General features: G+C 61.5%; 49 protein-coding genes, 1 tRNA gene and 6 pseudogenes (1 of these 56 running past the window's edge). 20 read left to right on the top strand and 36 right to left on the bottom strand.

Annotation, left to right across the window (positions count from 1 at the left end; all coding sequences use genetic code 11):
- From K359_RS0136870 to K359_RS0136885, 4 genes and pseudogenes are all read left to right on the top strand, one after another.
- Positions 1–322: pseudogene (locus K359_RS0136870) on the top strand (hypothetical protein); the annotation flags it as partial.
- 105 nt (positions 323–427) lie between these two features.
- Complete coding sequence (locus K359_RS0136875) at positions 428–2,962, top strand: patatin-like phospholipase family protein (protein ID WP_051346619.1); 2,535 nt, start codon at positions 428–430, stop codon at positions 2,960–2,962.
- A gap of 152 nt (positions 2,963–3,114) precedes the next feature.
- A complete protein-coding gene (locus tag K359_RS0136880; protein WP_029083753.1) occupies positions 3,115–4,188 on the top strand; it encodes a toll/interleukin-1 receptor domain-containing protein in 1,074 nt (357 codons plus the stop codon).
- A gap of 746 nt (positions 4,189–4,934) precedes the next feature.
- Positions 4,935–5,426 carry a hypothetical protein gene (locus tag K359_RS0136885; protein ID WP_156928852.1) on the top strand — a complete coding sequence of 164 codons (492 nt, stop codon included), beginning with the start codon at positions 4,935–4,937 and terminating at the stop codon, positions 5,424–5,426.
- Positions 5,427–5,479: 53 nt separating this feature from the next.
- Here the strand turns inward: K359_RS0136885 and K359_RS0136890 are convergent, their stop codons facing one another.
- The 5 genes from K359_RS0136890 to K359_RS0136910 form a co-directional block, all read right to left on the bottom strand.
- Complete coding sequence (locus K359_RS0136890) at positions 5,480–7,114, bottom strand: hypothetical protein (protein WP_156928853.1); 1,635 nt, start codon at positions 7,112–7,114, stop codon at positions 5,480–5,482.
- A 110-nt stretch (positions 7,115–7,224) separates the two neighbouring features.
- Positions 7,225–7,905: a uracil-DNA glycosylase gene (locus K359_RS0136895; protein WP_051346615.1), complete on the bottom strand. Its 681-nt coding sequence runs from the start codon at positions 7,903–7,905 to the stop codon at positions 7,225–7,227.
- Complete coding sequence (locus K359_RS0136900) at positions 7,905–9,020, bottom strand: nucleoside triphosphate pyrophosphohydrolase family protein (RefSeq protein WP_035977776.1); 1,116 nt, start codon at positions 9,018–9,020, stop codon at positions 7,905–7,907. The genes K359_RS0136895 and K359_RS0136900 overlap by 1 nt, the downstream gene beginning before the upstream one ends.
- A gap of 17 nt (positions 9,021–9,037) precedes the next feature.
- Entirely contained in the window at positions 9,038–9,670 is a 633-nt protein-coding gene (locus tag K359_RS0136905) for a hypothetical protein (protein ID WP_035977770.1), read from the bottom strand.
- Positions 9,670–10,146: a TIR domain-containing protein gene (locus K359_RS0136910; protein ID WP_029083759.1), complete on the bottom strand. Its 477-nt coding sequence runs from the start codon at positions 10,144–10,146 to the stop codon at positions 9,670–9,672. The genes K359_RS0136905 and K359_RS0136910 overlap by 1 nt, the downstream gene beginning before the upstream one ends.
- A 235-nt stretch (positions 10,147–10,381) precedes the next feature.
- Here K359_RS0136910 and K359_RS0136915 point away from each other — a divergent pair, with 235 nt between their 5' ends.
- The 4 genes from K359_RS0136915 (at position 10,382) to K359_RS0136930 (ending at position 17,267) form a co-directional block, all read left to right on the top strand.
- Complete coding sequence (locus tag K359_RS0136915) at positions 10,382–11,563, top strand: toll/interleukin-1 receptor domain-containing protein (protein ID WP_029083760.1); 1,182 nt, start codon at positions 10,382–10,384, stop codon at positions 11,561–11,563.
- The gene (locus tag K359_RS54095) at positions 11,560–12,405 is read left to right on the top strand and encodes a hypothetical protein (protein ID WP_035977771.1); all 846 of its coding nucleotides are present in this window, start codon (positions 11,560–11,562) and stop codon (positions 12,403–12,405) included. The genes K359_RS0136915 and K359_RS54095 overlap by 4 nt, the downstream gene beginning before the upstream one ends.
- A gap of 92 nt (positions 12,406–12,497) precedes the next feature.
- Positions 12,498–13,616 carry an FHA domain-containing protein gene (locus tag K359_RS59405; RefSeq protein ID WP_084518630.1) on the top strand — a complete coding sequence of 373 codons (1,119 nt, stop codon included), beginning with the start codon at positions 12,498–12,500 and terminating at the stop codon, positions 13,614–13,616.
- Between the two features lie 252 nt (positions 13,617–13,868).
- Positions 13,869–17,267 (top strand): TIR domain-containing protein, encoded by a 3,399-nt coding sequence (locus tag K359_RS0136930; RefSeq protein ID WP_029083762.1) that lies wholly within the window; start codon positions 13,869–13,871, stop codon positions 17,265–17,267.
- A gap of 232 nt (positions 17,268–17,499) precedes the next feature.
- Here the strand turns inward: K359_RS0136930 and K359_RS0136935 are convergent, their stop codons facing one another.
- Positions 17,500–20,472: a TIR domain-containing protein gene (locus K359_RS0136935; RefSeq protein WP_029083763.1), complete on the bottom strand. Its 2,973-nt coding sequence runs from the start codon at positions 20,470–20,472 to the stop codon at positions 17,500–17,502.
- 158 nt (positions 20,473–20,630) lie between these two features.
- Positions 20,631–21,452 (bottom strand): TIR domain-containing protein, encoded by an 822-nt coding sequence (locus K359_RS57600; RefSeq protein ID WP_245284826.1) that lies wholly within the window; start codon positions 21,450–21,452, stop codon positions 20,631–20,633.
- 262 nt (positions 21,453–21,714) lie between these two features.
- Here K359_RS57600 and K359_RS0136945 point away from each other — a divergent pair, with 262 nt between their 5' ends.
- Together K359_RS0136945 and K359_RS64810 are read left to right on the top strand one after the other, a co-directional pair.
- Positions 21,715–21,909 carry a hypothetical protein gene (locus tag K359_RS0136945; RefSeq protein ID WP_245284827.1) on the top strand — a complete coding sequence of 65 codons (195 nt, stop codon included), beginning with the start codon at positions 21,715–21,717 and terminating at the stop codon, positions 21,907–21,909.
- Between the two features lie 315 nt (positions 21,910–22,224).
- Positions 22,225–22,806, top strand: coding sequence for a TIR domain-containing protein (locus tag K359_RS64810; RefSeq protein WP_084518632.1), 582 nt, complete (start codon positions 22,225–22,227; stop codon positions 22,804–22,806).
- A 58-nt stretch (positions 22,807–22,864) separates the two neighbouring features.
- Here K359_RS64810 and K359_RS0136955 read toward each other — a convergent pair whose 3' ends face one another.
- The 8 genes from K359_RS0136955 to K359_RS0137000 all read right to left on the bottom strand — a co-directional run bounded on the left by K359_RS0136955 (position 22,865) and on the right by K359_RS0137000 (position 32,247).
- Complete coding sequence (locus tag K359_RS0136955; protein ID WP_156928854.1) at positions 22,865–24,385, bottom strand: WD40 repeat domain-containing protein; 1,521 nt, start codon at positions 24,383–24,385, stop codon at positions 22,865–22,867.
- Complete coding sequence (locus K359_RS0136960) at positions 24,358–25,746, bottom strand: toll/interleukin-1 receptor domain-containing protein (protein ID WP_198031228.1); 1,389 nt, start codon at positions 25,744–25,746, stop codon at positions 24,358–24,360. The genes K359_RS0136955 and K359_RS0136960 overlap by 28 nt, the downstream gene beginning before the upstream one ends.
- 491 nt (positions 25,747–26,237) lie before the next feature.
- Positions 26,238–27,035, bottom strand: coding sequence for a hypothetical protein (locus K359_RS0136970; RefSeq protein WP_029083767.1), 798 nt, complete (start codon positions 27,033–27,035; stop codon positions 26,238–26,240).
- A gap of 481 nt (positions 27,036–27,516) precedes the next feature.
- Positions 27,517–27,588 (bottom strand) — tRNA-Glu (locus K359_RS0136975).
- Positions 27,589–28,502: 914 nt separating this feature from the next.
- On the bottom strand, positions 28,503–29,579 hold the full coding sequence (locus K359_RS0136985; protein WP_029083769.1) for a relaxase/mobilization nuclease domain-containing protein: 1,077 nt from the start codon (positions 29,577–29,579) through the stop codon (positions 28,503–28,505).
- A complete protein-coding gene (locus K359_RS0136990; RefSeq protein WP_029083770.1) occupies positions 29,576–30,094 on the bottom strand; it encodes a MobC family plasmid mobilization relaxosome protein in 519 nt (172 codons plus the stop codon). Before K359_RS0136990 ends, K359_RS0136985 begins: the two co-directional genes overlap by 4 nt.
- Before the next feature lie 424 nt (positions 30,095–30,518).
- Positions 30,519–31,496, bottom strand: a complete 978-nt coding sequence (locus tag K359_RS0136995; protein ID WP_029083771.1) for a ParB/RepB/Spo0J family partition protein — start codon at positions 31,494–31,496, stop codon at positions 30,519–30,521.
- A complete protein-coding gene (locus K359_RS0137000) occupies positions 31,486–32,247 on the bottom strand; it encodes a ParA family protein (RefSeq protein ID WP_029083772.1) in 762 nt (253 codons plus the stop codon). Before K359_RS0137000 ends, K359_RS0136995 begins: the two co-directional genes overlap by 11 nt.
- Before the next feature lie 472 nt (positions 32,248–32,719).
- Between K359_RS0137000 and K359_RS0137010 the strand changes: the two genes are divergently transcribed.
- Positions 32,720–33,025, top strand: a complete 306-nt coding sequence (locus K359_RS0137010) for an HU family DNA-binding protein (RefSeq protein ID WP_029083773.1) — start codon at positions 32,720–32,722, stop codon at positions 33,023–33,025.
- A gap of 18 nt (positions 33,026–33,043) precedes the next feature.
- Here K359_RS0137010 and K359_RS63590 read toward each other — a convergent pair whose 3' ends face one another.
- The 3 genes and pseudogenes from K359_RS63590 to K359_RS0137030 all read right to left on the bottom strand — a co-directional run bounded on the left by K359_RS63590 (position 33,044) and on the right by K359_RS0137030 (position 34,407).
- Entirely contained in the window at positions 33,044–33,187 is a 144-nt protein-coding gene (locus tag K359_RS63590) for a hypothetical protein (protein WP_198031229.1), read from the bottom strand.
- Positions 33,188–33,249: 62 nt separating this feature from the next.
- Positions 33,250–33,565 (bottom strand): annotated as a pseudogene (locus tag K359_RS54120) (DUF736 domain-containing protein).
- 659 nt (positions 33,566–34,224) lie between these two features.
- Positions 34,225–34,407 carry a hypothetical protein gene (locus K359_RS0137030; RefSeq protein ID WP_029083775.1) on the bottom strand — a complete coding sequence of 61 codons (183 nt, stop codon included), beginning with the start codon at positions 34,405–34,407 and terminating at the stop codon, positions 34,225–34,227.
- Between the two features lie 149 nt (positions 34,408–34,556).
- On the opposite strand from K359_RS0137030, the gene K359_RS64815 reads away from it, so the two are divergent.
- Positions 34,557–34,757, top strand: a complete 201-nt coding sequence (locus K359_RS64815; RefSeq protein WP_084518634.1) for a hypothetical protein — start codon at positions 34,557–34,559, stop codon at positions 34,755–34,757.
- A gap of 172 nt (positions 34,758–34,929) precedes the next feature.
- Here K359_RS64815 and K359_RS0137035 read toward each other — a convergent pair whose 3' ends face one another.
- The 6 genes and pseudogenes from K359_RS0137035 to K359_RS0137070 form a co-directional block, all read right to left on the bottom strand.
- Complete coding sequence (locus K359_RS0137035) at positions 34,930–35,349, bottom strand: hypothetical protein (RefSeq protein ID WP_029083776.1); 420 nt, start codon at positions 35,347–35,349, stop codon at positions 34,930–34,932.
- 103 nt (positions 35,350–35,452) lie between these two features.
- Positions 35,453–36,685, bottom strand: coding sequence for a plasmid replication protein RepC (gene repC, locus K359_RS0137040; protein ID WP_029083777.1), 1,233 nt, complete (start codon positions 36,683–36,685; stop codon positions 35,453–35,455).
- Between the two features lie 159 nt (positions 36,686–36,844).
- Positions 36,845–37,843 carry a plasmid partitioning protein RepB gene (gene repB, locus K359_RS0137045; protein WP_029083778.1) on the bottom strand — a complete coding sequence of 333 codons (999 nt, stop codon included), beginning with the start codon at positions 37,841–37,843 and terminating at the stop codon, positions 36,845–36,847.
- 79 nt (positions 37,844–37,922) lie between these two features.
- Positions 37,923–39,128 carry a plasmid partitioning protein RepA gene (gene repA / locus K359_RS0137050; protein ID WP_029083779.1) on the bottom strand — a complete coding sequence of 402 codons (1,206 nt, stop codon included), beginning with the start codon at positions 39,126–39,128 and terminating at the stop codon, positions 37,923–37,925.
- Between the two features lie 448 nt (positions 39,129–39,576).
- Positions 39,577–40,743 (bottom strand): annotated as a pseudogene (locus K359_RS54125) (tyrosine-type recombinase/integrase).
- 13 nt (positions 40,744–40,756) lie between these two features.
- Complete coding sequence (locus tag K359_RS0137070; protein WP_029083782.1) at positions 40,757–41,848, bottom strand: hypothetical protein; 1,092 nt, start codon at positions 41,846–41,848, stop codon at positions 40,757–40,759.
- A 232-nt stretch (positions 41,849–42,080) separates the two neighbouring features.
- Here K359_RS0137070 and K359_RS0137075 point away from each other — a divergent pair, with 232 nt between their 5' ends.
- The 5 genes from K359_RS0137075 to K359_RS0137095 all read left to right on the top strand — a co-directional run bounded on the left by K359_RS0137075 (position 42,081) and on the right by K359_RS0137095 (position 47,416).
- The gene (locus tag K359_RS0137075; protein WP_011931108.1) at positions 42,081–42,326 is read left to right on the top strand and encodes a type II toxin-antitoxin system VapB family antitoxin; all 246 of its coding nucleotides are present in this window, start codon (positions 42,081–42,083) and stop codon (positions 42,324–42,326) included.
- On the top strand, positions 42,326–42,721 hold the full coding sequence (locus K359_RS0137080) for a type II toxin-antitoxin system VapC family toxin (RefSeq protein ID WP_029083783.1): 396 nt from the start codon (positions 42,326–42,328) through the stop codon (positions 42,719–42,721). The genes K359_RS0137075 and K359_RS0137080 overlap by 1 nt, the downstream gene beginning before the upstream one ends.
- Before the next feature lie 223 nt (positions 42,722–42,944).
- Complete coding sequence (locus tag K359_RS0137085; protein ID WP_198031230.1) at positions 42,945–44,144, top strand: RHE_PE00001 family protein; 1,200 nt, start codon at positions 42,945–42,947, stop codon at positions 44,142–44,144.
- 198 nt (positions 44,145–44,342) lie between these two features.
- Positions 44,343–45,266: an AAA family ATPase gene (locus tag K359_RS54130; RefSeq protein WP_245284828.1), complete on the top strand. Its 924-nt coding sequence runs from the start codon at positions 44,343–44,345 to the stop codon at positions 45,264–45,266.
- Positions 45,267–45,331: 65 nt separating this feature from the next.
- Positions 45,332–47,416, top strand: a complete 2,085-nt coding sequence (locus K359_RS0137095; RefSeq protein ID WP_245284829.1) for a S8 family peptidase — start codon at positions 45,332–45,334, stop codon at positions 47,414–47,416.
- A 266-nt stretch (positions 47,417–47,682) separates the two neighbouring features.
- On the opposite strand, the gene K359_RS0137100 is transcribed toward K359_RS0137095, so the two are convergent.
- Entirely contained in the window at positions 47,683–47,961 is a 279-nt protein-coding gene (locus tag K359_RS0137100) for a DNA -binding domain-containing protein (protein ID WP_029083786.1), read from the bottom strand.
- A gap of 205 nt (positions 47,962–48,166) precedes the next feature.
- Here K359_RS0137100 and K359_RS0137105 point away from each other — a divergent pair, with 205 nt between their 5' ends.
- Both K359_RS0137105 and K359_RS0137110 read left to right on the top strand, forming a co-directional pair.
- The gene (locus tag K359_RS0137105; RefSeq protein ID WP_029083787.1) at positions 48,167–48,502 is read left to right on the top strand and encodes a type II toxin-antitoxin system PrlF family antitoxin; all 336 of its coding nucleotides are present in this window, start codon (positions 48,167–48,169) and stop codon (positions 48,500–48,502) included.
- Between the two features lie 2 nt (positions 48,503–48,504).
- Positions 48,505–49,005, top strand: a complete 501-nt coding sequence (locus K359_RS0137110) for a type II toxin-antitoxin system YhaV family toxin (RefSeq protein WP_029083788.1) — start codon at positions 48,505–48,507, stop codon at positions 49,003–49,005.
- A gap of 355 nt (positions 49,006–49,360) precedes the next feature.
- Here K359_RS0137110 and K359_RS0137115 read toward each other — a convergent pair whose 3' ends face one another.
- Positions 49,361–49,672, bottom strand: a complete 312-nt coding sequence (locus K359_RS0137115; RefSeq protein WP_029083789.1) for a DUF736 domain-containing protein — start codon at positions 49,670–49,672, stop codon at positions 49,361–49,363.
- Positions 49,673–49,913: 241 nt separating this feature from the next.
- Here K359_RS0137115 and K359_RS61940 point away from each other — a divergent pair, with 241 nt between their 5' ends.
- Positions 49,914–50,198 carry a hypothetical protein gene (locus tag K359_RS61940; protein WP_156928855.1) on the top strand — a complete coding sequence of 95 codons (285 nt, stop codon included), beginning with the start codon at positions 49,914–49,916 and terminating at the stop codon, positions 50,196–50,198.
- A gap of 136 nt (positions 50,199–50,334) precedes the next feature.
- Here K359_RS61940 and K359_RS0137120 read toward each other — a convergent pair whose 3' ends face one another.
- The 10 genes and pseudogenes from K359_RS0137120 to K359_RS64825 all read right to left on the bottom strand — a co-directional run.
- On the bottom strand, positions 50,335–51,261 hold the full coding sequence (locus tag K359_RS0137120) for an ArdC family protein (protein WP_029083790.1): 927 nt from the start codon (positions 51,259–51,261) through the stop codon (positions 50,335–50,337).
- Between the two features lie 296 nt (positions 51,262–51,557).
- Entirely contained in the window at positions 51,558–52,145 is a 588-nt protein-coding gene (locus K359_RS0137125; RefSeq protein ID WP_029083791.1) for a hypothetical protein, read from the bottom strand.
- A gap of 391 nt (positions 52,146–52,536) precedes the next feature.
- The gene (locus K359_RS0137130; RefSeq protein WP_029083792.1) at positions 52,537–52,860 is read right to left on the bottom strand and encodes a hypothetical protein; all 324 of its coding nucleotides are present in this window, start codon (positions 52,858–52,860) and stop codon (positions 52,537–52,539) included.
- Positions 52,857–53,108 carry a hypothetical protein gene (locus K359_RS0137135; protein WP_029083793.1) on the bottom strand — a complete coding sequence of 84 codons (252 nt, stop codon included), beginning with the start codon at positions 53,106–53,108 and terminating at the stop codon, positions 52,857–52,859. The genes K359_RS0137130 and K359_RS0137135 overlap by 4 nt, the downstream gene beginning before the upstream one ends.
- Positions 53,105–53,308: a hypothetical protein gene (locus tag K359_RS0137140; protein ID WP_029083794.1), complete on the bottom strand. Its 204-nt coding sequence runs from the start codon at positions 53,306–53,308 to the stop codon at positions 53,105–53,107. The genes K359_RS0137135 and K359_RS0137140 overlap by 4 nt, the downstream gene beginning before the upstream one ends.
- Before the next feature lie 3 nt (positions 53,309–53,311).
- The gene (locus tag K359_RS0137145) at positions 53,312–54,178 is read right to left on the bottom strand and encodes a hypothetical protein (protein ID WP_029083795.1); all 867 of its coding nucleotides are present in this window, start codon (positions 54,176–54,178) and stop codon (positions 53,312–53,314) included.
- Positions 54,175–54,651 (bottom strand): annotated as a pseudogene (locus tag K359_RS54140) (hypothetical protein). The gene K359_RS0137145 and the pseudogene K359_RS54140 overlap by 4 nt, the downstream one beginning before the upstream one ends.
- Before the next feature lie 91 nt (positions 54,652–54,742).
- The gene (locus K359_RS0137155) at positions 54,743–56,419 is read right to left on the bottom strand and encodes a ParB/RepB/Spo0J family partition protein (protein WP_029083796.1); all 1,677 of its coding nucleotides are present in this window, start codon (positions 56,417–56,419) and stop codon (positions 54,743–54,745) included.
- A 254-nt stretch (positions 56,420–56,673) separates the two neighbouring features.
- Positions 56,674–57,573: pseudogene (locus K359_RS64820) on the bottom strand (lactate dehydrogenase); the annotation flags it as partial.
- Positions 57,574–57,671 (bottom strand): annotated as a pseudogene (locus K359_RS64825) (DUF1419 domain-containing protein) (its annotated part continues 394 nt past the right edge of the window); the annotation flags it as partial. It lies immediately after the preceding pseudogene.

A 57,671-nucleotide genomic window follows, 5' to 3' on the forward strand; every position in this document is an offset into this window, starting at 1 on the left:
CTGTCCCGATGGTCGCACCATACGCTACGATCTTGAATATCGCAGCGGAACATCGGCACCGAGAAATCTCATACCGGTTACCAATCCCATTGAAAGCACCTTCGCTACCGTGCGCCACCGCACGATCCGATCGAAGGGCTGCCTGTCCAACAGAACGGCGCTCGCGATGGTCTTCAAACTGCTTGAGGCCGCGCAGAAAAGCTGGCGCCGTCTCGACGGCCACAACCAGTTGCCAAAACTCGTTCTCGGTGTGACATTCAACGACGGGATCGAGGTCATCGCCAAACCGACTGACCGTCAGCCCATAACCGCCGCCGCCTGACCGGCCGCGCCGTCACCAAAATTTGGCGATAGCTCATCCCTGATGGAAGCAGGTCGATCAACGTGCTACTCTTCCGGATCGAATTCCCAGAGCATCGAGGTGGTCGTGACCGGAGCCGACGAAACAGCGGAGGCAAATGGCGGCCGACGCAAATTAACCCCGGATCAACTCGCGGCTCACGATCTGCTATCGGAGCTGCGGACGCGCATTTCGACCCAGCGGCTGCCCTATCAATATGGCGTCGAATCCACGGCACTGAAGAGCCTCTACGACATATTCGGCCTGGCCCGCAAAGCCATGAAGGACCACCCTGGCTGCTCCGAATTCGCAAAGATCGCGACTCACATGCTCAATGTCGAGCTGCGACCTCTGACGGCAAAATGGCACAGGGCACTTAAGGCAGGCATTCTCGACTCCAGAGATGGCGCTAACGACTTCCGCGACGAATTGGAGAAGCTTCGACCTCGCCTGGTTGCGTTCTCGCGAACGTTGCAAAACATGGCCTACGGGAAGGTGGGGGACGACGCTGAGACGCCTGACGTCTTGAGCCAATCCCACCTCAACGAGTGCTTCGGCCCCCTGAAATTCGGGATCGACGAGGTGGATGCGACTGGTATCCGCTCGCACGACTTCGGGACGATGAAAGCGGACGAGACGGCGGAGATCACGCGTCGGCGCCAAGCCTTTGGTATCGTTAGGGTCGAAGACGAAGGAGCCGTCGGACTTGCCCTCTCGGGAGGTGGCATCCGCTCAGCAACTTTCTGTCTGGGCGTCATCCAGTTCCTCGCCGAGCGGGAGCTAATCAAGGATTTCGATTATCTTTCGACCGTTTCGGGAGGAGGTTACACTGGGACCTTTGTCTCCTGTGTGCTGGGTGGATCCGGAACCTCTGCCGACATCGCTGCCCCGCAAGGACCCGACACAGCTGAGGTTCGGCACGTTCGGCAAAACGCCAAATATCTCAGCACCGTCGATTTACGTCATCGCTGGCTGATGGTCACCGGGACGGTCGCAGGCTTGATCCTGAACTGGACGATCCCGCTTTCCTTCATTGCAGTCTTGGCGGCATTATCGGTGCGAAGCTCGGAGTGGATCAGTTCCGAAAATCTGCTCAGGATGACCGGCGGGTTCGCCATCGCGACCGCGATCTGCGTATTGGTCTATGGATTGCTGCTCAGGGTGGGATTGGGCACTCGGCTCGGCAGCTCTGTTCTCGCGTGGATCGCCGGAATCACTGTGGGATTGTCTGCCATTTTTCTAATCGAGCGTGGCTTCGAGTGGATCTCGCAGCTACAGACACCGCATTGGACGATTACGGGCGGCGCGCTCCTTGCCATTTTGACCGCACCCGCGGCAGCAACCTTCCTGCCGATCTTTCAAAGCGACGCATTCCGCAAGCTGTTTTTGAAGGTGGCTTTGTATGCTGCTGGACTGATAGCTCCGATTTTCGCGGTCGGACTGTTCTGGGCGCTCCAATCGCTTGGTCATCACCCGCAGGACCCGTCGGGAGATTCCTTGATCTTCCGTTATGCAAGCGGCCGCAACGTTCTCGAAGCCATCGCGGCGATTTCCCTTGTCTATGCGTTTCTCGGACTCAATATAAACCTCACCGGACCGCACAAACTCTATCGCGACCAGCTCGCCAAGACTTTCGTGCGAACGACGGGAGGTGACGGCTGGCTTCCGATTTCCGCAATGAACACAAGCGGTCGCGCCCCTTATCATCTCGTCAACGCAACTGTGAACCTGCCATCCAGCACCAGCCCGGTGCTTCGCGACCGACGTGGTGATTTCTTTCTCTTTTCGAAGCACTGGATCGGATCGTCGGCAGTAGGATATCACCCGAGCACGGCATGGTGGTTAAACGGCAAACCCGTGGACCTCGCGACCGCGATGGCGATCTCGGGAGCCGCTGCTTCGCCGCACATGGGACTTGGATCTCTTCCAACGCTTTCTGGATTGATGACGCTGCTCAACATACGTCTCGGGGTCTGGATCGCGAACCCAAAAAACCCACCCCATCGTCCCCCGGGAGCCGAGTGCCTGTTTCGCGAAATGACGGGTATCTCCATGTCTGAGGCGCGGGGATGGCTGAACGTCTCCGACGGCGGCCACATCGAAAACATGGGCCTCTACGAGTTGCTCCGCCGCCGCTGCAAGTTCATCGTTTGCGTCGATGGCGAGGCGGATCCGGAAAGCACGTTCCATGGCCAACTGACGCTTGTCCGACATGCGCAGATTGATCTCGGCATCCGGATCGAGCCGCGCCTCGACGAAATGCGTCCCGATCCGAAGACGCGCTACAGCAAAACGCACGCGCAGCTTTTCAGAATAATCTACCCGCCGGCCAGGGACGGCCGCGATGGGGGAATGGGACTGCTGCTCTATCTCAAGCTCTCACTGACCGGTGACGAGGCCGAACTGCTCAAGCGCTACAAGTTCCTGCATCCCGACTTTCCACACCAATCTACTCTCGACCAATTTTACGACGAGGAGCAGTTCGAGGCTTATAGGCAGCTCGGAGTGCATGTAGCGAAGGGTACGTTCGCGCCGGCCTTGCTCGGGGCGACGCATCCGCAAAGCGTCGAAGATTGGTTCCGCAAATTGGCTGAGAATATGCTCGAGCCTTTGAAGCCGTAGCAGTGCCGCCATCTTCGAGAAAGAGAGTAACATATGTGCGCGTTTTTCAGCAATGACCTATCCAGCTATGCTGTCCTCCGACCGCAAGTCAGGCGCGCATGGAGCCGCCTGAGCGCTCTTCATCGCAGCACACTCGATCACCACATTTCACGATGAAGATCTTCGTAATCGGGGGCACCAGCGTCCCATCGGGCCATCAGGATTATGATGGACAACTTCATGTTCTGAATGCGTCGATGGACCGCATTGGCAGCGATGTCGTGACGATGGGACACGACTTGGTCGCTTGCAGTCCCTTTCCCGGCTCCGCTGATCTCGCCGCCATTCGAGGCGCCGTGAAGGCTCTTCCAGACGCCGGAAGAGCGGCTCCATCGATCGAGATCCATTGCCCGGCTGTTCCCGACGTTCTATCGGCCATCGCGGCCTTGACAGGACCCCCGCCCCATTCCGATTTCCGCCTGCTGACGCATCCCATCGCGGCGGGTGCGCAAGGTGCACCCAATTGGGAATACACTTGGCTCCTGTCACAGCTCGCTGCATTGCAAGCGAGCCACGCTGTCGTAGCGATCGGTGGAAAACCAGCGGGGCCGGCAAGTCTCCTGCTTTCACTGGCGATCACCCAATCAAAGCCACTCCTTCCCTTGGCATTCCTGGGGGGAGCATCGACTGAATGCCTTCAGGCCCTGCGTTGGCCGCTGGATGACCTTTTCAAGGATCGCGTCGCCTCGCTGTACCGACCCGAAAGTGCCGATTTCGCCATGAAACTGGTCGAAGAGTTGGCCGCGAGTAGGATCACAACGCCGAAACGGAGCGATCCGCTGCGTTTCTTCATCAGCTATCCACGGAGCAGACCCGCTGAAGCGGACTACATCGAGATGACGCTGCGGAGACGCCATTTCGACGTCTATCGTGACGAGCGGGACTTCGGTGCCGGCCGTGACCTGCCTCACGAGGTGATCGACTATATCGAACGCTCGAACGTGTTCGTCGTCGTTTGGTGCAAGGAGTACGCCTGTAGTCCGTGGTGCTACGACGAACTAGAGATCGCCTTGAAGCGTCGCGATGAAGCAAAGATGCAACTCTGGATCATGTGCGTCGACGAGACCAGAATAGTCCCGCCAGCCGCCCGAGGCCTCTTGAACTTTCCAGCCTATACTCGCGAGCAGATCGAACGGCACCTTTTGACCTTGCTGGAGCGGGGGGACGCTGCACCACCGACCCAATAACTTCTATCGGAGGCTGCTCACCTTCGAAACGGGCCCGTGACAAGCCCCTTCACGGTCCGACACGTCAGGTGTAAATTCGACAGACCGAGTTGTGCCGCGCTAATGATTAGAATGGAGATCCGCTTTGGCGAAATCGTCCAAGATCAGGGTGATGATTTCGAGTCGCTGCAAGGACAACCTTCCTCGACGAGGGAAGAGTAGCGTCCGGCTTACGGATCTGCGCTCGGATCTCAAGAGGGATATCGAAAGTTCGCAAACGCTAGGCAGCGGAATGTACGAGGTCTGGATACACGAAGAGGCGGCGCGCCTCGGCGGAGCGGGACTCTTGGGACGAATGTATGCGCCAAGCCCGCGAATGCGACATATTTCTGATGTTGTACAACGGAAATGCCGGCTGGAAGGGAAGCGGGGGACTTCGCTTCGGTAGGCATTTGCGACGCCGAATTCCAGACCGCGTATGCGACTGCTCCGTCAAAGGTGACCGTGGTCGACATTTTCGAACGGGACTCCAGTCTTGCCCCATCGGAGACCCATCACCGCGCATTTCAGACCAGATTAGAACGAGAAAACGTCTTCGGCGCTCGTCCCAGCACCTGAACGAACTGAAGGAGGCCGTCAGGCGGGCGGTGGTAACCCGCACGATCGAATTGACGCAGAAGGGCGTCTTGTCCAATCGTCAGGGGCGCGGGTATCTTGGCCCCGCCCTTGATTGGAAGAGACTTAGCTACGCCGATCGGAAAGATCGCATGATCGAATCGCTGGTATCGGGGCTGGCTGCCGAAACGACGGCCGAGAAAGTATTTGGGTTCGACCTCGACGGGAAAACGATCCTGTGCCGGCCGGCTGCCGTCCCTGACGCCCTGTCCGTCGCGGCGGCACGAGAACTGGTCGGGCAACCGCATTTAAGCGATCATACCTACGCTATCACCCTGAAGAAATTCTACGGTGGTCCCATCCATCTGATCGCGTGTCAGAGAGGTGCGACCGAGGCTCAAGCGCAGCGGATGCTGGGTTTCCCCAACGCGACCGTAGTCCCCGCTCCCTTCGGGGTGTATGTCATCGATCCAATCCAGGCGATTCAGTTGGGCTTGATCGCCAACTGTTCCGACGAGCCTGCGACGCGCCTGGCGGTCCAACGCTTCATGGAATGGCTGCCGCAGTCGGGACAACTTTCGATTCTGGTGCAGACTGCAAGGAAGATAAAGGAAATCGTCACGTTGCTTGCGAGGGAGCCTTAGCGCCGCAATCAGAGCGCCCGCTACGGTAACAATTCCACGCGCATTGAACGCCCTTACCGCGGCGTTGGCTCTCCGGAAACGCTTCCTGGGGTCGCCGCACCATTCTTGTCCGACTCCGGGACTACCCCGGGAGGAGTGGCAACCGACAGGTATCTCCCGAGATTGGCAATAGCTCGGCTCAATGCAGTGGAATTTATCCGGTCGGAGACATCGACGAACTTGCCGAGGGCGTCGACCCATAGATTGAGAGCCTTGTCGTTTTCCGGCTCAGAGGCCGTCGGGACGGCTTTGAGCACGACTTGAGCCGCATCGATGAGGCACTTTCGCGCTACCTTCCATTGCCCATTCATTTCTCCGATGTGCTTCGCCTCTGCTTCCGAAGCAACACCAAAATACCTCGTTATCGACTCCCACTTGTCCAGTTTCAAAATATGGCTTTCGTCTTCGATAATGAGCAGCTGCCGGATCGAACGTCGCACTTTCGACCGCAATTCGTCGAAGTCCGGCTTTGTATAGTAGTTGAGAAGGGACAGATCACTCTTCTTGTTGAGAAAGATTTCTCGATACTTGGTCGCAACGTTGATGAATCCCAGTGTCACAGCCGCGTCTGAGTCTTCGAGGAACGCAAAGCGGAGTGCCGGGATGAAATACATGTGCGCCATAGCGCTGCCATCATAGAACTCAAACCGGCGAGTTACGATGAGGCGATAGATCTCTCTATCCTCCGAAATCCGGATTATTTGCTCGTCGTCGCGGTCGATATCCGGAGCGATCGCGCTGACCACGCTGCGTTCTATAGCGGCAGTGATCCAGACCGACTCGGAGTTCCCTGCGAGCGCCGATTTGAACGCCCTCCAACTCACTGGGCTCTCCATGCCAGCTTTCGTAAAGAGAGAGAAAGCGTCGCCATGTTCGATGAGCTGCGCGTCCTCCGGCAACCGCAGGCCGTCGTCGGCTGCCTGGAACGTCTTCGGAATCTGGAACTCGATGAGTCGCTGCTCAACTCTCGTTCGCTTCACTCGGCGCGAGATGCTCTCGTGCAACCGGCTCATGAGCGAAGGCACGATTTCGTCCGAAATGGCGGTGGCGCGCTTGGCGACATAGTTCGCCCATTGCGTAGGTGAATCGCTCGGTTGACTCGTTTGAAAACGGAGGTCCGCAAGCGCTCCAATACCGACCAAGGTGTTCACGAGAGCATCATACTGATGTTGTCCGCCTTCGATCGCCCCGCGGACCTTTTGTTCGAACTCGTCCTTTGGCCTCCGCAAGTCCGGCGGGGATATCTCAAGATTAATGCCCAAGCCTCCCCAATCGACGGGCGGCTTCTCATCGAAATAGACGACAACGATCTGCCTGGTCGAGGACCCGCTCTCGCGCTCGTCGGCGCGGATAAACCCCCAAAAAATTCCAAGCTCAGTGCCCGTCCAGGAGAAACTCTTCTTCAGAGCGCCGGTGTAGAGAATCAGAAGGCAATCGGAGCGGTACAGTTTGCCAGAAATCTCTTTGATCAATGGAACGGGTGAACCCACCTCGAAGGATTTCTTGTCGTATATGGTGGCGATCCTCGAGTTGCTTAGCTCTCTCAATCGATCAAAGGCCTGCGAGAACGCGAGCATGATATCTTCGTCCTCACTTGCGTAAGACAGGAAGATTCGGACTGGCTCAAGCTGATCAGCGGGCGTGTTCATGACCGTTGCCTCGCGCGTGCTACGCTGAATATCAGCGTAGCATTTGAACCCCATTCTTGAGACTGGGACTTTCCCTAGGCTCCCTTTCGGGCCTCTGACCGCGCAATTCGTCAGTTAAGGTAGGAAAGAAGATCGCCTTGAACTGATGCCGGATTCGGCCTGCGTCCGTACAGTTCGAACATCTGACGCAGGAAATCGGCCTGGCCGCCGTAGCTCGGGTGCCGAACCTTCAGGCATTTTCCCGGCGCCACGCGCTCGCCGCAACTGGCCGCGTCACCGCCGAGCGCCACTACCCGTTCCGGCCGCAGCAGCCGCAGCAACTCGGAGAGTATCTCTTCCCCCACCGCGCGCTCCGAAGCCCGATGCGACCTGTTCGTGAAGGGAAGGCCCGGCTCGTGAGGATGAAAGGGGAAAACATTCCACAGGAACACCGGCAACTCGATTTCATCCAGCACCGACCATGCCAGCGCGGCGGTCCTCTCCTTGACCGGCAATCCTTTCGTGCAGCGCCGGGTCTCGATGCCCCAACGGGCCGCGTGGGCCGCAACGTGGACGTCGTCCGTCAACGCGAGGCCGGTGCGTCGACCACCGCGATAACCAAGATCCCTTCCGATCCACACCGAGTGGATTTCCCCGGAGGCCGCCGCCCCAAGGATAGCACTGAGGGTCGCGGACCGAATGGCCGGCGCGTCCGCCCTGTCATGAACGGCGCAACGATCCGAATAAGGATTGAAGACGTTCTCGAAGGCGAAGCCGCGGACGGTCGCCACGAAACGGGCGGCTGCATTCATCAGACTGCTCCGAGCGGCCGGAACTCCAGCTTGCGGCGATTACGGTCTCCGCGAACGATGCCGCCCTCGTCCCTCTTTACACGACGGAACACGTCATAGCCCTGCAAAATGGCATCTTCCCACAGTTTCATGGGGCAGGCATCTACTTCGTAGCCATCGACGAATTGCCGAACCGTCTTGAGCAGGTCGAAGGACAACGAGGATTGCCCCTCAAAGAAGGCGAGCGTTTTCGCGTGCGAGAAAACGAAGGCCGACAGGCCTTCCTCGACGACGATGGCGCGACCGCTGTCCTGCGTCTCATCCACGACGGGATCGCTCTTGCGCTTGCGTTTTATCAGGGCGCGAAAGGTCGGCGACCAGTGCATGACCGCGGCATGCGCGAAATGAAAGACATCGTGGAACCGGTAGCCGTCGCGGTCGGCGATGTTGTCGGTCAGCGGATCGCCGATGACCACTCCGTTCATTTCGAGGACGCTGCGGCCTCCGGAGCGTTGACGGATCACGATCTCGAACTCGCGCGGCAGACGTTCTTCTTCGGGGAAAGTTCCGTCGAACTCCGGAAGATCCGGCAGAACGGGTGCCAGAAATCTACCCCGCACCTTTCGAACGTTGACCGACGCGACCTCGGCTAATGAAATTCCCGCAGCATTCAACGCGCGCAGGAACGCGTCGGCGAAGGCCGTCAAGCGGGCCAAGGAGTCCGGCGCCAGCTTCGTCAAGACAAGAAGATCGGCCGCATTGCCTCCGAGACTGAGCAAAACTTCATCGAACGTGCCCGAGGGCTCGGGAGCAGAGACCCGGGATATGGCGCCCGGCGGATCATCCGCGGCCGCCATCGAACACAGGTAGTCCTGCGACGAAGCCGCGGCGAACACCTCGTGCAAAGGCACGCCGACGCGCCGACAGAGGGCGGCGAAATACCAGAGTGCATCTCCGAATTCCTCCTCGACCGCGCGGCGGTAGCCGACGAACGCCGTGCCTTCCCGCCTGAGCTTCTTGGCCGCGGCCAAGACGCCTCCTACCTCCCCGAAGAGCCCGAGGAGGATCGGATTTACCTCCTCCGGCCTGAAGCGGTCGGTTTCCCGTGTCAGCCGTTCGTAATCGGCGATGAACATGTTGGCTTTCTCCGTGTTCACGCCGTGCGGTCCCAGTCGAGCGGCTCGCCCGAATATCCTTCGTTCGCCAAGGGCCCGAGCCATTTCAGGAATGCTGCGACGAGGTCGGGCGCGAAGTTGCTCCGGTGATTGCGTGCCGTGCAGACGATGTCGTCCCCATTGAAATTCCGGAACTGCGCCGCAACGGCCGGGCCCGTGCCTCCCCAATACGTGAATGTCCGGGAAATGAGGATACGGTTGACGCTTGTATCCGTGTTCAAATTGAACGTGTTCGTGCGTCCATCGGGCAGCGTGTGATGGGAATTCGACTGCTTCCAGTCGTACCCTTCGCCCTTTCGGTGGTAGATGTTGTCGCCGAACGCCATCTTCTTGCTGCCCCGGAGGTTCGGCCGTTTCAACAGGAAACGCTCGTCCTTCCAGTATTCGTCGAAGCTGATCGCTTCCTCCACCTTCATCGCAAACACCAGAAAGCCCGCACGCTTGCGCGCCGCCGCACCGCTGCCCGTGCCGACAATCCAGTCTCCGATCGCCGCCCCCTTCCGTATGCGTGGTTTGCAGGTCGCGAGCGTGCAGACGCCGTGGAAGGGATTCGGCGCGAAACCGAAGTCGCGTGCGACAACGTATGAGTAGATCGTTGGTGCGGCTGACATCAGCAGTTAGCCCTGGCGATCGGTCGCACGGGAAGAGGCTTGCCTTCGGGATCCTGCCAGTCGGTCAGCTTGCCGTCGATCGCATCCATGATTTTTTCAGCATTCCAGGGCACTACCGCGTCCGCGTATTTCTTGAGGGCTTCCGGCACCTCGCAATCCTTGTGTCCATGACCCCAGATACCCACAATTCGCTTTCCCTGTTTTTCCGCATATTCGATCTCCCAATTTACCCACTCGCTGTCCTTCGTATGCGGAGTGATATAGGTGATGAACGTGCCGGCCCATTTGATCCGGGGCGCGAGAATCTCGGACTTTATGTATTCGTCGGCGTTTGCCTTGTTCGGTTTTTCCGAGTTGATCGAGCCGTCGCGAATGGTCATGCCATTCTTTGCGAGCAGATCCTTCGTCTTACCCAAGCCGTGGTCATCCTCATGGACATGGCTGATGAACACGTTCTTGATGGAGTTTTCCGCCACGCGATCCCCGAAAGAACCTTAACCGCATCAGCAGCACCAATGCCCTGAGGAGGTGGTTCCGAATCCCACCAACACTAACGGAATTGGACCGGTACATCGATTAGGGTTGTCCCTAGGTGGACGGGGCGCCCGACCAGACGCGGGAGCGCCGTCGGCGCAGACAAATCCGTGGATTTGCGGCAGGATGGTCAAGTTCCTCGGAAAACGGACTTTCCGGTACGATCACAGGCACCATATGACCATTCCGACGAAACCTTTCCTGACGATCCATGTGGCTTGGCACCCAGCGTTCGGAGAGGGACAGGAAATCGCGCGCGCGCTGTTCGAGCACTATCGGCGCAACCTATACCAGAACGTTGCCGGAGGATCCGGAATCCCGGTGATGTACAGATCGGCGGCGCCGGCAGGTACGACGGTGCCCATCGACATTGACTTGGAGACCGCCGAGACCAGTGCGGTCATCCTCCTGGTCGACAAGAACTGGGCGGAAAGCGCAGAATGGGTCGAATGGGGCAAGCGGCATTCGGACGCCGCGGACGGCCTGGGACTCAGGGCGTTCATTTTTCCCGTCGCCATCGATCCGAGCGGCATCAAGGCGGGCGTCGTTCCGGAACAAGCCGTCCGCTGGGACCTGTGGGCCGGCGAGGACGAGCGAGTCAAGCGGCGCCGAATGTTCACCGCCCTTTCGTACGAATTCTGCAGGATGTTGCGCCACTACCTCGAAAGATTGACGCGACCGGCCGTGTCCGACGACGATCTCGAGAATTTCCTCAGACGCGTGCAAGTGTTCGTCAGCCATTCGAAGCACGACGATCATGGAGTGAAGATCGCGAAGGAGTTCCGCCGCTTCGTGCAAGACGGCGGCTATGATGCGTTTTTTGACGTGTTCGACATTCCCATCGGCCAGCGTTTCGACCGCGTGCTCCTCCTGAAGGTCAGAACGAGCGCGGTCATCGCGATTCATACCGATAGCTACTCGTCACGGGAATGGTGCCGGAAGGAGATGATCCAGGCCAAACTCCACGATGTTCCCGTGGTCGTCGCCGATTGCATCGACGATATCGACGAGCGGGGCTTTCCCTACATGGCCAACGTTCCGATCGTCAGGATGGATCCCGTGAAGATGGACCGCATTGATGTCATCGTCGGCCGCCTCATCGACGAAGTCCTTAAGGACTTTCTCTGGCGGTGCCGGGTCAAGGTCTTCGAAGCCGGGGCCGGTACCAGCGTCGCGTTTTCGCCTCGACCACCGGAATTGATCATTCTGACCGCGATCAAGGATAAGACGCCGGCACGCGAGGTGCTCGTGTATCCCGATCCGCCGATCGGCGCGGAGGAGCTGGATTTGTTTGCGAAGGCAGCACCGAAAATCCGATTGCTCAGCGCGACCGAATTTCTCGCGGGAGCCGCAACATGAAAGCGACGTTTCTCAAAGACCGGTGCATAGGCATCTCGATCTCCGAAAGTCCGGACATGGCAGTATTGGGACTCGGCGTCGAGCACCTCCAGGATGCAATGGCCGAGATTGCGAGGCATCTCCTCGCGTGCGGCGGAAAGCTGGCCTACGGTGGAGACCTTCGGGAAGGCGGGTTTACCGAACTTTTGTTCGAGATCGTCGATAGATACCGCCCGGCCAGCGACGACCAACGCATATTGGTCGAGAATTACCTTGCATGGCCGGTGCACGCGCTGTCGTCGGTGGAAAAGCTGAAAACGCTCCAAGGAGCGCTGAAGGGGCTCGCGGATCTCGTGCTCCTCAAACCCGACGGACAGCGGATGCAACTGTCGGAGCGTGCGGACAACGTTCCACCGCCCCAATTATCGGACTGGACCGAAGGATTGACGGCTATGCGCACCGCCATGGCTTCGAAGATCGATGCGCGCATCACGCTCGGAGGTAGGACCGCGGAATACAAAGGCAAGATGCCGGGAATCGCCGAGGAAGCGCTTATTCAAATCGAGCGCAAATCGCCGCTCTTCGTTCTCGGCGGATTCGGAGGTTGCAGTCTTGCCATAGTCCAAGCGATGGAACTTCACAGCCCGGATACCCGGCCGGAGGTTGATCGCCCGGCCGCTTGGGAAGGCCTGGAGGCGTTCAGCAAGTTCCGCGCGAAGGATCTTCGCAATGGTCTAACCCAATCCGAAAATCGACTGCTCGCAGGAACGGTCCATATCGACGAAGCTGCTGCGCTGATCCTGCGGGGACTAATGAAATTGAAGCCAAAACGCTCATCGAAACGCCGGGCAGCGACTGAATAAGCGATCGAGGCGTCGACTTCGTTCAGCCATCCATCGGTTATTCAAATCAGTTTTCGGCATGCGGATAACTAAGCAACTTTTGAGGACCGACCGTGCCTTCTGAACGCCCATCAAACCGGAAACGCTACCTGATCGGAAGCGGCACAGCTTGTGACGTAGTTCTTTTTGATAAAAGCGTGTCACGATCCCACGGCTGTCTTATCGTTGAGCCTGATGGCTCGCAAACTCTCATGGATATTGGATCAAGTACCGGAATTGCCATCCATAGAGCTGGCCAGTGGCATCGCCTGAAAGAAGAGAGGGTGGCGCCTAAAGATAGAGTTCGTATTGGCAACGTTGAGGTTACGGTATCTGAGCTCTTAGTGCAGCTCCAAGACGTGAGGCCTAGCCGCTCAAGCACAAGGGGCAAACTATTCATATCGTATCGACGATTTGACACTGAACAGGCTACGGGTCGTATCTTCGATTTCTTGGTTGGCCGTTACGGGAAGGAGCGCGTTTTTTTTGACACTGAGACCATTCCTGCAGCGGGGGACTTCCGCAAGCACATCCAGACTGCCCTCCGAGAGAGCGCAATATTGTTAGCTATCATAGGACCTAACTGGTGCAAGACGCCCTGGTGGCGTGCCAGATTTCCCTTCTCGTTTAATCCACCAGCTAGACTTGACTACGTGGAAATGGAAATTGAGGCGGCAATCTCAGAGGGGGTCACCGTCCTACCAATTCTTGTGATGGGAGCCACAATGCCAAGCGCAAGAAGACTTCCCCCAGCAATTCGCCCAATCGTCAATATCAACGCGGCTAACGTTCGGGCCGGACGCGATTTTCAATCGGACATGGATTTCATTGCGCAGACAATTGATCAATATGCGAAGCCAAGCCTACTTGAAGCGGCAGGCCTTGAGTCGCCGTACCTGCCAGAAGCTCTGCAGCAGAAGCTTCTTAACGTGCTCATTACGCTAACACTGGAAGTAGTCGCGATACAGATGCACGGACGAGTTTCGGAATTGCCTGTTGAGGAGATTAATTGGAGCCAAGCGCCAAAATACTTGTGGAACGATCTTATTAGTCTCGCTGTTCGCAATCGGAAAGTTGAATCATTTATCCATAACCTCGCGAGCTCTTACAATGGGAACGTCCAAATTCGACAAGTTGAAGAGGAGGTAAGGGAGTGGTCAAATTCGGCAAACTCTCGAGAGAAGTCACTGTAGCAAACGCGCGCTTCAATTCACCGACGACACAAGCAAATCATTGTCACATAGAACGGGACTACGACAACGTGACGATCGCATCGCGGCCCAATTCTACCAGGAGCACGATCCCGCGCGTCGTTCAATTTTCATCCTGTTGGAATGAATTACTGCTGCCCTTGTTCGCCTCACAAAAATTCAGCGAATACAGGTCCGACCAGGATGGTCGAGAGGCCGGCTCCTCAATCGTCGAAAAATCGCTGGTGTTTCGCCGTGCCGCTTGACGTGCGGCGCTGGCCGATAACCGTGAACGCCGGGGTGCGAAATTTCTTCGCTCGCTTACGCACCTGGATCTCGCTGCGGCGGTTGACCGATACAGTCTTCGGCTATGATTTCTTCATTTCCTATAAGCAAGACGACGGCCGTCAATATCCGCGCCAGCTCGCGGCCGCGCTGAGCAAGGAAGGCTTCAAGGTTTTCCTCGACGAGAGCGGATTTTCCGCAGGCGACGACCTGCTGCTGAACACCCGGCGCCGGGTTCGCATGAGTCCCTATCTTCTAGTCATCGGACGGCCCGGCGCGCTGACCCGCTCCGACTGGGTGGTGCGCGAGGTCGAGCAGTGTCTGGCGGCCGACAACATTCCGATCGTCATCGATATCGACAATTGTTTCCTCAAAGTGCAGGCGTCGTCCGCCGAGGAAACCCTGCGGCTGTCGACACTGCGCCGGCTGCTGGCGGGACGGCTTCGCCTGCTCGAGACCACCGGGACGGCGGCGGAGACGATTTTCGACGGCATGCCCTCGGAGCATATCCTGCGCGAGGTCAAGCGCAGCTTTGCCGGCCGCCGGCAAGATTCGCGACGCGCCCGCGCCTTCGGTGTAGCCACGGCGGTGTTCGGGGTATTGGCGCTGGTAGCCGCCGGGCTCGCCGTGGCCGCGGTGGTGGCGCAGCAGCAGGCCGAGCGCGAGGCGCGCCGGTCGCGTGTCGGTGAACTGGCCGCCCAGTCGCGCCTGATCCGCGAGCGTCAACCGCAGCTCGCCAACCTGTTGGCGAGCGAAGCCGTCGAAGTGGTTCTCCGGCTCGGCGAGCCGGTGCCGGCCACCGGCCGTCAGGCGCTGGTCGAGGCGGTGGTGGGATCGAGCGGCGAGGGCATTGCAGGCAACGGCGCCGAACTCGGTGCGCTCGACATCTCGCCGGATGGACGCTGGTGGGCCATCGGTGGCGACGACGGCAGCCTGCAGCTGCTGGAGATGAAGGCGGACGGCGGCCTCGCCCCGGTCGTCACGCTGCCGCGGGTCGGTAAGCTTAATGTCCGCTACGCCGGTTTCGACGCCACTTCCTCTTGGCTGGTGACCGCGGGAGACGGCGGCGACGCCTGCCTCTGGTCGCTGGCCGATCCGGCGAAAATGCGCTGTCTGGCATTGGCGCCCACCGAAACCCTGTACGACGTGCGGGTCAGCCCGGACCGCCGCCGGGTTGCCGCGGTCACGCTCACCAACAAGGTCCTGTTGTGGGATCTGTCGCGGCCCGATCCAGCGGTGGGCGTCGGGATCGGCGACGGGTTTGCAAGCGCGCGCTATGTGCATTTCAGCGGTGACGGCAATTGGCTGGTGGTTCGCGGCATCGAGCATCCTGATTTCTGGTTCTGGGACCTGGGCGCTTCGCCCGCGCAGCCGGAGGCGTATGCTATGCACGGCCATCCGGCTGGCGTCGCCGGGGTCGCGACGGATACCAGCCACGCGCGCCTGGCCAGCATCGACGAACAAGGCCGCGTCTACATCTGGCAACGCAACGACAAAATCTGGAAGTCGGTCGAATGGATGGCCGCCAGCCAAGTCCGGCTGGTAATCAATGATCTGGCGTTCAGTCCGGACGGCGGGTGGCTCGCCGCCGCGACCGCGCCAGGGCTGCCGCAGGACGAGGCCGGATCGACGCTGCATCTCTGGCAGCTTTCGCCGCAGGGCGCGCTGGTGCAATCGAAAAAATTTCGTCTCGACGGTCAAATCCGCGGGCTCGATTTCGCGCCGGCGGACCGCCGGCTCTATGTCGAGGGGCTGGAGGGCAAGCTGTGGGTGCTCGACCTCGCCGACGGCCTGGCTGCCGGCCCGGTGCCGCTGCCGGGTCATGCCGACACGGTGACCCGGCATGCCTTCAGTCCAGACGGGCGATACCTCGTCACCGGCGACAACGGCCGCGCCGTGATGTTGTGGGATTTCACTTGCAAGTTGTCGCCACCGGCCCCGATAACCCTCACCGGCCACGAAGCGGCGATCCGGACGCTGCAGTTCAGTCCCGACGCACGCTGGCTGGTGTCCAGCAGCGACGATGCAACGGCAAGGCGCTGGGACATGAGCCGGGCGCTGCCGGGCGACGCCCTGACTTTAGCGCGCGCCTGCCAGAGCGACATGGCCGCTGCTCAAAGCAGCGACGACCACGTCTGGTTCGCCGGCGGCACCGAAGACGGCTCTGTACGGCTTCATCATCTTGCAACCGCCGATCCCTCGGCCGTCGTTCGTCAGCTGCAGAACCAGGACCGTTCCGCGATCGAGGATCTCCGGTTCGATCCCACCGGCAAGTGGCTGGTGGCGGCCAACAAGAGCCAGACCCTCGACGTCTGGGATCTCACCGCCCGATCAATCGAAAATAGCCGGCGGCATCTCGTCCGGCTACAGCGGGGGCCGGATTCGATCGGCTTCACCCCCGATGGCCGGCAACTTATCACTCGCGCCTCGGGCGGCACCGCCTTAATGCTCGACCTGACGCAGGTTGATCCGGACGCGACTGCAACGGTGCTCGCTATTCCCGGGCATGAGATCGATGACGTCGTGCTGAGCAAGGACGGCCGATGGCTCGCAGCCAAGGCGTATGACTTCATGTTTGTCTGGGACCTTTCCCGGCCGCGCGAGGCGCCCATCAAACTTCCGGTGTTCGATTCCTTCATTGAGACGGTGCGGATCAGTGCGGACTCCCGGCGCTTGATCGTGATCGATCATTCGGGAAACCTGCGCTCCTGGCCGCTCCCCGTGGACGATCCGAACAGCTGGCTCGGCTTCAGCGTCGCCGATCGCCAGTCAGACATCGTTTTCAGCCGCGACGATCAATGGATGGCGGTGACGACCACCGTGGACCCGCACCTAAAAGTCTTCCGCATGACCGATCGTCCGGTGCCGCTTCCGGTCGTGCCCAAGGGATCCGCCGAAGCCAACGGGCGGATCGCGCTCAGCCACGACAGTCTGTGGCTGGCCTATGCAGCTGACAAGGCGCTGCTGCTGTGGAAGACGTCGCAGCTTGATCGGCCGCCCATTGTAATAGCCGCTCCGTCCCGGATAGAACGACTGATCTTCAGCGAAGACACGCGTTGGCTGGCCTTCGGCTCGGATCGCGGCGATGTCGCGGTGGTCGAAATTACCCAACAAGGTCCGCTCAATCCGTTTTCGTTGCGTCCGCACCGTGGCGCAATCACCTTCCTGTATTTCGGCCCGCAAGGCCGATCGCTTATCAGCCAGTCGTATAACCGGCTGCGGCTGACGCCGCTGGAGATGCCGGCGCTGCTCAAGCTCGCCGACGAGCGAACCGGCCGCAATTTTAGCGCGCTTGAGTGGGACAGTTATTTCTACCCGACACCCTATCGCAAAGCCTTCGCCCGGCTGCCGGGAGTTGCCGAACGGTAAACCGCGCAAAGGATCCGAGTAGTGGGACGCTTTGCCTTACTGATAAACGTAAACCGCCAGATTTACGACAGGACGCAATTTCATCCCAAACCTCGTTCGAGCAGAAATCTTCGATTGATATCGCGAACTGTGGTCGACGATCATCATGCGCGGACTAATGAAATTGAATCGTAGGAGCCCCGCGAAAGCGCCGGGCACCACCTGAATGAGCGGGCGCGGTGTCCTACTTCGTTCAACCGCCCGCAAGAGAGAGAATGCCTCGGGGATGCGCGGCCGAACAAGTGGCGACGTAGGCGTCGTCGGGAAGCAATTCGCGCCACTCGTCCCGGCGGAAACCCCGGTTTGCCTTAGCGCATGCCAGCGAAACCCAACGGGCCGAGTCGAGCGCCCAGGAGCGTACCGAACCGTCGCCACTCGCTGTCAGCAGGCGTCCACCCTTCTCGTCCACCAATAGCGCGGAAATCGCTGTCGTGCCGGCGGTGATTCGACCGAAGTATCGTGCCTCCGACGCCGACCATTGCAATACCCGGCCATCCTGGTCCCCGGCGGCAACGATCCCGCCTCTCGAACCGGCGGATATGGAGGAGACGCTTTTGGAAGCCTGGCGCGATTGCAGCCGACGCGGATCGGGATTTCCATGCGCATGCGAAAACGCCACCGCCCTGTCGGTGCCTCCGCCGCCCGAGCCGAACGAGACGATGAGCTTCGCATCCGCGGAATAGACGACCCCTGCGACTTCGGAATTGTGTACCGGCCAGGGTTCGCCCTCGGATGACCAATTCGAGGCCTTTAAATATTGTATGAGCCTCCCATCCTTCATGCCTATCGCCAGTAACGACCCGTCGCGCGATAGGGCGACCGACCTTGCGGAGGCCGGCGGAACGATGGAAGAAGCGTTGGAGACGGAGCCCGTCTCGTACACCGAAACTCGGCCTCCTCCCTCCTCGATAGCGGCAAGCGTACGACCGTCTCCGCTGATGGCGATGTCGTCGGGAGGAGTCTTCCCGGCTGCGGACAGGATCGTAGCCTTCCCAGGCGGACCTTTCGCCGCAAGGGACAATATCGCACCGCCGGACGTCGACCATGCAACGCGCCCCCCGTCGTCGGATAGCGCGATCGCCGGAATTTGGGTGAGAAGCTCTACGAAGCCATCCGCGGTCTTTTTGGGTTTGGCGAAGAACGTCGATTCATCCCCTGCTTCGCGGGTGACCGCGATCAGATCGAGAAACGACTTCCATTCGCCTGCTTCAAGCCGCCGGAGCTCTCCACGATTCTCGTCCCTCAACGCTCCGAGCGGCATACCTTCGGAATCGACCCGCAAAACGGATGGTGAGGGATTGAATTGGGGAAGTTCCTCTCCCGGCCCTTGACGTCCGGCGAGATCCCAGACGGCAACCGTACCATTCGAGGATGCCGACGTCAGGTCGTCCCTCCCCGGTCCAAAGGCAATGGTCGTCACAGAGTCGGAATGACCTCGAAGCGGTTCGGCGCCCGTGCCCTGTCCCGATGCGGCATCGTACAGCCTTACCGTGCCGGACGAATCGCCGATTGCGACCCGGGAGGTCGCCGGATCTATCGCGGCGGCCGTCGCGAGCGGCACCGCATCGCCGGTCGTCGGACTTTCCAGCTCCGGATTCCGGCGGTCGAAAAAGAAAAGCCGGCCCTCTCCCCCGACCGTCGCAAGGGAACCATCCTTGGTATAGCCGAGCGCCAGTACACCGCCGGCGAGTCTCGGATATCTCAGGTCGATCAGCATCGCCCGCGTATCCATCAACGCAATCATGCCGTCGCTAGTGCCGATAGCGAGCCGCGGTCGCGTCGAGTCGAACGAAAGGGCGTTGATGCGTTTGCCCTCGCCTTCGTTTATGTCGGAGACGACGACATCATCCGAAAGCCGCACGACTGCGATGCGCCCGGAACCCGTTCCCATGGCAAGCAATCGTTTGGCGCTGTCGTATGCCAGGGATCGGACTTTCCTTTCGCGTCCGTTCGACACATCCCGGGCAGCAAGAAGCGTGCGGATCTTGCCACCCGTGACGACATCGACCCTACCATCTTCCCGGCCGAGCCAAATGCTGCCTTCACCCTCGAGGACTGCGGTGACGCTTTCCCGAGACGAAGGAGCCCCTTGATCCGAGGAAGCCGGAGAAACGTCATCCCTTGAAAGCCGCCGAGTTCCAGCAGCGGTGCCGAGGACGATAGCGCCGTCCGCTCCAAGCGTCGCGGCTTCCACGTAGCTTCCGACATCCACTACCCGCCGGAGAAAACTGAATTCCTGGAGTTGCTCGAGAAGTGCGCCGCGTGCCTCGGGCGTCGCATCCACAAGCACGGCCCTGGCGGCAATCAGCAACCCGCGATCGGCACCGGCAGTGTCCCTCGCGGCCATTGCGAGTTGGCGCGATACGGAGCCGAGACGGCGTTGCTCGGCAAGGACATAACTGGTGATCGCGACGGCGGAAGCTGCAAGGAGCAAGACGACCGCGGCGCTCGCTGCGATCGCAGCCCGCCGCCAGAAGGTGCTCTGGCGTTCCCGTGACGCAGCGAGGAACGATGCGACATCCGCCACGACGACGGCGTCCGGATTATCCTGCAGCATCCTGGCTGCATCGATCAATTGCCGACCGCCGTAGAGGATGCTGCGGTCCTTTCGTCCGGACCGTTCCCATCTTTCTGCATCTCTCCGGACTTGATAGGGAGTGAGGCGGGCCGGTCCACGATATCCAAGCACTTTGCGGCCGGTGAGTGCGGCTTCCAGCTTGTCCAAGCTGTCCTTGTCGTTCGGTCCTTTGGTAAAGTCCGCCCAATTCACTTCCTGGAAGAGTTTTCCAGCTCCCAGCTTGGCGGCATCCTGCTGCGACAGTCCTGGCAGCGCGACTGGGATGATCCGGAGAGTCGGATCACGACGGTAGCGCGCCAATGCGAGTTCGGCCTCCCATAGATGCGTCGGACCCCACCCGTTACCGCCCAGAAATATGGCGCACGCCGTACAGGTCTCCAATGCCTTCTCGATCCAGGAAATGAATGCTTCCCCGGTCGGAATGGCAAAAACATCGAGAAAGAACTTGGTGCCGAATTCAAGTTCAAGGGCGTCGGCGAGCTTTCGGATGAACGCCTTATCGGCGCTGTTGTGGCAGAGGAAAACGATATCTCCGGCTTCGCCCGATCCTTCTTTACGGGTCTTGATCTGTAGGGCGTCTTGGGACATCGCTTGAACTTCAGCTGTGTCGTCGATCCCGCTTTGATGAGCGCGAAAAGACGGCGTAAGCTAACGATCCTATTGCCTTCCTTCCAAGGATCGCACCCCGGAAACCTCCTAGGCCGAGAATCCCGGCCAGGCGACGGACATCGAGAAAGGGTTCAGCTTTAGCGGCCTACAGCGATGGCGGCCGCATCGATCCATGCACCGATATTCTTGTGACCCACGCCCCCGACATAATCGTACACCGCGGCGTTCGCGGAGAGTGGAAACAAATAACCCGGCGGCGGGTCGGCCAGCCACTGGGGGCGGTCGATCGGATGGGTATACTGGTCATACGGGTGCCACTCGAGCACATACTGGAAGCCGTTCCAGACGGTCTTGCGTTCATATAGGTAATATTTGGGACTGCTCAGGATACCCGGCTGGACGGCCTTATAGACTCCCAGGAAGTCGAGCGGATTTGTGCCGCATGCATGTGAGACACCGAGAAGATGGTGTTTGAGGCCATTGACGTGAACGGCGAGAATGCCGCGCCCATCGATCACGGCACGGGCTATCTCGTACCGGACCCAGGGTCGTGACCAGGTTTCCGAACCTACCAGCACGCACACGGCGGAGCTATTCTTCACGCCGTCGCGAATCAGATTCCTGATCGCATCGTCGCCGCTGCGTTTACGGCTTTCCCAAAGACTGTTGTCGTAGAAGCCTTCAAGATCGCGCCCGGAATTCGAAGCGGACTTGGTGAACTCACCGGAAAGCCTCACATTGTTCACGCGCAGGATATCGGCGTAGTGAAACGCAAAGAACACGCGCCGCCGTTTTGTCTGGACCGTGCCGAGAAGCGACCCCATTCCGGATGCGAGGGACCCGAATGGTGAGAGTGGAGGAGGATTAATCAAATCGGCGAGCGAATTTCGCGGCTCGGAGGAACCGCTACCTGCGATCGCCCGCCACAACGGATTGTTTTCGTCAAAGGGCGTACTCATTTGTCTTCACAATTCCTGTGTTCCGGCATTTGAGACGACCACGACTCACCGCCCAGCGAACTCGGCCACACATACTATCAGATAGAGAACAAAATGTGGACGTCCAGGCTCGAATCGCCCAGTAAAGTGAGTCCCTGCGTGCTGCAGCCAAACCGAGGCACACCGTGAAAGGGACGCTATAATCCGCGGACTGGACGGACTAGCAAAGACGCTCGAAGAGGCCGCCAAGGCCTTTGAGGGAATCGACGGCGAGCTGGGCAGCGTGAGCTTCGATCCCTCGGATCCCGGCAGCATCGAAACCGCCATCACGGAAATCGCGCGGATCGTCGACGAGAAGCTCGGCGATTACGGATCGAATCCGATCGTTGCTCAGATGGCCGACGGAATGAAGGAAGCCTACCGTCAGGGCATACTCGAAAAAGCTGCGGCCGCCCGCTTGGAGGGCGACGAAGCGTGACCGCCGAACTCGACCTGTTCAAGCAAATCACTAACGCGGTGCTCGATTTGCAGAACGCGACGCTCCAGTCGTATCCCCGCCCACTGAAGGCGCTCGCGCGCCTTCTCAGACACCCTGATCTCGCCACCGCGAACGCCGCGTTGACGCAGGATCTGAATCTGGATGCCTTTCTTGCCGAAAGCGAGAGATCCCAACGCGGAATGATGGGTAGCGCCGAGCTCGCTTGGCCTGACAGCACTGAAAAGGTCCTAGGACTGTCGCTTTTGCTGATCGAAAAGTTCGCCGAAAATCCCGATTACATGGCGCAGTTGGGTCATGTCTACTTTTACACCGGCAGCAAGATCCTGCCCGGCGTCCAAGCCGCAACGAGCCAGATCATCATTCCGTTCCTGCGGGACTACAAGACCTACGTCCTCAACGGGGCGAACTCACCTACCAAACTCGTGCTTCCGCTCTCAAAAAGGGGTATTCATCGTGCACGGACAGGACACCGGCGCGAGGGATGCCGTCGCGCGTTTCCTCGACAGCGTCGGATTCCAGTCGGTCATTCTTCACGAACAGGCCAACCGCGGCTTGACCGTGATCGAGAAGGTCGAGGCCAACAGCGACGTGGGATTCGCGGTCGTACTCCTGACGCCGGATGACATGGGCAACCTGAAGGGCGGAATCCCGGTGCCTCGTCCCCGACAGAATGTGGTCCTCGAACTCGGCTATTTCATCGGCAAGCTCGGAAGAAACAAAGTCTGCGCTTTGAAGCGGGGCGACATGGAGATCCCCAGCGAACTAGCGGGAATAGTCTGGGAGGTAATGGACGACAACGGAGCCTGGAAGCAGGCGTTGGCGCGCGAGCTGCGGGCAGCGGGCCACGTTGTCGACTGGAACAAGGTCATGAACTGAACGTCGGGGCCCGCGGTTGCCGACACCGACCGGACGGATCCCGCGCGCGACGCGTCCTTCAATTTCGGGTCGGCAGACAGGAATTCTTGGCGTCTTCAGCCGGTTCGCCAAATTCGGCAAAGCTCCGGCGATAAGGCAGATTATCATAAAGGCCGCTCCACTCGCACTTCGTCAGATTGCGGCCCGCAAAGGCCCTGGCATTGGCCAAGAGCATTCCCAGGCTTGTATTCCATACCCGTACCACACCATCGTAGCCTGCCACCGCTACGCGTTCTGCGTCCGGAGAGAACGCCGCGGCGAAGAAATACCCGGCGCTGTTTTCGAGAAATATCTGATCGGCTCCGTTCGGCCTGAGTCGCCAAAGTCTTGCCGTGCGGTCCATGCTCGTCGTCAACGCCATATCATTGGAGAGCGCGATGCTGGTGATCGTTAGAGCATGGCCGCCCAGGGTGGCACGAAGGCGAGCGGTCGTATTCGATACGCGCCAAATGTAGGCCAAGCGGTCGGCGCCGGCCGAAGCAAGCGTATTTCCATCGGGAGAAATCGACAGATCGGAAACATACTCCGCATGCGACCCCAAGCGGTGCAAATTTTCCGCTCCCCCATCACGCAACCGCCAGATGTACAGATCTTTCCCGCTGGCCAAAGCCCCCCAGGATTGGTCGGGAGCGACGACGATCCGTGTGACCAAGTTCAACGGTCGCGTCGACCGGGAAGTTTCCTTGCATCCCGCAATTTTCGCCAAAAAGAGTTCGTTCAGAGCGCCGACGATGAGGAGCGAGTCCGAGGCGAACGCGACGGATTCGACCTGGCCCAACTTGGTGAGAGTCGTAACGGCTTCCTTTTCCAAGGACTGGAGGCGGACTCCGTCCTTGACCGTCACCGCCATGCACTTTCCATCCGGACTGATCGCTATGGATTTTATGGCTTCGCCGCCGGCGGAAATCGTGGTCGCATTACCCGAAGGCAGGCCATCGACCAACCGCCAAGTGAGAGCGGATTCGGGCTTGTCTGTTCCCACGAGGTCGTCCCAGGGCCTCGCTACCAATAAGGTACCGCTACGATCAACCATTAGCGATCGCGTCGGATGCGCTGTCGCCGGCAGCACTAAAGTCCGTCGCATCGAGCCATCGACCGATGTGGTCCAGAAATTGATCTGTTTGGTTAAACGGCTCGACGTAACCAGAACCTTACCGTCATTCAACCAACGCAGGCCGTATCCAGGATAGAAGCTGCTTCGTAACTCCTCGTGGCCGGCCAATCGTTGGGGCTGTTCGCGCGTCCCCCATAACCGGACGGTCCTATCGCGCGCCCCCGTGACCGCCTTTCCGTCGTTAAGAAACACTAGAGCGCTGATCGCTGCTTCATGCCCGAAAAGTATCCGCGGCGTTTCCGTGGTCCCTGTGGAATCAAACGACCACGTCACGAGGGCGCTTCCGACGGCGGCCGTCAGCCGGGTCGATCCGGGATCGAATGCCAATCCACCGATGTTACCCGTGGGAAGGCCATTCAGATTGACTTTCGACTGAACCTTCCCGCCCTGTTCCAGCTTTAGGAGTTGTACCGTGCGGTTGCCCAACACCACCGCGAGCCGGCGTCCGTCCGGACTGGCGGAAATCGGCCCGGAAGCCGACGTGTCGTGCGACAATGGCAGTATGGAAACCTGCTCTTCGGCCGCACGTCTCCCATCGGCCGCTCGTCCAAAGTGACGATCAACGGATGGTTCGACGCGTAGGATGTGGCGATTAGAAGTTTCGAACTTCCGCTGAATGCGAGTGCCGTACTGCTGCTACCTTTCTCGAACTTAGCGCGGAACGGTGCGGCTTCCTTGCCCTGCGCCTCCAGGTCGAAAACGCAAAGGTCGCCCGATGAAAAGGTCGATAATGCGAGCCATTTTCCGTTTGGACTGACGGACATAGCCGCCAAATCATTCGTCTGGCAGACGAATTCGCCGACCGGAGCGGAGCCTTCCACAAAGGGAGCCCTCCACATCAACGCACGTCCGTCCCCGAACGCAGCGACTAGTCCGGCTCCGCTAGGCAGAAAAGCGAGCCCGGAGACGCTTTCGGCGCCCTTCAGGGAAATCCGGCTCGGCGACTGCGAGGAGGAGTTCGCCCAGACAGCCAAGGCACCCTTATTGTCACCGGCCGCGAACCAAACACCGTCCCCGCTAACGGCGACTTGCGTGACGCGGTCAGCGAAGTTGCCAACAGGAAGACCCCCGACCTTGCCGAGCACGGCGTATAGGGTTTCTTGGGTTTCCGGCAGAACTTCCCTGCCGGCTCTTCGCATGGTTTCGGCCGACTCGACCGCGAATATGAGCGACCGTACCGGTTGCTGCTCGACCGCAAGGCGCGCCTGCGCAGCGAGACGACGCGATTCGATCACAACCGCCCTTTGCTCGGCACGTTGCCATTGGTCATAGGATACGATCGCCATCGCGAGGGCCATCGCTGCAAGGACGCTGACGACGACTGCGGCAAAAAGAAATACTCTCGCCCGCTGTGTTTGACGCTTGGTCACGTTGAAGGAGTTGGCGAGCGCGTCAATCGCGCCCGCAGTCGGTCCGCTAGTCAGTGCTAACGCGTCTTCGTCGAACCAAATCAGCTTCCGGACGGCAATCCAAGGCTGTTCATTTCCGCTCCGCTGCAACGCCTTGCCTACACTGATGGGAACGAGCGGGCGCCCGGTCGCGAGGAAGCCCGTTACTTCGGCCCTGACGTGTGGTGAAAGCATCGCGTTTTCAGATGCGATGACCACCATCGCCGAACTCGCCGTTACGTGATGGCGCGTAGCTCCCGAAAGAGCTTCGCCGATCGCAAACTCGTGCTCGTCAAGAAAGCAACGGAACTTTTTCGCTATCAGACGTTCATGCAACGCGCGCGCATAGGCCGATGAGTCAGTTCTCGAATAGGAAATGAACACGTCGTGGCCGAACAAGCGCTCCCAAAGCAGCGACCGAAACCTCACAGCGCCAATCCGCCACGACCTTCCGTGCCTCCAAAGCCGTCTAAAGACGCTGGCGCTAACCGAGCCCATCAAGTCCCTCCGCGCGGGAGCATACTGAAAAATTTCAGTTTTCGATCCCCTCGCGAGGAACCCTGCCCGGGGGTTGTGCCGGCGCGAAGTCGGCCAGCCAGAAATTGCACTCGACGCGCCCAATAGGCGCATCGATCGACCAATCTTTCGCTACATCTGAAATCGCACACTTATGAGAGGTGGATGATTTCATTGCTGCCGGCCTCCAAAAACGCTGCCGATCGCCATAACGCTGCTGCCGGATCCGCTGGATGCCGGCGAGAGGAAGCACGGAATTCGGTCCCCTCAACGTTCCATAGGCGCCACGAATCTGCGCCAAAGGTACTGGAACGCCTGCTCGTGACTCATCCTCTTCTCGTCCACGCCCGGCTCCGGCCTATGGAAGCCTCCCATCAATGCCGACAGCGCAAGCTCTTGATCGTTGGCCAACGCAATAATTTCGTTCGTCGCATTCCCGGACGTCTGGCCTTCCGCGTACGACATCGTGGTGGCGCAGCCGAGATAAGGCGAAGTGTCAGACCGGTAGCCTTCTCGAACACATCTCCAAAGTCAGGATAGTGCCGAGGCATGTATTCGGTGAAGAGCGCAAGGCCACGCCCGATGGCGGTGCCCATGTGCTGTGCGAGGTTCGTCTCGTCGACGCCCTTCCTGAACGCGCCAATAGCGCGACGCCTCACCGCAACGATATCGTCGTCGACAGTCAGCTTGTCACCGTAAACGCGTCGTGCCCAAATATCGCTGGCGATCAGCGCCGCCATGAAGAAGCGCTCCCTCTGCGAGGCGTTTGCATAGGTGGTCCCGTCTCCGGGGAGATTTTTGCAATGTCTGGAAGCCCACCGCATTAGCTCGCGCAGTTGCCCAGCGAAGAATACGATCGGTAAGCCTGAGCCGGTCGGACGTAACGAAAATGCGTTAATGCGGGCTATCTGTTCGGAACTGCAGATGCTGTCGATCGCCTGCTGCTGCCGAGATTTTACCTCGAAATCGCCGGAACCGGAGACGATGATGTTGAGGCGGGCACACATGAAGAGCGTGTCGTCGCGGCTGAGGACGGAGAGCACCTCGACCAGTGCCTGTTCGCTGGCCTTCACGCCGGGAAAGACTTCCCCGACGGGCAGAAATACGCCGACTTCTTGCGCCGGTGCGTCGCCACTATCGCGGCCGTACAGCGATCCTCCGCCGGATTTCATGATCGAACCTCAAGAGCGGCATACACTGGGTTACTCAGATTATCATCAACCTGAAGGCACCGGAAATCCGGCGGATCTTGGCGGCAACTGGTGATCCTGCATAAGACCGTCGCAGGCTCTTCCTGGAACGAAAGAGACTGCCCCACGCGGATCGGCAGCACGCGCGTTCCTTCGCCGTCACTGATCTCGCGGAGCCGGTCGGTCGCAGGCGCCGTCGAGAGCCGCAGTGCGTTGGAATCGGTTTCCGCCGAACTGCTGAAGGCCCTCTTCCCGATGAAAGGCCGTCAGGCTGCTCGATGTGTTTCCGTATCGGGATTCGCAAGCCAGGAAACCAAAGTCCCGCCCAAATAGCTCTGGAACTGTGATCGACTTCGCGGCTGAATTCTCGCGCCGACAAATATTGGCGAGCGCACGCGCCTTGAATGTGACGAGACACAAACTGGACACCCAGTTCTGCCGGTCCACTAACTGTTTGAATTTATGGCGCTCCCTAGGGGAATCGAACCCCTGTTTCAGCCTTGAGAGGGCTGCGTCCCTATATACCCCTCGGTCAGCCCACCAACCAATACCAAATGCCGTCCAAAACTGGGGGATGGCGACAGTCGCGGCTGCGAAACCACAGACGCCACCCAACGAGGAGGGGCGGCCGCCCGTCGAATTCCTTCCACTGGTTTTGGGCTCGCGATTCCGACCGCGACACATCGCTGCACGTGCACGCCTTCGATTTCCCGTGGAATGAGTGCGCCGGACTACCGCGCGCCTCACGGCGATCGGTTCGCCGATTCCTTGTCTATCTTCCTGAGATGGACAGCAATCCTCTTGCTCTTTGGGCTTCGCCACCCGCTCCACTTCCCATACAGCTTGGACAACCTCCTCGTCGTCCAGGACATCGAGGATTCTATTGCTGGTGACTTCGCAATCCGCTAGCCGGGCTCAAGGGCCCGACAAATAATTGATCAAGAATTGATCTCTTCAACGCGGCGCCGCGGCTTGCTCGGCGTTAAACCTTCGTTTGTTTCAAAGTGGCATCTTGTGGCTCGAACATCTATCGGGAAGAGAAAGCCATTGAGCGACCAAGCTGATCTTGAAAAGAAAGCCATCGGGGCGCTGCGGCAATATCGCAAAGCCCTCGCCACGGTTGAGAGCCAGGAGCAAGCTGAAGCTTCCGCGCAGGGAGCGCTGACGCGGATGCTCCCCGATATTGAACACGCAATCCTCGAAGACGGCGCACCATCAGTCAAAGACAATCTGTTTCAAACTGGCCTGGCGGCAGTCTCGCGATCGAACGAAGCGTGGGACGCCTTGAGCAAGGCCACGACAACATTGGAGGTAGCCCGGCAGGCCCTGGTCGCCCTCGAGCAGCAGCTGGGATATATTCCAGGCGTATCGAACGTGGCGACAAATTCCAGTCCATCCGGCATCGCCCAAATACTGGTTGATCGATTTCAGGCCCAAACCCGCGGTTGGCTACTTGCTGCGTTCGTCGCCTCGCGTGTCGCTGCGCTGGTCGGCATTGACGCCCTGCTCCGCGTCGTGACGCCGGTTATCGGCAAGCTTCGAAAGCTCCCTCTTCAACACGTGTCGGCGGGTTTCGACCGCGGGCATGTCCTTGACGAACTGACGGATCTGTCGCGCGAGCACGCCATCGCGCGCCGTCCCAGAGCGCTGCAGCTCGGCCGCGTAGTCGAGATATCGCTGCCGGATCGCGTCCTGACGTGATCGGATTCGCGCCTCCCAAGGTCGTTTGGTCGTCTTGTCGTTCCTCACCTCGCGGACAACTTCCTCCCGCGCGAGCCGATCTACTTCGGGCGTGATCTTTCGCTTGCGTAAAGCGAGCACCGCCCCGCGATCGGCCTTTCGAACGCGTCCGCGAGTTCGCCGCGGCGTTGCCTCCGCCGCGATCCCGCGAAGCCGGAGTTCGCCAGCAAACCGTTCCCGCCAGGCTTGAAGATCCGCCTTGCGCGGGTTGAGGCGCTTGCCGTCATGCCCGAGGGACCGAACGGTCAAGTGCACGTGGGGATGTTTGTCGTCGAGGTGCTGGACGAAGACGTAGTCGTGATTGTAGCCGAACGTCTCGATGGAAAATGCTCGGGCTGAATCCTTGACTGCGACGGCGTCGGTGCCAGCCGGCATCGACAGGATGATGTTGACCGAAAGCGATGCATCACGCCGGCGCTTGTCGTCGAGACTGGCATCATCCTCCCAGCGTTGCTGCAGATCTTTCAATCCGGAACGACCCGCCAGCGTCGCGCCCTGCTCTGTTTCCGCTTCGAGCTCGCCATTTCGCGTGATGTATGAGAGGTGCGACTTGAGATGCGCCACGCCCTTTGTGCGACCAGTGATCTTGACCATCACCTCTGGCGCTCGGCGCACGATGCGTTCGAGCTTTGTACGCATCGCCGGCGTAAGGCGACTGGGCGCGGCCGGATCGGGGATATCCCACTCGGCCCGCCGTGGGCGCCGATTGGGCGTTTCCCAGACATACGAGATCGGCGGAAGCTCGGAGGCCAGATCGGTCGGCCGAGGCGAGTGGCGTCGGCTCATCGCCGTCCATCCCAATAATCCGCGTTACTGCGCAGCGCATTACGCAATCGCGAGAGCTCTGTTTCAATGACCAATTTGGCCTCTTGAATTGCGGATAGATCCGGCTCAACCGCCCTGCCCTGCAGCACACTGGTGTTTGCGGCACGCACGATCTGGTTGATGTTGGCGCCGATCCGGTTGAGCTCGCGAACGATCGCTCGAAGCGCGTCGTGCTCCTCAGGCGAATGCTGCGCTGGTGATCCCAATCGCGAACGCACCAGCGCAACGATCCAGCCGGTACGCGTCATGCCACGCTGATGTGAGATTTCCGCAAGCTGCCGCATCTCGCTCTCACGAAATCGCACTGTGACCTTTTCCGGTCGTCCGACCGGCAATGCCAAGATGCGCGGCGCCGGCGCCGCTAGTGCATCAGCAATGAGACGCCGCAGCAGCGCGGACTTGCCGCCCTGGGTAGCGGCAAGAACTGAGAACTGCGCCGCGACTTCGTCCGGGACGCGAAGCGAGATCAGAGCCATGCACTCCAATCCAATTCGCGATGTAATACATCGCTGGCGCGAAGCCTATCCTGCACTAGAAAACGCGGATTTCTCCACCCCCTCAATGTTGGTTCAAACCAACGGGGTCGGCTTTCAAAGCTCGGGAGTTGCGGCAGGTGAAATCCGACCCGACCGACGATCGATGCGGAGAATTCCTCTTGGAATGACGCAGCCGCCGCCCCTAATCCTTGCTCTCCACAAACGCTGTGCGCGCAGATCGGCAACATCGGAGCCGAATATGTGGACCGCGGCTTTCCAGCAGCCTCCGGCCTCTCTAAAGCGCAGTGGGGGGCGCGTTCGGCCTCCGGCTGCTGCGCTAACGCGCCATCCTTCGGATGGGAAATCCGCTCCGCCGGCGCACCAACTGTGGCAACTTTTCTGAGGAGGCTGTTTAAGACCAGCTTCATGCAAAAAGGATCTCTTCGATTGTGGTCGATGCTGGAACCTCTTCCGCTTCCTCTGCGCCATCAACCAACAGCACTGCGTGCCGTGAGCCTTGAGATGCGAGTCGATCGACCAGAAGACAGCCCGTGCGATCTTGGTGACGCACTCTGATCGTCAGTGATGGACTCTTTCGCTCGTTCCGATCGACCGAAGTGTTTGAGCGCCTTTCTGCGAGAGCCGTCACGCGGTCTCGCTCGATGGGTCGCAATGCCACTTGCGATGCGATCAGACTTCGTGCGGGCTGAGCTCCAGGGGGCCCGTCCCCATCAGCAGGGGAACCGCGGACCTCGGTGCGAATTTTGCGAGCCAGCTGACGGGCGTGGGCGTCGGTGAAGCTCTCCTGTGCTGCGCATAAAGTCTCGACGGCGTTGGGCTGCTCACGCCAAGCCTGATAGAGTTCATACACAGCACGGATTGATGAGCCGGCAAGCTTCGACCGGAGGAACTCCGGCATGCTCTGAACCGACGCGTAGCGAGACACCCAGTCCCTGGGCTTGCCGAGCTTGCGCGAGATGTCGGCTTGGTTATCACCCCGCTCCAAGCGGTCCGCGATGAATGCCGCAATTTCGGGGGCATTGAGGTCATCGCGCTGGATATTCTCGATCATCTGGACATAACGATCCGCAGAACCAACCGCATGAATGAAAGCCGGGATGTCACGGAGACCAGCGCGCTTAGCAGCACGATACCGCCGCGCACCCATGATGATCACGTACCGGCCTTGCTCCGTTGCTTGCCTCAGCACGATCGGTTGCAGGACGCCATGCTGACGGAATGATTCCGCAAGCTCCTCGAGCTTCTGCTCGTCGAAGCTGCGACGAGGCTGGTCCGAATCTTCGTCAATGCGGTCGATGGCGATGCAGATCGGTTGTCCGATCGGGGCGTCAGCATCTTCCGCGGCGTCGATGAGCTGCTTAAAGCTGAGATCAAGCGCCATGTGCCGGCTCGTCCATTTGCGCGACGATCTTGGCGAGAACCTCGCGGATTTCCCGGCCAGCCTCCTGCGCAGAGCGGCGCTTCAGCTTCCAGACCGGCAGGCGTTCCGCGACCGCCTCAGCGTAGCCGTCCCTCGCAACGATCTGGCCGGGGAACACATATTTGCCAGCCTCGCGCAAGAGTTGCTCAAGATGCGTCCTTTGACGGGGCGATTTCGTGTTGAAGTTCGAAGGCAGCAACCCGAGGAACTTCGTATCTTGGCGGCCATAGCGTCTCTGCACGCCGATCACGGTCTGCATCAGACCTTTGACGCCTTTGATCGAATAGTCCTCAAGATAAATGGGAGCGAGCACATGCGACGCCGCAACCAAACAGCCGACACTGCGCAGTCCAAGTGATGGCGGCGTGTCAATGACGCAGGCGTCGAACTGATCCGACGCGACAGCGAGGTTCTCTTGCAGAGTCGTTATGGCGGCCGCACTGCTGCGATCGAGATCTGTGAGCGAGCTATCGGCCGGCGCGAGCGTTAGGCCTTCGTCTTCCCGAGGTACGACCCGTATCCCCGGCTTGAACAGATCCGCGGCTGACGTTGAACCGGCGTAGTGCCTCAACGTATCCGACGCATTGCTCTGCGCATCAACGTCGATCACGAGAACGCGGAGATCCGCTTCCGCCATGAACCAGGCCAAATGCACCGCAAGCGTCGTCTTGCCGACCCCGCCCTTTTGATTGTTGATGACAATGGTCTTCATCTTAAGGTCCGAAATGGGTCTAACGGCGCGGGCGGCATTTCCTCGCCCAATCAAGTCGTGGCGGATGTTGGTTTGAACCAACAGACGATTGCGAATCCGGTCACCGGAACGATCCCGGAATTCAGCCGGCGAATCCCCTGCCAGAAGAGTCAGGTCATTACATCGCCATCGGGAGGAACAAATTCTGGCAAGCGCGGCTGGGACCGTGCTCGTTGCTGGACCACTGCTGTCGACACGGTCGCGAGAGGATCGTCACGCGAAGACCATGGTGCAGACCTTCGATGGTCGTGCGGAGGCGATCGAAGCATTCGTACGCATGGAGCGCGCCAAGCGGAGGCGCGGTTACGCTGTCGCGGTCGAAAAAATAGTCTGACAATTTTTCGGGGATTACGGCTCTGCCTGATGCCGGCTCTATCTGTTCCACGGCCTTGGTGTCAGACGAGCAAAATCGAAACAAGACGGAGCTCGTCCCATGACAACTGCCAATGAAATCGCCTACAAGATCGCAGCCGAGAACGATCTCACAAAGGCTCTGGCGAAAACCATCGTCGATAGCGTGTTCAAGGCGATCACTGATGCGGCGGTAAGCGGAGCCGAGACCAGCCTTCCTGGGTTCGGCAAGTTCAAGGTCAAGGATAGTCCCGCTCGTGAGGGCCGCAATCCATCGACCGGCGCAACGATTGCGATCGCAGCTTCCAGGAAGCTGACGTTTACACCTGCCAAAGCCATGAAAGATGTTCTGAACGGAGGAGCGGCCCCTAACGACGGTGCGTCGTAAGACGCAAGTCGAGGGGGCTTATGCCCCCTCCCCGGCTGCAAGCGCTTCGTCGCGTTGGCGGATGAGTTCGGCTAGCTCGAGCTCGAGCATCTTGCGCTCCGCCGACGTGAATACGCAGTCGCGCAGCTCGGCTCGCAATTCTTCAATGATGTCGATGGTCATGATCGCATCTCCGGTCGAAGGGAAGCAGGCTCCGCCTTGCGGCGGAGCCCACTGACTGAGCTTCAGTCCCGGTTCGGCCGAGACCAGATCAGTTGGAGACCTTCCGCACCTTCGACCTCGGTCAGGGTGGCGTAGATCGGAGCGGGGAAGCTCGGATCGTCCAGCTTGACGGAGAGGTAGTCGCGCTCGGTGTTCCTGGCGGTCTTCTGCCAGGCAGCACCCAGCTCGACGTTGCCTGAGTAGATGCGGAAGTGGGGTCCCTTGTCGGAAGGGTTCTCGACGCGGATCAGCTTGGCCTTGACGTTGAGGTTGAGGTTGAGCGTCTTGATCGCGCCGGAGAAGCCGTTGCCCGTGGAGGTGTGTGCCGATGGTGGCCATTGTCTCATTCCCTTTGTTTTCTCGGGCCGCGCCTATCGCGTCCTCGATGGCGGTCGTGAGACCGGAGGCGATCGACCTGCACCCAAAGGGCCGAAATGAAATGGAGGGCGGCCGGCAGCGACTTTCTTGGACCGCGAGGAATGGCGCGCAGCGCCAGGGGAAGAAAGTCGAGGACGGGCGTTGCAGGGACAAGATCGAGAGCCCGCAAAGCGGGATCGCCCTTCGGTCAGACCAGCCTTTATCGAGGACGCAGATGGGTGCGCCCGTCGCGAAAACACATGGAATGAAGACAGGCGGCCCTATCGGCCATTCGGGTCTCAACGCAACGGGCGTCGCAGCGAACGTAGTTCACCTCAGCAGGCCACCTAAGCGCCGCATCATCCCTTTCAAAGGAAGCTGTCGCTTTCAGCAACATCGGCGCACCTGTCGAAGTGGCCATCCCAAGATCGATAGCGAGGCTGCCGACGTTCTCGCCATGCGGCTGCAAGCCCGTCCTAGCGTCGCTGGACTTGCCGGCCGCCGAGTCCGGGACGATTTCGCCGGCACGCGCGTCGAACGCAGCTAGGAAGTGCGGGATGCGACTCCACAGCGTTGGAGAGGGTTGAGAGCACACTCGGCCTCCGCAGCAACCCAGCTGCCGGTCCGATTTCTGTTGGACGCTACTTGGCCGGCGGCCGCAGCGGGCTTTCCGCCCACTTCCGGGCGGCGGGATCGCGCAGCGGATCGTCCTCGCAGACCAGGCAGACGTAGCGCGGCTGGCCCGGCGCGACGTCGTCGGGCACAGCCGTCATCGGCTTCCCGCACTTCGGGCACAGCTTCCGGCTCAGGTAGAGCGGAGTCATGGTTTTTCCCTGCCGGGGCCAGCTTAGTTCCCGGTGCGCCGCGAGCACAAGTAGATCGCCGAAACTTGTCCGTATGCACCAGACGCGCTTGACGTGGAGCGCGTCCAGCATTGAAATCCGGCTTTCAGGTATGTTGCGGGGGTGGCGTCGTGGAAGAATTTTACAGGAGCTTCGCGCAGCGGGCGCGCGATCTAGCCGAGAACGCGGACCCATTCACCAAGCGGCGGCTACTCGACCTAGCCCAGCGATACGATCTCAAGAGCAGACCAGGAGCCCCGGGCGGTCGGACCCTCCCGCCGCCGCGCGCGACGCCACCGACGGCGCTGTTTTCTGGCTCCGGCGAAGCTTAAGACTAGTCGGAGCGCGGCACGGTCGTCGGTTTCCTATGTTTTCATCGACCGCGACGAGTGTTCGCCTGACCGTCCTGACCGGACCGGGTGTAGGCCGTCTGCGGTCGCGGTGCTCGGCGTTAGTACAAGCTGGCCCTACAGCACTGAACCGCGCTGACCGCGACGCGAGGAGTCATCGCCTACGCCGCGCGATCTCGTCAGCGACCATGCCCTCCGCCCGGGCCAGCCGCTCATGCAAGGTCTCGAACATATCGAGGATCTCTTCATTGGGTTCATTCTTGCCCTGTTCGATGGCTTCGGCGACGAGCTCATCGAGAGGGGTCTCCTCCAATTGGCCTTTCTCCAAGAGCTCTTCAAACAGACTGTCGCTCCTCGGCTGCGGTTGGATGCGACCGTCGGAGTCGCACCAGACTGTGAATGTCTGTTGTCTCAGAACGGCGTGCTCGACCATCTTCGCATCCAACGGAATCAGCGTCCCCCAGGCCTCGCCCGCCTCGTCCGCGAACCCTGCCACGTACATCCGCTGCTCCGCGGCGCCTTCATCACGAGGCTGGAAGAACGGCATGAGGATGATTGGAGGGTGTTTTGCCATGACGATTCTCCGAACGCTTTGCGTCGACCCGGCGCAGCAGCCGGATTAGCGCGGGTAATTTGATCACACGAAAAAGGCAACCTGGGTACGGCGCCTCATCGCCTTACGCCCGCTGCTTATCTCGCCGGCGAGAATTGATCTGCGCCATCAGGATCGGGCCAAGCGAAAATTCGCCGACCTCGGCTTTTCGCGTCAGGCCGCGCAGATAACCGCCGGCAGAATTGATCGCCGTCCCGCGCTGCAGGATACACGCGACGACAATGGCTGCGGGGACCTCGCCCATAACCTTTTGAGCCTCCTCCCAGGCGCTCGGGCTGATGCCTAGCATCGATCGCACAACGGTGGCGGTAGCGAGGAAATCGCGCCAGTTCGAAACCCCACCCTTCGCATAATCGACGATGTCAGGACACGCACTCAGGACCATTCCTAACGGATACGCCCCCTCCCCGACTTGCGAGGGTTGAGGTTTTGGTTCAGCTCCCGCCGCCCTGCCTTCTCGAAGGACAGGTTCAAGTTCAATAGGGGCGTCTGGTTTTGAATTCTGTATGTGGCGCTCAGAATGGGACTCATTGGCGCTCGGATTCTTGGATTTGATGTGTGCTTCCAAAAGATTGAACACGTCGTCGGCAAGCTGAGATAACTCGTCGGCGATCGGCTCGAGCTGCTGGCGCGTGGCCGTGCGCGGAATTTGATCGACGATCGCGCGGAAGGCGGCGTGCACGACCTGCCAATCGGCCGGCCCCTGCCCTCCCCTTCGCGTCGGGACGGCTTCCTCGATGCCAGTTGCAATCATCTTCGCGATGTCGCGCCGGCACAGCGTGATGCGTTCTCGTACGAGCTTGAGTGCGCGGGCCTCGGCTTCGATATCGGCCGCCAGGCGCTCAAACTCCTCCGATCGCACGACCAGCGGCGACAGATCGAAACCGAAGGCGAGCTCGATTTCGCCGGCGTTGTCCTTTCGCGCATACCGCTTGCCATTCGGACTGTCGCGCCGAACGATCAGCCCCGCGTCGACCAGCACAGCGAGGTGACGACGAAGCGTCGATGCCGGCATGCCGTGCGCCCGCCGGGTGAGTTGATGGTTTGACGGAAAAACAATCAGATCGCCCTCCCCGGTGAGCGCCGTCTCCGGATGGAAGGTCAGCAGCGCGTTTAGTACCGAGAGCGAGCGCTCCGACACACCAAGGCGCGGCCGCGCCGTGCAGATGGCGTGGAAGATCTTCCACTTGTGCACGATCTTTTCGGGAGGACGTTCCGTTGCGACCATTTGGCTTGCCACGTGGGCAAGCGTCAGTGATCGCCGCCCAAAGGGCGTCGTTGATAGGCGCGGTTCCATGTTTTTCACCCTTGCTTAGGGCAAAAGAAATCCGCTCGCCGAAAAGACAGGCGTCAAGAACTCTTGACTGTGATTCGCGGAAGTGAGATTCTCAGAGTTGCCAGACTACAGAGAAGGGCTTCCGGGACGTCGTTTCGGGGGCCTTTTTCTTTTGCTCGTCTAATCTCCTGTTTTGTTGGCCTCTCGGAAGTCTCGATAGATCGACTCCAGGTTGTTCAAAATCCAAGCGCCGAGCTGAGGGCCGTCTTTGGCCGCGAGCGCCAGTGTGTAAGATTTTCCGCTGCTCTTTCCCGTGACCTTGACGGTCTGATCAGGCGGTGACCAGGTCGAAGATTGTGCGGCCTTTCCCTTCGTCTGTCGTCTTCGCTGCCCCTGCAAAAAGCTCAAGAGCGTGTTGAAGCGGTCGTCTGATTGCGTATTGGCGAACTTCTCGCTGGCAATAAACGCCACAGCCTTCTCGGCGTTTGTCGGCGTCTGCACGATTTTCTTCAGTTCTTCCCAACGATCGCGGCCGACGCCCTTTGCCGCACCGACGGCTTCGAGGACGACATTTGGGACCAGCTCGGCCACCGACAGCATGCGGGACAGCAACGTGTCATCGATCGCCAATGCGGCTTTGACCGTGTCCTTGTTGTAGGCGAGCTCAACCAAGTTTTTCGCGAAGCGCGCCCTCTCGATGAAAGACAAGTTAGAGCGCGCTGCATTCTCCTGCCCCTGCGCAACGATGGCGGTCGTGTCGTCCATCGGTTTGACGACAGCTTTGACCTGTAGGCCGAGCTCGCGCGCGGCCTTCAGCCGCCGGCGACCGAATACGACGATGTAGCGCCCGCCACTTACTGGATGAGGCCTAACGAGGATCGGGGTGTCTTGGCCAGAAGCCCTGATCAGGTCCCGCAACGCTGGATACTCATCGTCATCCTCCTGGATCCTATCAAGGACTGGGGACTGATCGATCAACGCGGGATCGAGACTAATGATCGTTTCTCCGTCCATGATCCGCTGAGATGCCTCGACGATTTCGTCCAGCGACCGCCTCATGGCGCCAGACGCGCCACGCATCGCGTAGTCGGCACGGGCCGATGTCGCCGCCGGAGGAACGTCTGGATTCCTTTGGACTGCATCCGCGCCGGAAATGGTCCCGAGCAAGTTTTTCCGCATTAGCGCTTCCCCCAGCTACGATCTAAATAGCTGATTGGATTGGAGGAAATCAGTGTCTGCACGGCTGTCAATTCCTCCTTCATCGTCGACCCCACGCACTATGAATGAGGTCCGCGATTTCGCTGTTGACCGCATTCATGCTTTCGAGGGCGCGTTCGTAGGTCGCCCGAATGAATTGCGATTTTTCGACTTCGTAGAGGGATTGTTTCGTGATGCCCGCGTCCGAAATCGCCGTCGATTTCAGCATATGGTGGGAGAGCATATTCCCAGCGAACATGGCCTGCATGAACCCCACCATTTGCGCCTGTGGGCCGTCAGTTGGCTCATAGCGTGTGACGAGATAGCGGAACCACTTGAGCTTCACCGCGGCGCCAACCCCCTTGATCGACCGCAAGATACCGCCGAGCATCAGCAAGAATTGAGACATCGACAGGATGTCGAGCATCTGCGGATGGACCGTGATCAGGACAGACGTCGACGCGGTCAGAGCCGTGAGGGTGAGATATCCGAGCTGAGGCGGACAATCGATAACGACGACATCGTAGCGGTCATCGACGTCTTTGAGCGCTGACGAGATTCGCGTGAAGAACGTTCGCCCTTCGGTCGAACCTCTGTCGGATGCCGCGAGGGGAGTCTCGTATTCGTACTCCTGAAGCTCCAGGTTCGCCGGCACGATATCCAACCCGGGAAAATTGGTGGATCGAATCGTGTGCGTGATCGGCTTTCGGTCCTCGTCGTAACGCAGCGCCTCGTACAGCGAAGGGTTCTTGTCTAGCTCCGGCTGGATCCCATGCAATGCCGATAGAGAAGCCTGAGGATCGAGGTCGATCGCAAGAACGCGGTGACCGGTGAGTGCCAGATATTGGGCCAGATGCGCCGCTGTCGTCGTCTTGCCGGAGCCGCCCTTGAAATTGACCACCGACAGAACCTGCATCTGCTCCCCTGCCCGTCGATGAGGAACGTAGCGTTTCACGTCTGCCCGACCGTGCTTGTCCAGAAACTGGCGGAGCGCCATCATCTGTTCAGCCGTGTAAGTTCGTCGGCCGGACACGGTCGTTTCCGGCTCGGGGCCCTTACCCTCCAGGTGCAGCTTCTTGATATGGCTCGGGGTAACGCCCAAGAACTCGGCAACTTCGGCCAGCGAGAACGAGCGCAGCCCTTTGGTCGCGTCCGGCGGAAATTGCTCGAAACGCAACAGATTCAACTTGTCGGAAACCCGCTCGCCCTGTTCAAGGATTGTGGTGTCGAAATCGAGCTCAACTGTACTGGCAGAAATCGCGTCCATCCTCGTGGGCCCCAAATAACGTTTTTCCGGCGCAAATCACGCCTGAAGTGTGAATGATGCCCGATTCTTTTGATCCGGCAAGGATTATTCAGTTAACGAAAAGTTAACGGCGGCTAGCGTGGGTCCGCGGCCACGAAGTGGCCCGACGAAAACTCACAGGACTTGCTACAACGCAAAAAGAACTCTCAAAAAATAATCAACACATTGATATTACATCATTATTTCGCGTTCTGCACGGCTGTCAATTCCAGGTGGCTGGAAATGACGCCCTCCGCCGTGCTCTTGCCCACTCGATGCCCGGGTCCAAGCATTCTCCCCGCGGGAACGATCTTGCTGATGTGCGTCCCGACGTGACCTATTTGACCGCTTAGTTCAGCCGAAGCCGGACGTCCGATCCTACTTTGTTCAATCCGGAACCCATACGCGGACAACTTGAGAGCACCTTCCGCTAAGCCCCCAGACGGGCTGCGCGACCCTGACTGCGCTCAACATCATTGTAGTAGCTCGCCGCCTGTTGCACCGACCGGTGCAGCGATTGTTGCATCGCCTCAGGCAGCGCCACGCCCTGGCGGGCCGCCTCTGTCAGATAGCCCGATCTCAACCCGTGCGCGGAAAACTCCCTCGCCTCGAGCCCGGCCATCGCGCAGCGGCGCTTCACGATCAGGTTGATGGATTGCGGCGTCAGCGCCCTCTCCTCGATGGCCTCCCACCGGTCGATGGAACGAAACACCGGCCCCTTCTTGATATCGGCCCGTTCCAGCCATTCGCGCAGTGCCTCGACTGGACGCCCGACGCACCCTTCCCTCATCGTCCGCATCGTCGGTCTTGGTCCGGCCGAGCTGGATCGCAAGACACGGCAGAGCCGGCGACTTCGGATCTCGTGGATGGAGAGGCACGGACGGCTCGTCCGTAAGCTGCTCGACGCGGAGCCGGGCGACCTCACCGCGCCGACGTCCGCCGGAGGCAAAGGCGAGTAGAAGTATTGCCAGATCGCGGGTGTCAGCGAGCCGGTCTGAGGAGCAGGTCGCGGTCAGTCGGTCCAGGATGTCCCGCGTCACCGCGCGCTTGCTCTTGCGCCGGCGGGGCCGCGCAGAGGCCCGCACCGCCAGCCTAAGCGCCGAGCGCACGCTCGGCGAGGCGAACGGCCGCTCCTGCCCTTTCCAGCGATGCAACGTGCCCCAGCTCGCCAGCCGGCGTTTGACGGTGCTCGGCGCATGCGGCCCGTCGCTCCGCAGCAAGCACTCGGCGCGCATCCATTCCGCGACATCAGCCGGCATGCCGTGCTGCGGGTCGGTCTCGCGCCTGGCCGGGTCCCACAGATGATGCGCCACGAATTTCAACGCCAACTCTCCGACGCTGGCCACGGCAACGCCGCGCCGGTCGCCACCATCGCCCAGGCTTCGAGATAGGCGAGGTCCGAGGCCAGGGCCCGCAGACTATTCTCGCCCATGCCCTCGCGCGCGAGGTGCTTCAGCGTTTCGACGTCGTCGTCGGTCAGGAGCTCGGCGAGCCGGTCGCGCCGTTCCATCGGCAGGATCGCCGAGAGCGAATCGAGCTGCAGCGCCCGCCGGGTTTCGGGGTCGGAGACCAGCGCGCGGGAGGTGATGTCGTCCATCGGCGTAGCTCGGTCAGAAGCCGTAAGTTCGTTCCGCCCAGCGCAACAGCACGCGGGCGTCGGGGTCGGGCAGGCGCACGCGCTGCGCCTTCAGGCCTTGCGCAATCGCCAGGCCGACGTCGGGATCGACCCAGTGGCCGTGGGTCATCAGGAAGAACCAACCGAAGGGCAGGCCGATCTCGCGGTCCACGGCCTCGATCCGGTCCATCAGGATATGAATGGACGCATCCTTTGGCGGCGCGAGGCGCTCGGCCAGCGGCTGCAGCGGCCGGGGGATAAAGCCGACTTCGCGCTCTCCCTTGTGCGTATAATCGCGGACATCGAGCGCCCAATGTTCGAAGACGCGATGCGGCCTGGCGCTCGAGTCCTCCCAGTCCCGAAAGAACCGTAACTCCCGCGGCACGTACTCGAACCAATCCGGGACCGCCTCGAGAAACGGGGTTTCGCGCGTCCCCCAAGGTCCGACTTCGCGAATGACACGCCCCTCCATCTCGGGCCGCTTGGCTTCGCGTTTCTCGCGTTCGATGCGGCCGCAACGATCGAGAAAACTGCGAACGTGTATCACCGCGCCGCCGGCTCGGCCGAGGAGGCGATAGACCGGACCGGCCAGGCGGTCCGACTGAGGCGGCTGATCGGTGCGGGGCCAGCTCGGATCGAGCAGTTCCTCTTGGCCAAACGGGCGGTAGTTCGGATTGACGATCGGGCCGGCCCGCCATTCGATTTCCCGCCCGAGCGCGATCTGAACATAGTCGGCTGCGCCTGGCCCGGTCGGCGCGAAGACAAACGCGCTGGTGCCGCGCCACTCCGTGATCTGCAGGTCCGTCTCTTTCAGGCGGCGCCAAAGCGCATCGATAGCGCCGCCGTCCTTGGCGAGCTCCGCCGTCATCCAGGGCCGCAGTTCGCCAATCCGCGCGCCATCCGGTCGAATTACCGAACGGGTGTCGCGCCAGTAGTCATCGTCGATCCGCGCGACGCTGAACTGAAAGCATGGGAAGGCGTGTGCGAGGGCTGGGACGAGGTCGTCGTCAGCCGAGGCCGGATCGAGGTCTGCCAGGACGGCCTCGATGGAACCAGCGTCAGGGAGACGGAGAGGGGAGGCGTTCATTGACTATTAACCATAAAAGCCACCTCACACGCCGCGAGGGCCACGCGCTTTAGCGGGATTGCCGGGATTTGCGTGGCGCGCGATCGGCAGGCTGCGCCCCCTCGCCCTGAGCGGGGGGCCGAATCGGCGGGGCCCAGGACCTTGTTGGCCCTGCCAATGGTGCAACCGGCCCTTCCTTCTGTGTATCCGAGGTGATATATACGGATACACGGTACGATCTAGAGGAATGCGCATGGCTTTCCACATCAAGAATCCGGAGACCGACGCGCTCGCCCGCAAGGTGGCGGCGCTAAAAAAAATCGGCCTCACCGAAGCCGTGCACGCCGCACTCGCCCATGAGCTCGAGCGCGAGCAGGGCAAGCCGTCTTTGGTCGACCTCGGCGTCCAGTTCTGCCGGGATCTGCGCGCCAAGGGCAATCCGGCGCAGGGCCAGCCCGCCGACAAGGCGTTCCGCGACAGCCTGTATGAGGACACCTGATGTTCATCGACGCCTCGGCGCTGACTGCCTTGTTGACCGACGAGGACGAGGCGCGTGAGCTTTTGGCCCGCCTGCAGCAGACCGGAACGCGTCTGACCTCGCCGCTGGCGGTGTGGGAGGCGGCGGCCGCGGTGGCGCGCGTGTTGAAACTTTCGGTCAGCGCCGCTGCGGAGGCGGTCGAAGACTATCTCGCGCTGATGGAGATCGCCGTGGTCGCGGTGCCGCCGGAGACGGCACGGATCGCGCTCGACGCCTTCGACCGGTTCGGCAAGGGCCGGCATCCGGCGAGCCTCAATTTCGGGGACTGCTTTGCCTATGCCTGTGCCCGGCATCTGGGCCAGCCCTTGATGTTCAAGGGCGGCGACTTTCCGCAGACCGACATCGAGGCCGCCTGAGGCAGCCGCCAGGCCGTCCCTGCAACCGGAGGGGCAGGGGACTTTGTCTTCCGGAACGGCAAAGCGCCTCAGCATGGCGGGCTCACGGGCCGATCGGGTGCCCAGACGATGCGATGTCCGGGGCTCCCCAGAGCTCAGAATCACTGATTTGCGCCGTGACGTCCAACGCTATCGATAAGGGGTGGTTATCGATAGTGGGAGGTGGCCGGGAACAGGCCCCGCTATGACGGAAGCCAAAGCTGTGTTAGCTTCCGTTTCGCCGCTTCCTGTTAAGGTTATCAAGGCCTTGCTGCCCAGCTACAAAATCCCCGCACCGCTGCCCTGGGCCCAGCTCGCCGGGCCGCTCGCCGCGGCCGAGGATGCGCTCGCCCGCCTCGACGAGCGGCTGGCCAAAAGCCCAATACGCGACGGCGCGATCAGCCGGATGCACTTCGCCGACGCCTGCGCCAGTCTGTGGCTCGACGGCGAACTTGTCCACCTCGACGACCTCGTCCTCCACGACGCCGGCATGGACGTCCGCGCCCCGACCCACGAGCTGACCCGGGCTCATGCCGTGCTGCGCGCCCGTCGGCGCATCGCCGAGGCGAAGCCCGATTGGGCGCAGTCCGTTGCCGGGCTCGCTGGCCTCCGCGGACGGAGCGGGCGAGAGGAGGGGACGGGCAACCGGAAGGAAGTCAAGGGAAGTCTTGGGGTCGACGAGGACGCGGAGCGGGAGGAGGTGGGTTTCGAAGGGCCGCTTGATGCCATCAACACCGATCCCCATCTGGCCGCCGCCCTCGCCGCGGTCGACGCCGCGAACGCCAGGGCGGAGCGCAGGCTCGCCGACGAGGCGCGGTCGCGGCCGGAGCGGGATTCCCTCGTCCACGATCCCGACTGGGACGAGGACGGCCGCCTCGACGACTGGCGCGCCGTCGTCGACGAGACCCGCGCGCTGCCGCCGACCCTGGCGGCGGCGATCGCCGCGGATGCCTGGGACGCGATCGAACCGCTCGAGCACACGCCTTGGCTCGGCCGCCTGCTCGCAGCTGGCGTGTTGCGCGCGCGCGGCAAGACACGCTGGCATCTGCCGTGCCTGCATGCCGGGCTGAAAAGCATCTCGCGTGAGCGCCGGCGGCCGCGCGACGCCGCAGCGCGGCTCGCGGTGCAGCTCGAGGCGATGACGGCCGCGGCCGAGGCCGGCCGCAAGGACCACGACCGCTGGCTGATGACCAGAAACCTGCTCACCCGCAAACTCGCCGGCCGTCGCGCCACTTCAAAGCTGCCGGCGCTCCTCGATTACGTGCTGAACCGCCCGATCGTCTCGGCCGGCATGATCGCCGAAGAGCTCGGGATCACGCCCCGTGCGGCCCAAAACCTCGTCGCGGAGCTCGGCCTCCGCGAGGCGACCGGCCGGGGACGCTACCGGGCGTGGGGGATCCTCTGAAAAGGCGCGCGCTGGTTGGATCGGGTTTGTCCGAAGTCAGTATATGTCTTTCGGACATCCAATTTGCCATCTGTGGCCACCCGTCGGCCATTTGCGTTGTTTAAATCGGGCAGTAACCCCATCGTGAAACGCTTCGATTGAGGTTATGATTCGTCCCACAGGGGAAAGTAAAGCAGAGCCATGGCCCGCGGGGAGTTGATGAAAAAATTGCTGGCCAGCTACGGTCGGGACGATGAGTTCCGCGCCGTGGCAGAGCAAATCATCGACGAGGAGGAAAAGAAGAATAATCGCGTTCTGGCGCGCAGCCTGCGCAAGACGCTCGAGGCTGGCCCGAGCCGGCCGAGCGGTCCCAAGGCGCTCGCGCCCCTCATTCCCTTTCCCGAGGCGGCGGCGGATTTTATCGAGCGGGTTGAGCCACGCCACAGCCGGAACAACATCGTCCTGGGCGCGACGAACGTGCGCGTACTGCTTGGCCTCGTCAAAGAGTTTCGCCGCGCCGATGAAATCCGGCGCCACGGCCTCAAGGTGCGCTCGAAACTCCTGTTCTGCGGGCCGCCGGGCTGCGGCAAGACGCTGTGCGCGGAGATTTTCGCCGCGGAGCTTGGACTACCGCTCTTCCTCGTCAAGCTTGACCGGCTGATCTCGTCCTACTTGGGCGAGACGGCCGGCAATGTCCGCAAGATCTTCGAGTTCGCCCGCAAGCAACCTTGCGTTCTGTTTTTTGACGAATTCGACGCGCTGGCGCGCTCGCGCGATGACAGCAGCGAGCACAATGAGCTACGCCGCGTCGTCAACAGCTTGTTGTTGTTCATCGACCATATCCAGCCGAAGGGCTTCTTGATCGCCGCGACGAACCTGGACCGATCGCTCGATCCCGCAGTCTGGCGGCGGTTCGACGAGGTCGTCTGGTTCGACAAACCTGGCCGGTCGATGATCGGGCGATTCTTGCGGTTGAGGTTCAAGAATGTCGCCCTCGCCTTCGATCCGATGCAGCATGCCGCGGCGCTGGAAGGCTATTCCTACGCCGAGATCGAGCGGGTCTGCACGCAGGCGGTCAAGTCGATGATCATCGACCGCCGCAAGCAGGTGCAGGAACGCGATTTCAATCGCGCCTCTCTCTGATCCTGCGCGTGCAAATGACGGGCGCCCTCCTTGAGGAGGACTGAGAACGTTTGGGGCTTACGGTCTTGTCGAGCGATGCAGACCGCACGCTCGTGCTGTTCGCTTCGAACGAAGACATGCAGGACTTCCGCGCCCGCCTCGATGCCTACCAGCGCGGCGCGCCGCCCGGCCAGAAGCATGCGCCGTACAACAATTTCGTGGCAGGAATCGAGAGCATTGGGTCAGTCGAGCCCCGGGACCGGATTGGTTCGCGCTTTCAGGAGGAAGGGTTTGCGGACCTCAACGACTTTGTGCCCCAAACATCCTACCTGGTCGATATCGAGCTTTGGGACCTCGGCGAGCGCCGTCTGCGGGAACGCAAGATCGAGGAGGTCATCCGTTACGTCGAGGCCCGGGCCGGTGAGGTCTTGGATCGCTACATCGGTCCCTCGATCAGCATGTTTCGCGCGCGCCTGACGGGCGAACTCATTCGCACCCTGCTTACAATCGAGGAGGTGGCGACGATCGATCTGCCACCTGCGCCGGATGTGACGACGGCGGAAGCGCTCGACCTGACGCTGGCCGATGCTCCCGCGCTGAACGCGCTTGCCGAGGACGCGCCGCTCATCGGCATCATCGACAGCGGCGTCAACGATCACCCGTTCTTGGCGGATATTGTCGCCGGCGCGATCGGCGTTCCCGCCGATCTCGGCACGGCGGACGTTTGGGGTCACGGCACCCGGGTCGCCGGCGTCGCCGTGTTTGGTGACCTGCGCGCACAGCTTGCCGCCGGCGCATTGCAACGCGGCGCCCGTATCTGTGCGGCGAAGGTCGTGAACGACCGGGGTGACTTTGACGATCGCCGCCTCGTGCCCTCCCAGATGCGCGAGGCGATCACGACGCTGAACCTGCGCTTCGGCTGTCGGATCTTCGTCGTTGCCCTGGCCGATCGCCGACGCGTTTTCGACGGCGGCAAGGTGGGGACGTGGGCGGCCACGCTCGATGAACTGGCGCGTGAGCTCGATGTCGTCATCATCGTCTCCTCCGGAAACCGCAGCCCGCGAGGCGGCAATCGCCTGGAACAGGCGGTGACCGAATATCCGCGCTATCTTCTGGAGGACGCCAATCGATTCTTCGAGCCCGCGGGCGCATTGAATGTGATCACCGTCGGCGCGCTCGCGCATGGCGAGGGCCTCGATCCGGATCGGGCCGAGGATGTGGGCGTGCGCCCGATCACGCTCCTGCACGAGCCGGCGCCGTTTTCCCGGATCGGACCGGGGCCTGGCGGGGCCACGAAGCCTGACGTGGTCGAGATTGGCGGCACGCTGATCTTCGACCCCATCGTCGCGCGTCTGCGGGGCGGGGAGGATGTCGGCAGCGCTGGCGTCCTGACGCTGTATCACAGCTATCTTGATCGCCTGTTCACGGCGGGTTCGGGCACATCCTATGCCGCCCCACGAGTTGCGTTCGGCGCCGCTCAGATCCTGACGCGCTTCCCGCATGCCTCAGCCAATCTGGTGCGCGCGCTCATCGTGGGTTCCGCGGAAATCCCGCAGCCAGCCCAGGAGCGGCTTCAGCTGCTTGGTGTGGACGCGACGCGCGCGATCTGCGAGCACGGCCTCGTCGATCTGGAACGCGCGGCCTTCTCCGACGACGCGCGCGTCACGCTCTACGCAGAAGACGAGCTCGCCCTCGACCATTTTGCCGTCTATCGCATTCCAATTCCCGAAGCGTTTCAAGCGGGAAATGGGGAACGCTGCATTCGCGTGACGCTGGCGTTTGATCCACCGGTGCGACACACGCGAACCGATTATGCAGGTGTCGGCATGAGCTTCCGGCTGATTCGGGGCTGCCAACCTGATCTGATCTTCGAGCACTATCGAAAGCGCGAGCAAGACGATGGTCCATTTCCGGAGCTCGCCGGGAGATACAATTGCAATCTCGTTCCCGGTCCCCAGGCGAGGGAGAAGGGGACCGTCCAATCCGCCACCGTCACGTTCAAACGTGGCATCGAGGACTATGGGGATAGCTACTATCTTGTCGTGCGCTGCGAAAGCGGCTGGGCCACCCATGTCGATCGGCAGCAATTCGCCGTCGTTATCGAACTCTTGCAGAAGGCCGAAGTGCAGCTCTACGAAAGAGTGCGGCAGCGGCTGCGTCTTCAGGCGTGACGCACCGGCGGAATGCTTGAAACAATTCGGTGTGGAATTCAAGGATAGCGAGACGCCACGAGGGGCCGAGCGAGCGACGCGCAATCCTCGAACGCGTGATCGCCGCAGGCCTGCCGCAGGAAACGGCGAGACAAGAGCATGCCGAACGATGCACCGGCATTAGCCGCTGCCAACGTGAAACGTCAAACTCAGACTTGATCCCCTTGATTGAGGCCGCGGCCTTGCTGACTTCGCGTTGCTCGAGCAGGTGGCAGGCCCAGACGCGATCAATGCGGCGCCCCGCCGCGAAGCAAATGCCGATAGCCGTACTCAGTCATCCAGCGAGCGCGAGCTAGGTGTGTCTGCCAGGCGCGCCGAGCACGCTCAGGCTCTTGGGCCGGATCAAGGTGCAGCACGATCCGCGCAACCTCTTTCCAGTCGGCGCCGGCGGCTTCGGCATCGAGCAGGCGCAGGTAGGTGACCAGATGCTCTTCGTCATAGCCAGTCAGAACGGAGGCGGTCGGTGCTTCGTCGGCGACATCCGGGTCAAGCGGGGGCTTCTGCATGGGGCGACTTTCGCGCGCGAGATTCTGGCGACCGAGCGTAGGCTAGATGCTGCACCGGCGAATAGATCCCAAATGCGCACCACGCGGTGCATCACCGGCATCCTAGGGCGCCCTGGCTGCTGCTGTGTCTCGATAGCGTCGGTGGCGCCTTGACATACAATGCAAATGCATTACATCGAAGAGTGTGCAACCCCCGGAGCCGGCCATGGCGAAAACGGCTGAAATTCTCGAAATTCCCGCCACCATCACTGAGCGTGGCCAGACGACCGTGCCCGCGGCAATCCGGAAAATGCTCGCGCTCGGCAAGCGCGATCAGGTGGTGTTTCGCGGGCTTGCGGATGGCACCGTCGTGATCGCGAAGAAGGTGGCCCAGGTCGAGGATGGCGATCCCGTGATCGGCAAGTTTCTCTCATTTCTCGCGCGCGACATGGCGAATGAACCGTCGCGGATTCGGCCGGTGCCGCGCTCACTCGTGTCCCGCGGCAAGGACCTGGTCAAGGGCGTTAAGGTCGATCTCGACGCGCCGCTTGCGGACGACTAGGCGTGAGCCACAAGACGCTCGAAATCAACGGCTGGACGATCTACGCGCACCCGTTGTTTCTCGACCAGCTTGAGGCGATGGTCGGCGCCGTCGAAAAAGCGCGGAAGAAAGACCCGCAAGGATACAAGAAGAAGCGCGCTACAAAACTACTCGCAGCCGTTCTCAAGGTCGCGTTCGAAGACATTCCGAACGACCCGACGCGCGACGCCTACCGCCAGGGCGGCACGCTCGGCGACGCGTACAAGCATTGGTTCCGGGCAAAATTCCTACAGCAGTTCCGGCTGTTCTTTCGCTACCAGCAGTCCGCGGACGCGAAGGTGATAGTGTTGGCCTGGGTCAATGACGACACGACGTTGCGCGCTTATGAGAGCGCCGACGACGCCTACGCGGCGTTTCGCAGGATGCTCAATCGCGGCAATCCGCCCGACTGGCCGGACCTGCTCGCGGCGGCGAGCGCAGATTCGGCGAAGCAACGGCTGGCTCGCGCCGCTCCCAAGACATAGCTCTCGCTCGGCCAGCAACCGAGCGTTCGCTGGGGTTTGGGCGGCTCGGCGGATGGTCGCGGAGCAACTCGCCACCCCGACGCGACGCAGGATCTCGTCGCGGAGCTAGGCCTCGCAGGGCTAATCGGGCTCCTGGTGCGGGATCGATAAAGCTCACTCTCCTCGCTTAGATTAATGTTCGTTATCGTAGTCCAACTACGACTTTGGCCTCGAGTTTCAAACTGGTCGGTTCATACCCTCGTAACAATAAGCTAAACGGCTCCATACCCGCGCCTGAGGCCCTGAGCGTGCGCACATCTGCTGGTGTCAATGCAGACGCGGCCCCGCCTTTCGGCGAGGCCGCTCTCGCGGGCCCTCAGTCCCGGCTGGGGCGGGACCAGATGAGCTGAAGACCTTCCTGGCCTTCCACCTCAATCAGGGTGGCATAGATTGGAGCCGGGAAGCTCGGGTCGTCCAGCTTGACCGAGAGGTAATCGCGCTCGGTGTCCCTGGCGGTCTTCTGCCAAGCCGCTCCTAGCTCGACATTACCGGCGAAGATGCGGAAGTGTGGTCCCTTGTCGGAGGGGTTCTCGACCCGCACCAGCTTGGCTTTGGCATTGAGGGCGAGGGTGCGAACCGTGCCGGTGAAGCCGTTGCCGGTCGAGGTGAAGGTGCCGATGGTCGCCATTGTCGTGTCCTTTTTCAGTTTCCGGGCCACGCCCATCGCGGCCTCGATGGCTGGCGACAGACCGGAGGCGGTCGACCCGCACCCCGCAGGGGCCGGCACGCAGTAGAGGGCAGCCAGGGCACGACTTTCTTGTCTTGCGCGAGGAATGGACGCGCAGCGGTCCAGGGGAAGAAAGTCGTAACCGGCTGTTGCGGGGATAAGAGCGAGGCGGCGCTTAAGCGACGCCGCCCTTCGGTCAGACATGCCAATCAAGGACGACGTGGGTGTGCCAGAAGAAACGGCCAAGAACACGAACTGCGATCATCGAAACCTTGACCGAGGAAAGAACCCGATCACCGCTCACCGCACATCTGACAATTCCTCAAGCTTGCTGGTCGAGGCCCGAACCCGGAAGGTAAGCACGCTGCTCAGCCGTCAAGAATCACGCGACCCGCAAAGTGAACCCGCAGGCCGCGAACGAGATTTGCTCGGCAAAGCCGACGACCTGTGCAAAGCCAGAACGGCGGCCGCCCTCGAAGGAAGCTAGATCCCTGTCAGGTCGCGCAGCATGAGGAATAAAGGGGCCTCGACGTGGCGGCCAAGCAAAGGGGCCGCGGTCCCTGCGCTGATCGCCGGATAAGTGCGGGCCGGTACGCGCCGGCCCCAATCACGCTGTGCGCTCATCATGCTGCCTCCTCGACGTCAGCTGCTTTGGGCTGCAAGTCGTGCAGATAAGCGACGGCGCGTTGCGCATGCGCGGCAGCCGAGAAGATAAAGCGCTTCTCATTCGACAAGACCTCCAACCACGACTTGACATAGCTCGCATGATCCGGCCGCGGGTCGAGTTCGGGAGAGATCCCGAGATCCGCGCAGAGGAAGCAGCTGCCGAGTTCCGCAATCAATTCTTCGCGCGCGCGTTCGCTCCGATCCTTGCCGTAACGGCTGAGATCGCGATTGACGCGGTGAGCGGGAGCGGTCCAATGCACGGTCTCATGGGCTCTGACGGCAACATAGGAGGCCACGTCGCGGAAACTTTCGATCGGCGGCATCTGAATATGATCGGACGAAGGCGCGTAAAACGCCATCGAGCCGCCGTGCCGAACAATCGCCCCGGTGTTGGCAAAGAAAGCGTCGGCGTGCGCGTTGCGCTCGATCGTTGATGTGACGACGGGCGGCCGACCGTAGTAATGCGCGGGCAAGCCATCGATTTGATCGACGCAGAAGACGGTGTAGGCTTTGAGGAAGGGGATATCCCGTTCGATTTCGTCGCCGTGAGCGTCGGTCTCCGTTTTGGTGAAGCGGCTTGCATACACCACAGTGCTGCCGGTCTCACCCTTACGGACATGCGCGCCAAGTTCGCTGGCCTGCTTGAACGTCATCCAGATCGGCGAGCAGAAGCCGCGCGCGATGGCTTCTGACCAAAGCAGCAAGACGTTGATGCCCGTATAGGGCTGGCCGTTGTGTCGCAGCGGTCGGGTGATGCGGTCCGCTATATTCGCGGCGGTCCAGGGTTGAACCCAGGGGCGCACACCGCGTTCGAGCTCGGCGATGATGCGGTCCGTGATGCGGGCGTACAGGTCGCCTCGCGACTTTTCCCTGTTCCTGCTCATTATAATAACCTCCGTTCGGGAGGCCGCGCCCATCGCGGCCCCTCGCGGGGTCCGCCACCGCCGGGCTCGAAGTCCGCGCACCCGAAGGGCCGAAGCAGCGCGAAGGACGGCGAAGCCGTTGCGCGGACATCGGGTCCGGCGCAGGACCACGGCCCGGGAGGGGCCCGCGACGGCGAGGGGCACCGGAGGCGGCTTCCTTTGTTGCAGCGGCGACACAAAAAAGGGCCGGTCTCGCGGACCGGCCCATCAGGTGGCGGCAGTGGAAGAGGCGCGGGGCCGAGGCCCCGCGCCGGCGGTCAGTCGAACGCCGACATCTGCGCCTTGGCCGCTTTCCGGCCGACGGTATCGGTCGTGTTGTCGACGGGACGCTCGAAAGGCTTCCAGGTCTCGCCGACGACCTGTTCGTAGGCGGCGACGGCGCCCTCGGCGGCCACGCGAAGCGCGTGAGCTTGCGCGCCCATGTCGGCGGCGAATTCACGCTTGCGCTGTGCCTGGCTATCGAAGCCGACCGGACCATCGAGGTCCTCATCGCGGCTGTCGTTGGCGAGCTTGGCGGTCGCATCTCGCGCTTCGGTGACAGCTCGGGTGTAGAACTGGCCGGCGCCGTGGGCCGACCCGACATAAGCACCGACGATCCGTTGCAGGTGAATCTGCATGGCGCGTTCACTCAGGCCATCCTTGAGTGCGTCGGCGGTCTCGATAACGAGCCGCTCGTGCAAGTCGCGGATGCCGTCGCTGTCGAGGACCGCAAGGCCGAAGCTCTCGGAGATGCGCAGTGTCTGTGCGGAGTCGGGGCAGACGAGGCGGACCATTTCGAGCGTCGTACCGCGGCGGAGCGGGATGACACGGGCGGAGGAGCGGGGGGAGCGGGCGGTCCTGGTCATCATGAGATCCTTTCTCGGTTTCGCCTTGGGACGCGATCGGGCCCTTGTCCGTCGCTCCCTCGGGTGCGGTCGACCAGAACCGGCTTCAGCGGGCCGCTTCAGGGGGCGGTGGCTGCCAAGGCGAGCATGGGTGGGTTGCGGGCGAGCGGGCCTTCAGGCCTGCGAAGAACGCGGCCCCCATCGCGAGACGGCGGCCGCCGATCGCCTCGCGACTTGCCCTTGAAGCGGATCGCGGCCGGTTCAGACCGCAGCACAAACCGAGGGAGTGACGGCCAAGGGTCAGCACGCCGCCGAAACCGTGAGAGGTTGGACCAAACCCGCTGAACTCTCCGCCTCGACATGAAGTGTTCGCGCGCGCCGCTCACGTTCCAATCGGTGGGTCCTTCGCCTCTCACCGCCACGCAGCGGAAACGCGATGACGCGTCCGAAACTCGGCGATCGCCGTCTCCTGCCGATCGAGCTTGCGCGTGAGAGAGTCGATCTCGCCGCGACGGGCCAAGGCGAGCTCCGCGACATGCTGCTGAAACAGCCGCACATCCGCGTTCGTCCAGCTCGATGCGCTCCGGCCATGCTGCCGGCGCTTTGCCCGGTCAGTGATCGTCAGCCGTTCGGCGCGTGCCGCGATCTGGCGTTCGATGACGCCGAGATGGCGCTGCGTCTCGGCTTGCGCGGCTTCCATGCGCGTGAGGAAGCGTCGGTCTTGAGGCTCGATCATCGCTCCGTCCCCACAGGCCACAAGGGGGACGCGGACTTGTCCGGCATGCAGTCGTCCGGGAGAGAGACAGCGGCGATGCATGAGGCGATGTCGTCGCCGGAGACCGCCCCGTCGATGAGCGCCGCATTGGCGCCGGCGTGCTTGCGCATGTCAGGGGCGAGGATGCCGCCGAGGCCGTCGGCCATGGCGTTCTCGGGATGATAGTGCGCGTGCACGAGAAGATTGAGGGCGGAGAGGTAGGCCTTCATGGCTGAATCTCCTTTCTGTCAACGTCAGCCGGGTGGGGCTTCGGCGCGTGGATGGATATGCGCACGGCGTGCCTCCAAGCGTCGGTGCCGGTGAAATGCCGTCGGAGCCGCGGATACCAGACGACGACGACCGGCGTTTCGCCGTCCTCGTCAGTGGCCGCGCGCCAGCCGAAGGCTTTGGCAATGAGGCGCCAGGGCATGGGTCACCTCCAGCCGACGAAGTCGGAGGGGCCGCCGTAGAGCTGATGGCGGGCCTCGTCGATCACGAAGCCAAAGCGGCCGACGTGATATTCGTCGGACGGGACCAGGAAGCGACGCTCCTCAGTCCCCGGCCCGCGCTTTCCACCCGGCGTGGCGACAGTTTCGACGAAGCCGAGCGCGTGCTTCGAGGTGATAGCCGACACGACGATCCAGTCCCGCGCGTGCGCCTGCTCAAAGGCGCGGCGGTCCTTTTCGTAGGACTCGCCCGGCTTGAGGATCGCGCCGAAGATCGTTTCCCAGGCGTCCGGCCAACTGTCCTTGATCGTTCTCTCGGCGCAACGACGTCCGAACGCCGTGAAGAGATGCGGGAAGGTGATCGCCACGATCGCCCATTCGGCGTCTTCCTCGTACCAGCCACTCTTCGAACGCAGCAGGGGATGGACCTTGCGGTTTCGTTCGGCCGAGAGCTTGAAACCGCCGTGGCCCGCCGTGGAATGCGCAGTAACGCCTTCGGCGTAGACCGTTGCGCCCTGCGAGGCGCCCCAAGGCGTGCGGTCGCGCGAATGGACTTCGACGCGACCGAGCATCCTGCGCTCGCGTTGATGCTCGGCGTTTTCGAGCACAGCGTTACGAAAAGCCGTCTCGTCAGCGAGCTCGCCGGAATGTCCGTAGAAATCGCCGCGCGTCCACTCGCCCATCGGGCGGGAGATGCGCCAGCCCGTCACGAGATAATGCCGCCCGTCGCGGGCCGGTGCCATCGCAAAGGCCGTCTCGCCGACAAGCGCGACGAGAAGGCCGTCACAGCTTCGGCCAAAAGAGATGCCCGGGGTTTCAGGGGCTTCGTCGGAAGCGGGAGATGACGCATTCATGCCGCGGTCCTCCCCTCAATGAGGTCAGCGCCTGCCTCGTCGGCCGTCACTTCTTCCAGCACCGCGTGCGGATAGCCGTGGCGCGTCAGCCACACCTTCGCGTCGGCCTCATTCGTGGCGAGATGGACGAGTTCGGCGTCGTCGCCGGAGCGGTCGAGCACGCGGACCGAGCCGATGGCCGGAGGTTCGACGACGGTGAAGTGGAGCTTCGATTCGAGCGAAAACGTCCGGTGGACGCGGATCGCGATGACGCCGCCGGCGCCATAGTCGACCTCGTGCAGGGTGAAACAGGCCGACAGCGAGACATTGCCGACGCCTCGTCCGCCCTGCTTGCGGATCAGGCGGCCCCTGCTATTGCTTGACTGTCAGGCGGCGAGTTTCTTCCTGAAGCGCGCCGGCGGCTGCGGTGTTCCGTCGGACCAGGCGATAATCGAGCCGATGGGTGCGTTGTCGAAGATCGTGTGCGCGGACATCGTGTCCTCCTCAGTTGCGTGTGCGTGGAAACAAAGCCGCCGCCGGCTGGGCCGGCGGCGGTGGATCGTTCGGAAGAAAAGGCGCGTTCCTCTATTCGGCCGCCTCCCTGAATGCCTCGGGCTCTTCGTCAGAGAGGTCGTCTCCCATGCCGGTGGCGTCCTCGTCAGCTTCGTCGGCGTCTGCCGGCGTCTCGCCCGACGATAGCCATTGCGAAAGCTTCATGTCGTCCGGCGCGAACAGCGCTGCGGGATGGACGAAGTGGCCCTCCTTGAAATGCTCGACGAGGGCGGCGCGCGTGTCCTTCACACGCTGGCGCGGCAAAACGGGCGTGTCCTTACACGAGGCCTCGAGCGCTGTGCGCGACAGGCAGGAGAGAAAGTCATCCGTGCCCATGTTCGGCAGGAAAGTGTCCGCGCCGATCACCTCGCCAGCGACGCGGGCGACGATGCCGCTATTGGTAGCGTTCTCCCGGCACGAGAATACGTCGACCAGCATGGTGCGCGCCGCGACACGAAGCGTGTCCATGTCGAAGGAGAGCTTGCCGGCGCCGTCGAACAGTGCCGCCGCGTTCTTGGCAAGCCGGCTGTGGCCGCAATAGGTCCCACCGCTTCCCGTCGTCACGGACACGTTCTGGCTCGCGAAGGCGAGGATCAGCAGCGCCATCAGCGTATCGTCCTCGATCGGCGCGCGGCCGAGCGCCTCGCGCAGCGCGTCGGTGCGGTAATCGCCGATCATCTCGACGCCCTTGCGCGTCACGTCGGGACGTGGCTTCGAGACTTCGCCAACATCGTCCGGAGCGTTGTCAGAGCCTGAGCCGGTCTTACCCTTCGGATTCCTCGCCGCAGGCATGCGGTAGTGCACCGTCTGCACGCGGCCGTCGCGGTCGAGATACATTGCCGTGCAGTCCGACTTCGCCGGCTTGCCGTGGACCCGCTCGGCCTTTGGCGGCAACTTCACCTCGCCGTAGTTGGTGGTCTCGGCGATAATGCCTTTCTTCGGCAGGTTGGCCGTCATCCACTCCTGCTGCGCGCCGAGGAAGGCCTCGACGTCTGTGGTGTAGCGGCTGTCTTCGTCGGCGGGAGCGAAGAGATCCTCGACCCAATGAATGCCGTAGGCCTTCGCGAGGTCGTCGCCGAAGCTGGCGTGACGAGCAAACATCCGGGTCTTCTGCAACGCTTGTGCTACACTCCACCACGAGACCTGCGGATCGGCCTTCGACGGCTTGTGCTTCTTCCAGACCTCCTTCTGCTCGTCGACCGAGGCGGCAGCGACTGTGCGGAGCTGGCGCTCGTCGGGCATATCGCCCTTGGCCATGTGGTCGAGCATCGCCGGCAGCACGTTAGCCAGCAAACGTAGTTTCCTGATCTGACGCAGCGGCAGCGCGAGCGCGACGCCGATCGCCTCCTCCGTCCAAGCGAGCGCGACCAGACGCTCGATTGCGCGCCACTGGTCAACCGGGTTCAGCGCCTCGCGGGCGATATTCTCGACCATCGAGCGCATGGCGCCGTTGTCGTTCGCCGCCTCGTCGACGAGCACGTCGATCTCCTCAAGGCCGGCGGCGATCGCCTGCTTCGCGCGGCGGTGGCCGGCATTGATGACGTAGCCGTTGCCGCCCCCTGTCTCAGGCGTGATGACGGGCGGCTGGACGATGCCGACGGCCTTGATCGTGGCCAGCAGCAGGGCGTCGGCCTGCGGTGTCGACTTCGTCTGGCGCATGCGGTCGGGATTCTCCTTCAGCGCGCGCGGATCGACCTTGATGAGTTGCATGGGAACACTCCTTTTTGGGATTGTGGACCGGCGCTGCCGGCCACCTCTCGTCTTCTTCCCGAAGACACCCCTGGGCCCTGCTGAGCGGACGGGCCGGTGCAACTGCGGCCGAGCATCCCTGGCCGGCAGGCCCAGCGGGGCAAAGCCCTGCGCAGGACGACGGGGCTGGGATCGCGCAGGCGGCGGTTGAGCGCCAGCGCCGGCGGTCCGCCCGATCTGCGAGCGGGGCTTTTCCCTTCCTCTCTCGTCTTTTTTCATGCGACCGCGGCCAGTTCGTCGGCGTTTTCGTTGTCCTCCGCCAGCGCCTTCTCCACCTCAGCCAACTGCCGTCGCTTTTCGGCAAGCTCGCCGGCGAAGGCGACGTCCCCGCCATCGCGGGACTCGTAAGACGCAAGCCGTCGGCGGGCGTCGGCGAGGCGCTGGCGATAGCGCTCCCGTTCGCCCTCGAACTCGGCCAGCGCGTGCTCGATACGGGCGATCGCGCCGATCGGCGTGACCGTCACCGGCAACTCGATCTCGTATTCGCCGCCAGTCCGCAGCAGCATCGTGGTGTAGCGATAGTCGTCCCGGCCGACTCGCTCGCCGCTGAACTTGATGTCGAAACCACCGATCGAGGCAATGACGGTCTCGCCTTCGTGCTGAAGCTGCACCTGCGTCAGGATCTCCTTCATCAGCGCGCGGCCGGCGAGCTTGCGCTCAACATGAGGATCTCCCGTCACCGCCATGGTGAAGGCGTCACCGGCGGTCGGTATACGACGCTCGATGTCCCGGTCGATCTCGCCGATGCGACGGATGGAGAGCTCGATCTCGCGTTCGGCATCGCGCATCTGCCGCCGCGCCGCGTGCTGATCGTCGATGTGCGCAGCCCGCAGCCGTTCGAGCCGGGCGATGTCGGCTTCGAGGCCAGCTTTCTGCATCAAGCGCGGATCGCCCGACGCGATGGCCTTTGCCATGGCGAACTGGTTGGCCTGGCTCTCTCCCATGTCCTCAAGCCGCCGGATCGAGGTGTCGCCGGATAGCGCGGCAGCGATGAAGCGGGCCTTGCGCTCGTTGTTCTGCCACATCTGCGGATCGAGGCTGCCTTCGGTCGCATAGGCGAAGATGTCTATCTCGTTGTGCTGGTTGCCCTGTCGCACGATGCGACCCTCCCGCTGCACGAGCACGGTGCGGTGGCCGCGCACGGGGGCGGGCCAGCGCTCGCCAGCGTAGCCGCGGTAGTCGTCGTGCGTGCTCGACCAGATGTGCTCGAGCC

Origin of the sequence: Bradyrhizobium sp. th-b2 (assembly GCF_000426785.1) — a bacterium.
Classification (GTDB): Bacteria; Pseudomonadota; Alphaproteobacteria; order Rhizobiales; family Xanthobacteraceae; genus Bradyrhizobium; species Bradyrhizobium septentrionale.

Bases quoted from the DNA above. Each gene is read 5' to 3' on its own strand.
- K359_RS0137155 (WP_029083796.1), bottom strand. From the start codon at position 56,419: ATGCAACTCATCAAGGTCGATCCGCGCGCGCTGAAGGAGAATCCCGAC.
- K359_RS57600 (WP_245284826.1), bottom strand. From the start codon at position 21,452: ATGAGTACGCCCTTTGACGAAAACAATCCGTTGTGGCGGGCGATCGCA.
- repB (WP_029083778.1), bottom strand. From the start codon at position 37,843: ATGCGGAAAAACTTGCTCGGGACCATTTCCGGCGCGGATGCAGTCCAA.
- K359_RS0136985 (WP_029083769.1), bottom strand. From the start codon at position 29,579: ATGAGCCGACGCCACTCGCCTCGGCCGACCGATCTGGCCTCCGAGCTT.
- K359_RS0136905 (WP_035977770.1), bottom strand. From the start codon at position 9,670: ATGTCAGCCGCACCAACGATCTACTCATACGTTGTCGCACGCGACTTC.
- K359_RS0137120 (WP_029083790.1), bottom strand. From the start codon at position 51,261: ATGAGCAGGAACAGGGAAAAGTCGCGAGGCGACCTGTACGCCCGCATC.
- K359_RS0137135 (WP_029083793.1), bottom strand. From the start codon at position 53,108: ATGAAGGCCTACCTCTCCGCCCTCAATCTTCTCGTGCACGCGCACTAT.
- K359_RS0137070 (WP_029083782.1), bottom strand. From the start codon at position 41,848: ATGAACGCCTCCCCTCTCCGTCTCCCTGACGCTGGTTCCATCGAGGCC.
- K359_RS0137010 (WP_029083773.1), top strand. From the start codon at position 32,720: ATGACAACTGCCAATGAAATCGCCTACAAGATCGCAGCCGAGAACGAT.
- K359_RS0136900 (WP_035977776.1), bottom strand. From the start codon at position 9,020: ATGTTCATCGCCGATTACGAACGGCTGACACGGGAAACCGACCGCTTC.
- K359_RS0136995 (WP_029083771.1), bottom strand. From the start codon at position 31,496: ATGGCGCTTGATCTCAGCTTTAAGCAGCTCATCGACGCCGCGGAAGAT.
- K359_RS63590 (WP_198031229.1), bottom strand. From the start codon at position 33,187: ATGACCATCGACATCATTGAAGAATTGCGAGCCGAGCTGCGCGACTGC.
- K359_RS0137035 (WP_029083776.1), bottom strand. From the start codon at position 35,349: ATGGCAAAACACCCTCCAATCATCCTCATGCCGTTCTTCCAGCCTCGT.
- K359_RS0137100 (WP_029083786.1), bottom strand. From the start codon at position 47,961: ATGCAGAAGCCCCCGCTTGACCCGGATGTCGCCGACGAAGCACCGACC.
- K359_RS0137130 (WP_029083792.1), bottom strand. From the start codon at position 52,860: ATGATCGAGCCTCAAGACCGACGCTTCCTCACGCGCATGGAAGCCGCG.
- K359_RS0136970 (WP_029083767.1), bottom strand. From the start codon at position 27,035: ATGAAATCCGGCGGAGGATCGCTGTACGGCCGCGATAGTGGCGACGCA.
- K359_RS0136890 (WP_156928853.1), bottom strand. From the start codon at position 7,114: ATGAACACGCCCGCTGATCAGCTTGAGCCAGTCCGAATCTTCCTGTCT.
- K359_RS0137105 (WP_029083787.1), top strand. From the start codon at position 48,167: ATGGCGAAAACGGCTGAAATTCTCGAAATTCCCGCCACCATCACTGAG.
- K359_RS0137075 (WP_011931108.1), top strand. From the start codon at position 42,081: ATGGCTTTCCACATCAAGAATCCGGAGACCGACGCGCTCGCCCGCAAG.
- K359_RS0136935 (WP_029083763.1), bottom strand. From the start codon at position 20,472: ATGTCCCAAGACGCCCTACAGATCAAGACCCGTAAAGAAGGATCGGGC.
- K359_RS0136990 (WP_029083770.1), bottom strand. From the start codon at position 30,094: ATGGCTCTGATCTCGCTTCGCGTCCCGGACGAAGTCGCGGCGCAGTTC.
- K359_RS0137000 (WP_029083772.1), bottom strand. From the start codon at position 32,247: ATGAAGACCATTGTCATCAACAATCAAAAGGGCGGGGTCGGCAAGACG.
- K359_RS0136895 (WP_051346615.1), bottom strand. From the start codon at position 7,905: ATGAATGCAGCCGCCCGTTTCGTGGCGACCGTCCGCGGCTTCGCCTTC.
- K359_RS64810 (WP_084518632.1), top strand. From the start codon at position 22,225: ATGTCTACTTTTACACCGGCAGCAAGATCCTGCCCGGCGTCCAAGCCG.
- K359_RS0137145 (WP_029083795.1), bottom strand. From the start codon at position 54,178: ATGAATGCGTCATCTCCCGCTTCCGACGAAGCCCCTGAAACCCCGGGC.
- K359_RS0137125 (WP_029083791.1), bottom strand. From the start codon at position 52,145: ATGACCAGGACCGCCCGCTCCCCCCGCTCCTCCGCCCGTGTCATCCCG.
- K359_RS0136880 (WP_029083753.1), top strand. From the start codon at position 3,115: ATGAAGATCTTCGTAATCGGGGGCACCAGCGTCCCATCGGGCCATCAG.
- repC (WP_029083777.1), bottom strand. From the start codon at position 36,685: ATGGAACCGCGCCTATCAACGACGCCCTTTGGGCGGCGATCACTGACG.
- K359_RS0137115 (WP_029083789.1), bottom strand. From the start codon at position 49,672: ATGGCGACCATCGGCACCTTCACCTCGACCGGCAACGGCTTCACCGGC.
- K359_RS61940 (WP_156928855.1), top strand. From the start codon at position 49,914: ATGCCAATCAAGGACGACGTGGGTGTGCCAGAAGAAACGGCCAAGAAC.
- K359_RS54095 (WP_035977771.1), top strand. From the start codon at position 11,560: ATGAAAGCGACGTTTCTCAAAGACCGGTGCATAGGCATCTCGATCTCC.
- K359_RS0137080 (WP_029083783.1), top strand. From the start codon at position 42,326: ATGTTCATCGACGCCTCGGCGCTGACTGCCTTGTTGACCGACGAGGAC.
- K359_RS0137085 (WP_198031230.1), top strand. From the start codon at position 42,945: ATGACGGAAGCCAAAGCTGTGTTAGCTTCCGTTTCGCCGCTTCCTGTT.
- K359_RS0136915 (WP_029083760.1), top strand. From the start codon at position 10,382: ATGACCATTCCGACGAAACCTTTCCTGACGATCCATGTGGCTTGGCAC.
- repA (WP_029083779.1), bottom strand. From the start codon at position 39,128: ATGGACGCGATTTCTGCCAGTACAGTTGAGCTCGATTTCGACACCACA.
- K359_RS0136885 (WP_156928852.1), top strand. From the start codon at position 4,935: ATGATCGAATCGCTGGTATCGGGGCTGGCTGCCGAAACGACGGCCGAG.
- K359_RS0137140 (WP_029083794.1), bottom strand. From the start codon at position 53,308: ATGCCCTGGCGCCTCATTGCCAAAGCCTTCGGCTGGCGCGCGGCCACT.
- K359_RS0137030 (WP_029083775.1), bottom strand. From the start codon at position 34,407: ATGACTCCGCTCTACCTGAGCCGGAAGCTGTGCCCGAAGTGCGGGAAG.
- K359_RS54130 (WP_245284828.1), top strand. From the start codon at position 44,343: ATGAAAAAATTGCTGGCCAGCTACGGTCGGGACGATGAGTTCCGCGCC.